Consider the following 55,436-nt stretch of genomic DNA (forward strand, 5'->3'; position numbering starts at 1 on the left):
GAAGCCGAACAGCTGGGCGGCGCGCGTATCGCGGTCGAAATCGGGGCCGGCGCGATCTTCCTCGCGATCGAGCTGCGCATCGAGCTCGGTCATGCGCGACAGGCCGAAGCCGACCAGGCAGGTAAAACGGGGGTGCTTGTCCAGGCAGAGGACGCGCCCGTCGCTCGATTCCTTTACGGCGCTGCGGAACAGCGGGGGCAGCACGAACCGGCCCTTGTCGCCGGCGGGCGAAAAGGCCTGTCCGGAAAAGCCGCCGAATAGCGCCGCTGCCACGTGTCCCCCTCCCCATTCTCGGCCTCAGCCGGGTCCTTCAAGGACCGCCCCGCGGACACAGCTTTCCCGCCTCCGGCAGCGCTTGCGCGCCGTCGGCTCGCATCACCCGATGCGCGGCCTGGAACGGTATGTCCGATGGGCACTGGTATTAACTTTCTTCCCCTTGCGATGGAAGGGAAAAAAGCGGGAAATCACGGGATTGTGCGGTTAACCATTGTATTTCTGTGGATAGGACGCATGCGAATGGCTTCCAACCATCGAATCCGCTCAAAAGAAAGCCTCACATTTTCAGTATTTTACAAAGGGGAACAGGCCAAAGAGACGGCCGGCCCGCGTTTTCCCGCGATCTAACGGACAAAGGCCTCGAGCATGAGCGCCTCTAGCGCGGCCTTGCCCGGGCCGACCTGCCGATCGGCTTCGAGCAGGGCGGCATCAGCAACTACAACCGCGCTCCCTTTGCCGATCCCGCATTGGGCAACCAGGCCGCCGGACTCGATCGCGCACTGCGCGCTGTCACCCTCGCTTCCGACGGTACGAAGACGGCCCGACATACGCTCGGGAAGGGAGGCCGAGTGGTATGCCACCAGTCTCTCGCCGTCGGCCTGATCCTCATCGAAGGTCAGCTCCAGGCCCCAGCGCCGCAGGATCGGCGAAAGAAGGATCACATCCTGCGGCCGCCGGCGGTCCCCGATCGCAAACCAGGAATGTTCGGTCAGCAACGGATCCGCGAACAGCAGCACCCGGCCGCCGCCCCGCACCCAATCATCGAGTGCGACATTCTCCTGCGGTGCAAGCGGGCGAGGCTGCGCCATGACGAGGGAATCGAGCTTTGCCAGTTCCCCGCTGTCGAGCGTATCGAGCAAGACCAGCCGGTGCTCGCTTTCGAGGGCTTCACGCACCCAGTGCCGCGTTCCTCCATCACCTAGCGCTTCGCCCACCGATGCGCTCTCTTTCCAGTAGATCGGGAGGGAGGTGAACAGGCCAAGCGCGGGCTTCGCATGCCCTTCGCGCGGCCACGCCCATGTCGCCAGCGCCAAGGCGATCAGCACTGCCAGGCCAAGAGTGGCGGCGATGCCGCTCTTACTGGCTCGCATCGGGTTCGGCGGGCGGGTTCTGCCGGCGCGCAGTCGGAGTGGCCGGAGCGGCAGGGAGATCCGGCACCACCCCCGCGTCAGCCAGGGGATCGATGGCCGGCGCTTCGGGTTCCGGGGCGACGGTGGCGGCGGCCTCCGGAACCGTGGCGTCCGCCGATTGCTTCGCACGGTCCTCGATCACGTTGGCGAGCCCGACAATCAGCAAGATGCCAAGCAGCAGTGAGCCGCCGACCTGGAGCCGTTGCAATGACTGTGCTCGGATACCGCCGAGGGACGAAACGTCAACGATATCCGCAGAGGAGGTATGGCGACCCATGAAGCCAAGCTAGTCCCTGCATTTCCTCAGTCAATGCACGGGACTATTCCGGCCTGAGCCACTCGAACACCGGCAGGCTCTTCGAGCGGAGCCACTCGCCGCTATAGAGCGTTGAAAGATAACGGAAGCCCGTATCGCACAAGATCGTCACCACGCGGGCTTCGCTGCCCCGTTCGCGGGCGAGCTGCTTGCCGAGCATGATGGCCCCCGCCACGTTGATTCCCGAAGACAGTCCAAGGCACAGCCCCTCCTCGCGCAGCAGGCGGGCCACCCACTCGAGGCCCTCCTCATCCGACACCCGGAACTGGGTATCGACCGGGGCGCCTTCGAGGTTGCCGGTGATCCGCCCCTGGCCGATCCCTTCGGCCACCGAGCTGCCTTCGGCCTTGAGCTCGCCCGTGGCGTAGTGGCTGTAGAGCGCCGCCCCGTGTGGGTCCGTCAAAGCGACCACGATTTGCGGATCGTGCTCCTTCAACCCCATGCCGACGCCGGCCAGCGTTCCGCCCGTGCCCACGGCGCAGGTGAAGCCGTCGATCCGGCCATCGAGCTGCGCCCAGATCTCCTCGGCAGTGGTCTCGATGTGGCCTTTGCGGTTGGCGGTGTTGTCGAACTGGTTGGCCCAGATCGCGCCGGGCGTTTCCTCCGCCAGCCGGCGGCTGGTGTGGACGAAGTGATTACCGTCCGAATACTTGGTCGGCGGGACCAGGACGAGCTCGGCGCCGAGCGCGCGGAGGGTATCCATCTTCTCCGCGCTCTGATTGTCCGGCATGACGATGATCGTGCGATAGCCGAGCGCATTGCCCACCAGGGCCAGGCCAATCCCCGTATTGCCTGCCGTTCCTTCGACGATCGTGCCGCCAGGCTGGAGATCGCCCCGCTCCTCGGCATCGCGGACGATGGCCAGCGCCGCGCGGTCCTTCACGCTGCCGCCGGGGTTGAGGAACTCGCACTTGCCCCATATTTCGCATCCCGCTTCGGCGCTGGGGCCCTCGAGACGAACGAGGGGAGTATTGCCGATGAGGTCGAGCGTGTTCTTGCGCGCGGAAGATGAAGTCATGCTACCGAGCTAGGCAGCGCCCGCACCCGCGGCAACGCAGTTCCGTTTGGGGGCCGGCTATCCAGTCTTGCCCCGCGCCGCTACGGCAAGGTCAGTCTTCCTGCGCGATGGTGACCTTGAGCCCGTCGAGATCGGCCGTGAAAGGCACCTGGCAGCCAAGGCGCGAGTTTTCGTTCCGGTGATCGCTCGATTCGAGCAGGTCGTCCTCGTCCTCGCTCATCGGCGGAAGGCGATCCTTGAACGCGGGATCGACGTGGACATGACAGGTTGCGCACGAGCAGCAGCCGCCGCACAGCGCCAGCAGCTCGTCGAACCCGTTGTCCCGGATGGCTTCCATCACGGTCAGGCCATCGGCCACGTCCACGGTGGACTCTTCTCCGGCGCGGTTGACGACGATCAGCTTGGGCATGTGCTGGGATCCCGGAATAGACGTTGGGCTGCCCCCTGTCGGAGGTCCGGCGGGGCTGCTAAGGGCTGGCCGCGATTTTGGCAAGGTGAGAGCAGCACGCGCAATGGGCTTGAGCGCCGAACAGATCCGCGACGGCCTCGATGCGCTGGCCAACCGGGAGCCCGGCATGGCTCGGGCGCTGGAAGCCGCCGGTTATCCCGAACCCAGGATTCGCGAGCGCGGGTATGCGACCCTCCTGCGCGCGATTGTCGGGCAGCAGGTCTCCGTCGCCGCCGCCGCCAGCGTGTGGAACAAGCTGGAGGCCGAGGTGGGCGCGGGAATTCCCGCATCCGAACTGCTGGCGCGGGATTTCGATACCCTGCGCGCCTGCGGGCTGTCGCGCCAGAAGCAGGGCTATGTGCGATCGCTGTGCGAGCTGGTCGAGGCGGGCGCGCTCGACTTCACCGCCCTCCCCGCGGACGACGAAGAGGCGATCGCACTCCTGACCCGGATCAAGGGGATCGGCAGGTGGACCGCGGAAATCTACCTGCTGTTCGCGGAGGGGCGCCCCGACATCTGGCCGGCCGGCGACCTCGCCGTCCAGGCGGGACTGGCACGCATCCTGGCGCTGGATGCCCGCCCGGGCGAAAAGGAGACCCGCGCCCTCGCCGAGCCGTGGCGGCCCCATCGCGGCGCTGCGGCGATCTTCACCTGGCACTGCTACAACAACCCGGCCCTGTAGTCGCTTGCGCTCAGCCGCCTGGTGTATTAGTTATACAGGACAGTCATTCGGAGGGGGAATTCACATGTTCGTTCGCCATGCAATCCTGACCAGCGCCTCATTGCTCGCGGTCGCCGCACTGGCGGGCTGCGCCACCACCCAGGGAGCCACAATGCCGGCCACCACGCCCCAGTCCGTCGCCACCTCTTCCTTCGCCGCCACGCCGCTGATCCCGCGCGAGGCGATCTTCGGCAATCCGACGAAGAGCGCCGGCCGGCTGAGCCCCGACGGCAAGTGGCTGGGCTGGCTCGCGCCGTCCAACGGCGTGATGAACATCTGGCTGGCTCCCGCATCCGACCCTGGAGCGGCGAAGGCCATGACGTCCTCCACCGACCGGCCCATCCGACAGTACTTCTGGTCGCCCGACAGCCGCCGCCTGCTCTATATCCAGGACAAGGGCGGAGACGAGAATTTCCTCCTCTATGGCGTCGACATCGCCACGGGCGCGGAAACGACGCTGACCCCGTTCGAAAAGTCCCGCGTAATGCTGGTCGGCAGCTCGACCAAGCAGCGGGACAAGCTGCTGATCGGCCTGAACAACCGTGATCCGCGCTTCTACGATGTCCACCTGCTCGATCTCTCGACCGGGAAACTGACCGAAGTGATGCGCAACGACGGATACGCCAGCTTCTTGGCCGACGACACGCTCGCGCTGCGCATGGCGATTCGTCCCAACGCCGCAGGCGGCATGGACTATTTCGAGATCAGGAATGGCAAGGTCGCCGATAAGCCCATCGCCAGCACGGCGCTCGAGGATTCGCTGACGACCAGCCCGGCCGGATACACCGCCGACGGGAAGACGCTTTACTGGATCGACAGCCGGGGCCGGAATACAGCCGCGCTCATCGCGATCGACACCGAGACGGGCAAGTCGACCGTGCTGGCCGAGAACCCCCGGGCCGACATCGGCGGCGCGCTGTCCAATCCGCTCACCGGCAAGGTCGAGGCCTATTCGGTCGAATACCTCAAGACCGACTGGACCGCGCTCGATCCAAACGTGAAAGCTTCACTCGACTGGCTCGACAGCAAGCTCGAGGGCGAATTCTCCGTCACCAGCCGGACCGATGACGATGCCCGCTGGATCGTCGCCAACGATCCGCTGACTTCTCCTGCGAAGACATGGCTTTTCGACCGTACGGCCAATACTCTGACCGAACTCTACACTGCCCGCCCCGAGCTTGTCGGCGCGCCGCTGCAACCCATGCATCCGCTCGAGATCCCTTCTCGCGACGGCAAGACGCTGGTCAGTTACCTCACCCTGCCGCCCGGAAGCGACGCGAATGCCGACGGCATCCCGGACGCGCCGGTGCCGATGGTGCTGATGGTGCACGGCGGTCCGTGGGGGCGGGACAGCTACGGCTTCAATGCCTATCACCAGTGGCTGGCCAACCGCGGCTATGCCGTGATGAGCGTCAACTTCCGCGGCTCCACCGGGCTCGGCAAGGACTTCATCTCCGCCGGCGATCTTCAATGGGGCCGGGCGATGCAGACCGATCTCGACGATGCGATGGACTGGGCCGTCTCGCGGGGCATCGCGGTCAAGGACAAGGTCGCCATCATGGGCGGCAGCTATGGCGGCTACGCGACGCTGGCGGGCCTGACTTTCACGCCCGAACGATACGCGTGCGGTGTTGACATCGTCGGCCCGTCGAATCTGGAAACGCTCCTCAAAACAATCCCGCCGTACTGGGCGCCGATCATCGCGCAGTTCCACCAACGGATGGGCGATCCTGGGACCGAGGAGGGCCGTGCGATGCTCAAGGAACGCAGCCCCCTCTACAGCGCGGGAAAAATCGTGCGGCCCCTGCTGATCGGCCAGGGCGCCAACGATCCGCGCGTCAATCAGGCCGAAAGCGACCAGATCGTCGCGGCTATGAAAGAAAAGGGCATCCCGGTGACTTACGTCCTGTTCCCCGATGAAGGGCACGGTTTCGCCAAGCCGGCGAACAACATCGCGTTCAACGCAGTGGCCGAGAACTTTCTCGCCACCTGCCTCGGCGGGCGCGCGGAGCCGGTGGGAGACACGCTCGCCAAGTCCACCGCCAAGATCGTCGAGGGCGCCGAGTTCGTGAAGGGCCTGGGCGCGGGCCAGTAGCAATCGGCAACCGGCCGCGCTAATCCCCTGTGCAAGGAACAAGGGAGGGAGCGGGCAGTGAGCGAACGGAAGGCGATCTTCATCACCGGCGGCGGCTCCGGCATCGGCCGGGCGATCGCAGAATATTTTTCCGGGCGCGGGTGGTTCGTTGGCCTGGGGGATATCGACGCCGCCGGAATGAAGGAAACCCAGGCGCGCACCGGCACGGGCATGTCCTATGCCCACAAGTTCGATGTGCGCGACCGGACGGCCTGGGACGAGGCGCTCGATGCCTTTTCCAAGGCTTCGGGCGGGCGCATTGATGTGGTCGCCAACAACGCCGGCATTCCGCTTGGCGGATCGCTGAGCGAGAACAGCGTCGAGGAAATCGAACGCTGCCTCGACATCAACCTCAAGGGCGTCCTGTTCGGCGCCCAGGCGTCATTGCCCCATCTCAAGAAGACCGCTCCGGGATCCTGCCTGCTCAACACCGCGAGCGCGGCGGGGATCTACGGGACTGGCGGCGCGTCGGTCTATTCGGCGACAAAGTTCGGTGTGCGCGGGATTACCGAGGCGCTCGACGCGGAATGGGCCGAATTCGGCATCAAGGTGCGCGACCTGATGCCCGGCTTCATCGACACGCCGCTCCTCGAACACGCGCCCAACCAGGGCAGCAACGAGGCGATCCGCACACGCGTCCAGGCTGCCGGTCTGGAGATCACTCCGCCTCTAGCCGTGGCCCAGGCGGCGTGGGACGCGGTGCATGGCGACAAGTTGCACACCCTTGTCGGCAAGACCGCGCGCCGTCTCGCTTTCGGCGCTCGCTGGATGCCCGGCAAGGTCCGCCAGCAGGCGCGCAGCCAGTCGCGGCCGTTGGGGCAATAGCCCTACAGCAACGCGTCGATCGCTCGCGCCATCGAAGCGTCGCGCTGGCTGAGGCCGCCCGCGTCGTGCGTGGTGAGCGCGATCTCGACCCGGTTGTAGACGTTCGACCACTCGGGATGATGGTCCTGGCTCTCGGCGAGCAGCGCCACGCGGGTCATGAAGGCGAACGCTTCGCTGAAATCGGCAAAGGCGAACGTGCGCTCGATCGCCTTGCCTTCGCGCGCCAAGGTCCATTCCCCGAGATCGGCAAGCGCAGCGTCGCGCTCCGCAGGGGTCAATTCGGCAATGGCCATCGGCTTGGTCCTCCTTGGATATCTGGGCGCCGGATAGCGATGCCGCGCGAGGCAGGCCAGCGCCCGCTCGCTTGGCACGTGGCGGCGCAGTCCCTATTGCCCCACCGATGACGCCGCGCCTCACCGTGCAAGACCTGGCCTGCCGGCGCGGCGACCGGCTGCTGTTCCGGGGTCTGTCGTTTTCGCTGGAACCGGGCGCGGCACTGCACGTGAGAGGCGCCAACGGCACCGGCAAGTCGAGCCTGCTGCGCATCCTGGCCGGTCTGCTGCGCCCTTTCGCGGGAACTGTCGAGGCAAAGGGCCGCATCGCCTTGCTCGGTGGCGAACTCCCACTCGATGAGCACCTGCCGCTGGAAAAGGCGCTCGCGTTCTGGAACGCGATCGACGGCGGCGGCTTCGGCCCTGAGCGGCTGGCGACGCTGGGACTAGAGGGCCTGCGCGACGTGCCGGTCCGCTTTCTCTCGACCGGCCAGCGCAAGCGCGCGGCATACGCGGTGTCGATCCCTGCCGGAACTCCGATCTGGCTGCTCGACGAACCGCTCAACGGCCTCGACGGCCATGCAGCCGGGGTCCTGACGGACGAAATCGAGCGGCACCGCGACGCGGGCGGTATCGTCGTGGCGGCATCGCACCAGCCGCTGCCACTCGGCAAGCTGCATGCGGTCGAACTGGCGGACTACGCCGCATGAGCGTGGCCTACGCCCTGCTCCGACGCGACCTTGCGCTGGCGTTCGGGGGCGGACGCGGGGGGCCGTGGCTGCCGGTGCTGTTCTTCGTCGCAGTCGCGATACTGTTTCCGTTCGCCGTCGGTCCCGATGCCCCGCTACTGGCACGCACGGGCGGAGGAGTGCTGTGGATCGCCGCGCTCCTCGCAGCGATCCTGCCGATCGACCGGCTTGTCGCGCCCGACATTGGCAGCGGCATGTTAGACCAGCTCACCCTGCGAGGGATCGCGGAAGAACTGGTGCTGGCCGTGCGCCTGCTGGCCCACTGGCTCAGCTTCGGCCCGCTGCTGCTCGTCGCCACCTTGCTCGCCGCAGCACTGTTCGACCTGCCTGCGGACACGCTACGCACCCTCCTGCTCGGGCTGCTGGCAGGCACCCCGGGGCTGGCGGCCATCGGCCTCATCATTGCTTCCCTGACGGCGACGGTGCGCGGAGGCGCAGCGCTCGGGGGATTGCTGCTGATCCCGCTCGCAGTGCCGATCCTGATCTTCGGCGCCGGCGCGCTTGCCCGGCCCGATAGCGCCGGTCTCGCGCTCTGCGCCGCGATTAGTCTGGCGCTGTGCGCAGTCGCACCATTTGCCGGGGGAGCGGCGGTGCGGGCCGCGCGGGAGAATTAGATATGCTTCGGTTTCCCAGACCAAACGAAGCCAAATCAATCGACAGGGGTGACGGCAAGCTTATCGTGATCGTCGAGCGGCCTGACGGCTTGTTCTCGGCCTCTATCGACCGCGTTGGTTTCGACGAAGAGCAGGAAGCACACTACTGGGCGGTCAGCATGGAACCCGAGCGCGGTCTCTTCGGATCAATCGAGGAAGCCGAGCGGGAGTTCGGTTGAGCTATTCGTAAGGAGGCTTGTCGCGGCCAGTCGGACTGAGGGTGAAAATCTCGCACCCCTCTTCCGTCACGCCGATCGAGTGCTCGAATTGCGCCGACAGGCTCTTGTCGCGGGTAACCGCGGTCCATCCGTCACTGAGCATCTTAACCCACGGTCGGCCGAGGTTGATCATCGGCTCGATGGTGAGGAACATGCCCGGCCGAAGTTCCGGCCCGGTGCCGGCCTTGGCGGCATGGACTACCTCCGGCGCGTCGTGGAAGAGCCGGCCCAGGCCGTGGCCGCAGAACTCGCGCACCACGCCGTACCGATGCGCCTCGGCATGGGCCTGGATCGCCGCGCCGATATCTCCGAGCCTGGCGCCCGGCTTCACCTGCTCAATGCCGAGCATGAGGCATTCGTAGGTCACGTCGACCAGCCGCCGCGCTTTCAAGGGCACGTCGCCGACGAGGTACATCCGGCTGCTGTCACCGTGCCAGCCGTCGAGCAGAGGGGTCACGTCGATGTTGACGATATCCCCTTCTTTCAATGCCTTGTCGCCGGGAATCCCGTGACAGACGACGTGGTTGATCGAGATGCAGCAGCTGTGCGTATAGCCGCGGTAGCCGAACGTGGCCGGCACCGCGCCGCCATCGAGCGTCATCTGCCGCACCACGTCGTCGAGTTCCCCGGTGGTCACCCCAGGCTGGACCATCGGCGCCAGTGCGTCGAGGATTTCGGCGGCGAGGCGACCGGCCTTGCGCATGCCTTCGAAGCCGGCGGGGCCGTGGAGCTTGATGGTTCCGTCGCGCAGCAGCGTCTCGTCGCCGGTGACTGTCTGATACTGGTTCATGGCGCACGAGATAGCGAATGAAGCGCTCGATTGCGACCCGCGGCGTTATGATTTCGCGCCGAACGCCTCGCGATAGGCAGGCTTCACCGCGCCGAGCATCGCCGCGGTCATGGGAAAGTCCAGTTCATAGGCTCCTTCCGCATAAGGCCCGGCGACATAGGGTCCGAACCAGACAGTGATGCGGTCGAAGGTCTTTCCGTTCGACGAGCCGACCAGGATCGTCGCGCTGTCGAGGCCGGGGCAGTCGCTGAAATATTCGCCCTTGGGATCGACCGGCTCGCCGCGACGGTTTTCGCGCTCCCTGTTCAACGCCGCGCACACCGTCCCGCCCATCGCCGCGCCGAGCGCCTGGGGCGAAGTGAACAACTCCGCCCCGTCCATCGCCCGCTCAGCTTCCTTGTCCCACACCAGGCTTTCCAGGCCGTACATTCCGTGCGCGCCGCCGGTGTAGGTGGAAAATTCGTTCGACAGGCTGAGGTAGCCGGGCAAGTCGGCCACCACTTTCCATTCCGCACCATAGCTGTGCGGGTGGAACGGGAAGCCTTCCTTTTTCGCGCTCTCCCGCTCCTCCCGCGCCTGTGCGATCATCTCGGCCCGCGCCTTCGCCGCCTGCTGTTCGAGCCGGGCGGCCAGCGCGGGGTAACGGCCGACCGGGGCCGGATAGCTGAACGCGTAGCTGTAGAGATCGGTGTCCTCGGCCACCTTCTTCGCGCTGCCGTTTGCCGAGGCCGCTGCGCTGGCACTGGCGCCGGCCCGCGATGCGGATTGGCTCGCGGTCGCGGTAACGCCGGTCTTCTCGCGCACTTCGTCCGGCGAGGAGCACCCGGCCAGCAAGACCGCGACAAGGGGCAGGAACGGGCGAAGTTGCATTGGATTTCTTCCGGCAGGCGTTAGGAACCCCAACCTATGAGCAAACCAGTCGAGCTTATCCAGCCCGATCGCGGCCAGGCGGCGATCGACATCCACCTCGTCAACAAGGACGGCTTCGCCGACTGGGCGAAGAAACTGACCGCAGGCCAGCGCGCCGCGCTCGAGGCGCAGAAATTCGACGGCAGCGGCTACCAGGTCGGTATCGTCCCCGATGGCGAGGCGTGGTTCGCCGTCGGCGGAGTCGCCAACCCGGCCGAGCTCTCGAGCTGGTGCATGGCCAAGCTGGCCGAAACGCTTCCCGCGGGCACCTACCGGCGTGTCGAGGGTGATCCGGGCCCGGCGCTGTTCGGCTGGCAGACCGCGCAGTACCGCTTCACCCGCTACCGTGAGGAAAAGGATGCGCCGGGGCCGCGCGTGCTGCTTACCAGGGACCCGAAGGCGATCGATCCGGTAATCGCGGAAGCGGCGGCCGCGGCAAAGGTGATGGATCTCGTCAACACGCCCGCCGAGGACATGGGCCCTGCCGCCCTCGAAGCCGAAGCCGAAGCGCTTGCGAAATCGCACAGGGCGCAGCTCAGCGTGACGAAAGGCGAAACGCTGGAGCGCGAATATCCGATGGTGCACGCCGTCGGCCGCGCCGCGTCGCGCGAACATGCCCCCCGGCTCATCCACCTCACATGGGGTGACGAGAAGCACCCGGTGCTCGCCATCGTCGGCAAGGGCGTTTGCTTCGATTCGGGCGGTCTCGACGTGAAACCGGCCAGCGGGATGCTCCTGATGAAGAAGGACATGGGCGGAGCGGCCCACGCACTCGCGCTGGCGGGACTCGTGATGGGCGCCGGCCTCAAGGTGCGGCTGCACCTGCTGGTCCCCGCGGTCGAGAACGCGATCGCCGGCAACTCCTTTCGCCCGGGCGATGTCCTGCGCAGCCGCAAGGGGCTTTCCGTCGAGATCGGCAATACCGACGCCGAGGGCCGGCTGATCCTTGGCGACGCGCTTGCGCGGGCCAGCGAGGAGAACCCGGACCTGGTGATCGATTTCGCCACGCTGACCGGCGCGGCGCGGGTCGCGCTCGGTCCGGACCTGCCCGCCCTGATGGCGAGGCGCGACGATACCGCGCAGGCATTGCTCGATGCGGGCAAGGCGCATGACGACGAGTGCTGGCGCCTGCCCCTCCCCGAAAGCTACCGCGAGTGGCTGAAATCGGACATCGCGGACATGGGCAATGCGCCGAGCAACGGCTTTGCCGGGGCGAGCGTAGCGGGACTGTTCCTCGACCGGTTCGTCGGGGAAGCAAAGGACGGGACGCCGATCGACTGGGCGCACTTCGATACCTTCGCCTGGCGACCCGCCGCAAAGCCGGGGCGGCCGAAGGGCGGCGCAGCGCTTGGCCTCAGGGCGGCGTGGCACATGCTGCAGGCGCGATTCGGCTGACCTTGCCCCCCTTGGTGCGAGGGGCTAAGCGCGCCCATCGCATGCAACCCACGGACTTACGCAACACGTGACCGAGACCGGCAAATACCATCTTCCCGAAGGGCAGCTTTCGCTGTCCGGGCCGGTCGTGCGGCCTGCCATCGGCACCCTGCCGATCCGGGGCGACCTGGCGCACATCGCGCTGGCCGATAAATACTTCGTCGCCAATTACGTCATGCCCCAGCTCCGCGAGATCGGTCCGGCCGGCGCCGCGCTGCTATGCCTGCCCAGGGATGGGGCCGACGAAGTGACGCGGCTTGACGCCGGGGCCATGTTCGAAGCGCTCGATTACTCGGGCGACTGGTGCTGGGGCTGCCTGGGACCGCAGGGGCCGAGCGGTTACCTGCGCATCGCCGAGCTCGCTCCGCGGACCGGGGGGTGACACGCTCCGTCTTCATAGACGGGGCAGTCGGCACCACAGGGCTCGAGATTGCCGAGCGGCTCGCCGGCAGGAACGAGTTTTCCCTGGTCCGGCTCGACGACAGCCGACGCAAGGATCGCGAAGCGCGGCGTGACGCGCTGAACGCGGCCGATTTCGCGATCCTGTGCCTGCCCGACGATGCCGCGCGCGGAGCGGTCGACCTGATCGATCCGGCTTCCGATGTGCGGGTCATCGATGCTTCGAGCGCGCACCGCGTCGCGCAGGGCTGGACTTACGGCTTTCCCGAAGTTGTCGGCAGCGATGCGGTCGCGCGCGCGGCGCGGGTTTCCAACCCCGGCTGCTACGCGACGGGCTTCGTCGCCCTCCTCGCCCCGCTGGTCGGGCGCGGACTTCTGCCGGCGGACTGGGCCTACACCTGCAACGCGGTGTCCGGCTATTCGGGCGGCGGCAAGAGCCTGATCGAGCGGTTCGAGTCCGACACCGGCATTGCCTGGCGCGGCTATGCGCTGGCGCTCGGCCACAAGCATGTGCCCGAAATGCAGGCGCACGCCGGCCTCGTCCTCCCGCCGCTGTTCTCGCCCGCGGTGATCCCCGCCTACCGCGGAATGGCGGTGGAGATTCCTCTCCCGCTGATGGCGATGCCCGGCGCGTCCGCTCCGGCGGCACTGCGCGAATGCCTGGCCGACTTCTACGCCGGCAGCCGCGTGGTTCAGGTGAGCGGAGAGATGCCGGACGAACTGCTGCTGCGCCGCGGCCAGGCGCCTTCGGACGCACTCGATCTCCACGTCTTCGGCTCGGCGGACGGCAGCCAGGCGCGGCTCGTCGCGATGCTCGACAACCTCGGCAAGGGGGCCAGCGGCGCGGCGGTGCAATCGCTCAACCTGATGGCCGGCCTCGATCCTGCCAGCGGGCTGCATCTGCCCAAGGATTAGGCAGGGCTTGCCCGCCCCGTGGGCACCCTGGGGCCTTTAACCGAAGCGGTGGATGGCCTACCCTTGCGCGCAGGTGTTTGGCACGATTCTTGAACATCGTGCCTGAAGCTCAAGGAGCCGGGGTCACGTGAAGAAGATCGAAGCCATCATCAAGCCGTTCAAGCTGGACGAGGTGAAGGAGGCGCTCCACGAAGTGGGCGTGTCCGGCATCACCGTTCTCGAGGCGAAGGGCTTCGGCCGCCAGAAGGGCCACACCGAGCTTTACCGCGGCGCGGAATATGTCGTCGATTTCCTGCCCAAGGTGAAGCTCGAGGTCGTCGTGCCCGACGACCAGGCCGACCGCGTGGTCGAGGCGATTGCCGCCGCCGCGCAGACGGGGCGGATCGGCGACGGCAAGATCTTCGTCTCCGCCATCGAGAGCGCGCTGCGCATTCGCACCGGCGAAAAGGACGACGCCGCGATTTGACTTGTCCGCCCTTCCCGGGGCGCCCGACCGAAACCAATTCAGCCTACCCCAGCCCCTCCCGCAGGCGGAGGGGGACCAGAAGGACCGCAAAGATGCCTACAGCCAAGGAAGTGCTCGACCAGATCGCCGAACAGGAGATCGAATGGGTGGATCTCCGCTTCACCGATCCCAAGGGCAAGTGGCAGCACCTGACCATGGTCTCGAAGGTCCTCGGCGAGGACGAGCTCGAGGACGGACTGATGTTCGATGGTTCCTCGATCGCCGGGTGGAAGGCGATCAACGAGAGCGACATGATCCTGAAGCCCGACCTGGAACGGGTTTACGTCGATCCGTTCAGCGCGACGCCGATGATGATCGTCTTCTGCGACATCGTCGAACCCTCGACGGGAGAATGGTACGCGCGCGATCCGCGCTCGACCGCCAAGCGCGCGGAAAACTACCTCAAGTCGACCGGTATCGGCGACACTATCTACGTCGGCCCGGAAGCCGAGTTCTTCATGTTCGACGACGTGCGGTTCGAGGACGGCTATGCCGCTTCGGGCTACCGCCTCGACGACATCGAGCTGCCCACCAACACGGGCCGCGAGTACGAAGCGGGCAACCTCGCCCACCGCCCGCGCGCCAAGGGCGGCTACTTCCCCGTCGCCCCGGTCGACAGCGCAGTCGATATCCGCGGCGAGATGGTCACCACCATGCTCGAGATGGGCCTGCCGTGCGACAAGCACCACCACGAGGTGGCCGCCGCGCAGCACGAACTGGGGCTCACCTTCGGCACGCTGGTCGAGACCGCCGACCGGATGCAGATCTACAAGTACGTCGTGCACCAGGTCGCTCACGCCTATGGCAAGACGGCCACTTTCATGCCCAAGCCGATCAAGGACGATAACGGCAGCGGCATGCATACCCACATGTCGATCTGGAACGAAGGCAAGCCGCTGTTTGCCGGCAACGGCTATGCCGGCCTGTCGGACATGTGCCTCTACTTCATCGGCGGCGTCATCAAGCATGCCAAGGCGCTGAACGCGTTCACCAACCCCACCACCAACAGCTACAAGCGGCTGGTGCCGGGGTTCGAGGCGCCGGTGTTGCTGGCTTATTCGGCGCGCAACCGTTCGGCTTCCTGCCGCATTCCCTACGGCACCGGCGAAAAGGCGAAGCGGGTGGAGTTCCGCTTCCCCGACGCGATGGCCAATCCCTACCTGTGCTACGCGGCGATGCTCATGGCCGGTCTCGACGGTATCCAGAACCGCATCCATCCGGGCGAGGCGATGGACAAGAACCTCTACGACCTGCCGCCCGCCGAACTGGCCGAAGTGCCGACCGTCTGCGGCTCTCTGCGCGAAGCGCTCGAAAGCCTTGAGGCCGATCACCAGTTCCTGCTCAAGGGCGACGTCTTCACCAAGGACCAGGTCGATGCCTACGTGGAGCTGCTGTGGGACGACGTGACCCGCTGGGAAACCACCCCCAGCCCGGTCGAATACGACATGTACTTCAGCTCCTGACGCACGGGGCGTTCGCAAGGCAAGGGGCGCTCGGGCGACCGGGCGCCCTTTTTCTCACGGCAACGCAGCGAATGGCCGCTTACGACCCCACTGCGGACATCCCGCATTCAACGCGTCGGCCGCACAGCAGTCCACAATTCGGATCGGAACCAGTCGCACACCAAGGTGGGCTTGGAGGCTTTCAGCCTGTCGAATTCCGCTTTCGGTGCGACGCAGGCGATGCGGAGATACGCAAGATTGGAACAGTGAGCCAACGGCGCGAGGCTCTTGTCGGCGAGTGTCGTCGAGACGCCGAGAAATGCTGTCAGCGAACGAAGGCCCGCAAGCGGCTCAAGGCTGGCAATTCTGTAAGGACTTCACATCCCGCCTTCGATCCCGATGACCTCAAGATGATGGGCTTCACGAAGCCAATCCAGGTCCGCCATCCTCTTTGGATTGGTGATGATCAGGGTGCGAAGCGCCGGAAGTTCAAGCAGGGCTCGAAAATCGGCAATATTTCGGGGACTGTCGATGCTCAGGAAGGTAAGCTGCTCCAGTCCAAGCAGAGGCGTGAGGTCCTTCGCGACCACCGGCCACTCAAGCTCAAGCCGCTCCAAATTTGTGAGTTTGGCGATCTCGACCAGGAACGGTTGATCGATGTTCCCGCTGATCAGATGCCGCAGGTTGTTCCGCTCGCCCAATCCCCGATAATTGAGCTTTTGCCTCCCTATCCAGGCTTTCGTGGCATGAACAGGAATGTCGTGAGCCTCTTTGTAAGCGTGCTTCTCACGCCATTCCGAAAGGTCGCGATCCACGTGTCCGCGAAAACGCGCATTCAATGCGCTTTCCAGAGGACTAGTATCCACTTCCTGCACCTCGCCCTCTCTCCCTCTGTGAAGCACATTGCAGGCCAGTCTTAATGTCCGATTTCCACCCATTGCTAGCCGTTGGAGCGACCAACCACGGAGCCTGTCAGCGGACCAGCGGCAAACGACCCCATTGTGGTCGTTCGCCTTCGATGAGACGCTGCACCCATGGCTAAAGGTTTCGTATGCCCCGTTTGCGGATACAACGACCCAGCTTGCCCGCCATATGCAGATAAGCAGGACGAGTGGTATCAAGAGATATGTCCCTCCTGCGGCACTCAGTTCGGCTATGGCGATGCGAGTCTGAGCCACGAAGAACTGCGGCGTCGGTGGCTTGCCTCAGGAGCGAACTGGTGGTCGCCCAACCCGCCCCCGAGCACTTTCGATGGCATGAAGGAGCTTCGACAGGCAGGATTGCTCGATTAGCCAAGCGTCCGCTTCCCACCCCATCGCCAGACACTGGATCCGGGCTCGCTCTCCAGCCCATCCTTCAGAAAACGATTTTCCTACAGCGGCCCCTAGGGCCTAGATCCCCCGCCTCTTTCACTTCGGCGAGGCGGCACAGATGCAGCGCAAGATCATTTTCGACGCAGTCCGGCGGATGCTCGGACGCGGGTTCAGGAGGGACGAAGTGGCCGCGCTGGACCGCGCGATCGAGCGCGCCTCTGCCGAGACTGGATTTCCTTCCCAGGACAGTGGTCCAGGCGGTCCATCGATCCAACACGGGCTACGCGAAGTGAGCCCGCAGGGGCTTGCGCTGATCCGCGAATTCGAAGGCTGCGCGAAGCGGCGCGCGGACGGGTTGTTCGAAGCCTATCCCGATCCCGGCACAGGCGGGGCGCCGTGGACGGTCGGGTGGGGCGCTACCGGGCCGGACATCGGGCCGGACACCGTCTGGACCCGCGAAGAGTGCGACCGTCGCCTTCTCGCCGACGTGGCCCGCCATGCCGCTCAGGTCGCGGCCGCCATCGGCCAGGCCCCCACCAGCCAGAACCAGTTCGATGCCCTCGTCAGCTTCCACTACAACACGGGGGCGATCTCACGCGCTACGCTCACCAGGCTCCATCGGGCGGGCGACTTTGCCGGCGCGGAGCGCGAGTTCAGCCGCTGGAACCGCGGCGGTAGCAGGGTCCTGCCGGGGCTTGTCCGGCGCAGGGCAGCCGAGGCCAGGCTGTACCGCACGTGAGCCGTTCGCGGGCGGGCATCACGCTCCTGCGGAATCGTTGTTTCCGGTTAATGGAACCGACTCGCGGAGGCCGCCGTTTCACCGCCCAAAGGAGTTAACTTATGCGTATTTTCCTCATGGGCGCGGCGGCAATCGCCCTCGCCGCGAGTGGCGCCTCGGCTGACCCCGGCAAGGGGAATGGCGGCGGACATGGCAATGGCGGTGGCAAGATGGCTGCTGCTGGCGGCCCATCTCACGGCGGAGGCCACGGCCAGGCGCAAGCGAACAAGGGCAAGGGACCCCAGGCCGATGCCGGTCGTGCGATGAAGGCCGACCATGGCCCGGTCCGCGTTGCCCAGGGCAAGCCCGAGAAGGCCGCCAAGGGCCCGGCCGTGCGTTCCCAGGGGAACTCAAAGGCCAATGGCAAGGCCCACGCCAAGGCCGCCAAGGCCAATGCAAAGGAAATCAGGCGCGATGTTCGCGACTACCGGGACGTGCGCGACGTGCGCGAAGTGCGCTACGATCGTGACAGGCGCGACCGGGACGACAACGTGCGGGTTGTCCGCTCATTCGTCGGCTTCGACCGGGATGTGAACCGCGGCCTCGTCAACGGGTGCCCCCCGGGCCTCGCCAAGAAGAACAACGGCTGTCTCCCCCCGGGGCTGGCCAAGGATCGCAACGATTACCGCGATTACCGCAGCGACTACTACCGCCCCTCGTGGTTCGGTTACGACGCGCCGCGGGACGGCCGTTACTACTACGATGCCGGATATCTCTATCGCGTGAACGATCGCGGTTCGGTGCTCGGCTACCTGCCGCTGCTGGGCGGCGCGCTGTCGGTCGGCAATCCGTGGCCTAGCTATTACGAACCGGTGCCGGTGCCCGATTACTACTCCCAGTACTACAACCTGGGCCCGGTGAATTCATACCGTTATGCCGACGACGTGCTCTACCGGGTCGATCCGCAAAGCAACATGATCACTTCGATCGCGGCGTTGCTGACGGGTGACCAGTTCGCGGTCGGCCAGCCGATGCCTGCCGGGTACGATATCTACAATGTGCCCTACGGCTACCGTGACCAGTATTACGATACGCCCCAGGCGAACTATCGCTACGCCGACGGCTACGTCTACCAGGTCGATCCGAAGACCCAGTTGATCGCCGCCGTGATCCAGCTGCTGACGTAAGGGGGCGCACGATGAACAACCACCGTTTGATCGGAGCCCTTGCGGCTGTCGCCCTGCTTGCACCGCTCGGTGCCTGCTCCAAGGCGGACGAGAAGAGCGCGCCGACCGCGCAGGCGAGCAACGGCACGCTGGCCGCCGAACTGGGCGGCGCGCCGGGCCTGACGACATTCTCGACCGCGCTTGCCGATGCCGGGCTTGGCGACGTGTTCGACGGGCCGGGCAGCTATACCGTGCTCGCCCCGGACGACGACGCCTTTGCCAAGCTGGACCAGGGCGGCAAGACGCTGACAGATCCGGCTCACCGGGCCGAGCTGGTGGCGGTCATGCGGGGGCATATCCTGCCGGGGCACCTGACCCCGGAGGCGATCCGCAAGGCCGTGGCCGACAAGAAGGGCCCCGTCTCGATGCGATCGCTGGACGAAAGCATGGTGACCTTCACCACCGATGGCGACACGATTGTCGTCACCGGGGCGGACGGCGGCAAGGCCAGGGTGGACGGCGCCGCGCTTGTCGCCAGCAACGGCGTGGTCCTCCCGCTCGACGGACTGGTCAAATCGCCTCCGCCAGTGAGCGCCGAACCAAGCTGATCATCTCCGTCGATCGGCAAAGCCCGGAGGGTGCCGCGTGCACCTCCCGGGCTTTTGGTGCCGGTCAGTAGTCCCTGCTGGCTTTCGCTACGATCGACTCGCGACCGATGGTCGAAATGCTTCCCAGGATGGACAGCCAGGAGGTGATGCGGAATTCTGCCTGGGTTGCGCTATAGCCCCGTCCGTCGGTGATGATCTCCACGTAGAACCGCCGGCCGATGTTCTTGCCCAGCGCGATGGCCGTGCCGCGTCCGAGGGCCTGGTCCGCACTGACTATGCGCAGCCGGTCGAGTCCGATGGCGGTGCGCAGCTTGTTGATCGGGTCGAGCCCGCCGCCGCCCCTCAAGGAGGCAAGCGCCGATCCGAGCTGGAGCACGTCGGTGGCCGACAGCTCGGTGATCGAACCGCCGAACAGCAGGCGCGAGAGGATTTCTTCCTCGGGAAGCCCGGGAAGGGACTGGAAGGTAATCTCGGGCTCCAGCGCGCTGCCCTGCACCTTGACCGTCACGTCGAGCCCGTCCTTCTCCGTCTCGGCAACGATGTCGAGGCGGGGATCGATCGGTACGCTCTCGTCGAAATTGATGACCCCGCGCGTGAGCTGGAAGCGCGTGCCGGCGAAGGAGTAATCTCCGCGGACGACCCGCGCCGTTCCCCCGAGCCGTGGGTTGTCCGTAGTCCCGCGAACGCGCACGTTGGCGCTCCATTCGCTGTCGAGCCCCATCCCGTCGACATCGACCCGCGCCGGCGCGCGTGCATCGATCAGGTAGCGCCACGGCCGGGAGGCCACCGGACGCGGACCGGTGTCGAACGGCAGGTTGATCTCGCGCGTCTTGATCTGCGGCAAACGCTCGTCGGCGGCCGCGGTCCCGAGCCTCCAGGCTGCCCGGTCAACCAGCAACCGGCCCGCGATCGTCCCGCCGATTCCGTCGGAAACGATGCGCATCGGCCCGGTGACGGTTGCCGCGAGGCCGTTCGCATTGAGCAATGCCGCGTTGCGCGCGGCGATGCGGATGTCGAGCTGCGGACCCTTGCGCCCGAGATCCTCGAGGACGACCGTCCCGCTGCCGACGACGCTGCCGTTGTTCGCCGTGGTGCCGCGGAAGCTGGTGAGCGTCAGCCGCGATCCCGCAAACGTGCCACGCGCCGTGACATTGCGGATGTCGGTGCCGGACAGGCTCGATTGCAGGCGGAGATTGTTGCTCGCCAGCGATCCGCGCACCTGCGGAGTGGCAAGCGACCCGGTGACGTCGGCGGCGACCGATAGCGGACCGGTCAGATCGAAAGCGTCGACCGCGGCCAGTCGCCACAGTGCATCGGCCGGGCCATTGTATCGCAGCTGGGCAAACAGGTCGCCCGCGCGAAGTCGGTCATACAGCGCACCCGAGCTCGGCAAATCGACGATGCGCCCCTGCAGCCGCCCGCGGCGCTGGCCGCCCTCGTCGATCACCGCGCGCGTTTCGAGGCGTTGCGGCGTCAGCCGCAGCACCAGCGCGAGGTCGATGGGTTTGGAGGTCAAAACGAGGCCTGAGCGGGTGAGCCCGGCCACCTTCACCCGTGCTTCTCCGGTCGGCACGCCGCGACGGTCGGTGGTGAAATCGACCAGCCCCGAAATCTTTCCGCCGAGCCCGAGGTCGGCGTAGATGTCGGCGACGGACAGCGGCATGTCCGCGAGCTGGAGGTGCGCCTCGGTCCGTCCACCGCCGAACTCGCCCGAAGCGATGATCGCCCCTCCGGCGAAGTTCACCTGGGTTGGCTGCAACTGCCAGCCTCCGTCGCGCTGGCGAACAAGCACGGCGCGGCGGGGCATCGCGATCGGCCGCCCCGCAAACTCACCACGCGCGGCCACGGCCACCTGGTCGGGGGCGACGTTGGCGTTGAGCTGGAGCGCGAACCGGCTGCCGCGGCGCCCCGCGATCGAGGCGGTCACCGTGCCGCGGCCGTTCTCGAGATCGGCCCGCGCCGCCAACCGCCCGATAAACAGGCTGCCGTAGCTGATGCCCTGGGCATAGACACTGCCGCCAATCGTGCTGCGCCCCTTCACCAGGAGACCGCTGGCCTCGATCCGAGCCTGTGCGATGGACAGCGGAGTCTCGCCCCCGAACCGCGCCTGGTTGGCGGTTACGTCGATGTCGAAGGCCTGCCCGCCGCTCCGTGGGCTCAGGGCGATCGTGCCGTCGAGCCCGCCCCCGGCCAGCGCCAGGGTACCGGATGCCGCGCCGTTGCCCAGGGTCAGGGTTCCGGACACCGAGGTCTTCCACACGTCCAGCTTGCGGATCGCCAGGCGCGTCGGCCCCCGCGCTGGCGCGAACAGGTCGATGGTTCCCTGGAATGGTCCGAGCATCGACTGGCCGCGTGTCTCTATCGCGAACCCGTCGTTGATCGGTGCAATCGCGACGCGGACGTTCTCCAGCCCCGCCGACGGCAGGGGGCTGGCGAACACCAGGACCGCCTCCGGCCCGCGCGCGGTGTAGGCGCCCTCGACCGTGAATGCGCCATAATCGACGTGACGTCCGCGCCCTGCGACGCTGGTGCGGCCCGGGCGGATCATCCCGTCGAGCGTCAGGTTGAGCTTGGCCGCGCTCAGGCGGACGCCGCGAAAGTCGAACGGCTGCTCCGCGCCCGTTGTGATCCCACCGCTGAACGAGATTGCCGGGCCGGCGAGGTTGGCGAGCGTGGCGTTGGTCACGCGCGGGATGCGCCCGCGGAAGTCGGCCGACAGGGTCCACGGCGCGCTGCCGAAGGTTGCGACGATGTTCGCGCCGCCGTTGACCGCTCCGATGTCCGGAAGTTGGAGCCCGTTCGCGGTGACCGGGCCGGCCACGCGGTAGCTACCTTTCGACGTGTCGCCCGCAAACGCGAGACGGGCGCTGGCGCCCGGAAAATTGATGGCAAGGCCCTCGCCGGTCAGCTTGCTCCCCTGGTAGCGGACGATGCCCCTGAGGGTGCCGCCGACGAGCCGCGGATCGACTTGCGCGGTGCCGGTCACGATCCGCGCCACGCGCGCGTCGAGCGGAACTGTCCAGCGCGTGCCGTCGTAGGTTGCGGTGCCCTGCTGGACGATCCCGGCGACCTGGGTGGTGCCGGTGACGTAGCGGCCGACCTCGATTCGGTGCTCGATCGCCAGATCACGGAACGGCCCGTCTACCCTCGCGGCGATCCGCGCCCCTTCGATCCGTGTACCCTGCCCGAGCAAGGCGGGATCCTTGATCCGGGCAGTGACCGCGAGGTCGTTGGCGGCGTTCCTGCCGAGGTCGAGCGCACCTTCCGCTTTACCCGCCACCGCCGAGGTAATGAGCTGGACTGTGCCGTCGAGCACGCTGTCCTTCAGGGTACCCACAGCCTTGTACGAAACGGTTTCGCCAAGAAGATCGCGCGGCAGGCCGGCTCCCATCGCCGCCTGCGGATGAGCCTGCCCCACGATCGTATAGCGGCCGCTCCGGTTGAGCATGCGAAAGGCGGCGAACTTCGCGGCGTCGCGGCTGACGTAGCCCCAGCCGTCCCATTTGCTCCACGAGCCCTTCCCCGCGACTTGCCCGCGATAGCCCGCCTTGGTGCCGATCAGCCCGGCGAGAACGCCGCCCTTGGGCGCATTGTAATCGAGCTTGAGATCGAACTTGTCCCGGTCGGGCTCTGCATCCACCAGCGCGTGGAGACGGTCCTGGCTTCCGAGCCTCCCGTCGGCCTTGACCAGCACGCGACCGTCGCGGATGTCAGCCTTCGCGACCAGGTTCGCCTTGTGCGCATTTGGTCCGGCAAGCCCCTTGGCGATCGTCAGGTCCTGGATCGCCAGCCGATCGATGCGGATATCGAAGTTGGGCAGGATCGGCGCTTCGGGATCGCCCGGATTGAGCTTGGGCAAGCGGTAGAGCGTGCCCCGATGGGTCACCAGCTCGCGAACGTCCAGCCCGCGGGTGAACCAGTTCATCGGGCGCCAGTCGAGATCGACCAGCGGCACGGTGAGGAATGGCCCTTTCGGATCCGACAGGGTCACATCGTGCAACCGCGCCTTGCCGTAAAGATTGCCGTCGATCCGGCCGATCGAGACTTTCAGGCCGGAGGCCGGGGCCACTTTCGCGATCTGGTCGACCACCCAGCGTTGGCCGATCGGGCTGTTGAGCACGGCCAGAGCCGCGACGATCAGGAGCAGCAGGGCCGCGACCAGCCCGATCGCCCACGCTGCGACGCGCCGCCCACGGCCGTGCGGGCGATCCGCCACGTGCGCGGCCTCCGCCTGCTCCGCTTCGTCGGCCATCAGAATGCCTGGCCCAGCGAGACGTAGACGGCGATGCGGCTGTCCCCCGGTCCCGGATTGATCGGCGTGGCGATGTCGAAGCGCAGCGGGCCGAATCCGGTATCGTAGCGCACGCCGACCCCCGCCCCGATACGGACCACGTCGAAGTCGGGCAGGACGCTCGTGCTGACCGAGCCGGCATCGACGAACGGTACGACGGAAAGCGCGCCATCGAAGAAGCCGGTCTTCACCCGCGCCTCGATCGCGCCTTCCAGCAGGCTGCGGCCGCCGGTCGGATTGCCGTTGGCGTCGCGCGGCCCGATCCGCTGGTAGCCGTATCCGCGCACCGTTCCGCCGCCGCCCGAATAGAGCCGGCGCGAAGGGGCGATGTTTTCCAGCGCGGTGCCCGGAATCGCAGCGAAGCGCATTCTTGCTGCGACGACGACCTTATCGGTCACCCGCTGGTAGGTCGAACCATCGAACTGACCGCGCAGGTAGAAGCTTTCCATGCCCTGCGTGCGGGACACTTCCGGCGACAGGCGCACACCGGCCCGAAACCCTTTGGTCGGGTCGAGCAGGTCGTCCGATGTGTCGAGCATCGCGTAGAGCGGAATGGCGCCGATGAAATAGGTGCGGCGGGGCTGGACCACCCCGCCAAGCGGCTGTGGCCGCTCGCTAGTCGCCACCGCTTCGAGCCCGACGCTCCAACTGAGCGGCTTCTGGAACAGAAGCGTGGACAGATGCTCGTACGTGCCAATCAGCGACACGGTGCGCGCATCGTAGGCGTCGCTGTCCACCGTGGAGGCGAAAGCATCGACCGTCAGCACCTTGTCGCGCCCGCCGAAGTTGTTCTTGCGCAAGGTGACGCCGAGCAACTGCTCCTGCGTGCCGGCGATCCCGCGCACCCGCAGCATGCCTTCGGGCGGGAACAGGTTGCGATGCTCCCAGCTTGCCTCGGCGCGGAGCCCCTCGCCGGTTCCGTAGCCGATCGCCCCGGCGATGGTGCGCAGCTTGGCCTTGGTCAGCTCGACGTCGAGAGCGACGGTCCCGGGCCCATCGGCGGTTGGCGGCGCCACTTCGCGCGGCTTGATGGTGACCGAGGAAACCAGGCCCGTCGCGACGATGGCGCGCCTGAGGTCGAATTCGAGGCTGCGCTGGTAAGTGTCGCCGGGATCGAAGCGGGCAATGGAGGCCAGGTGCTTGCCTGACAGGAAGCGCGGCCGGCTCGAAACCACTTCGCCGAACACATACTTGCCGTTGGGGCGGACCGGCATGGTCAGGTCGCCCTCCGTCCTTGCGTGATCGACCAGCAGCTCGGGCGCATCGATGGCGGCGAACGGATAGCCGAACTCGCCAAGTGCCGTGTCGAGATTGAACTGTTCGGCAACGATGGCGTCGCTCGACATTGGATCGCCCGGACGGATTTCGAACGCGCGGCGGAGCGCTTCGGCATCGGGCGCGGCGGCCAGCTCGCCCAGGTCGATCGCTCCGAAGCGGAAGCGGGGCCCGGGGATGATATCGAAGCGCACCTCGGGCCGAGTGGCGGCACTCTCCTGCCCAGCCTGGATGCCGCCCACGGAGCGGATCACCTGGGCATCGTAATACCCGTAGACCCTGAGCAGCGTGTCCAGGAGCGCCTGGTCCGATTTCGCCCGCGCGGCCAACTGGGCCACGCTGTCTTCGTCGGTGTCGAGTTCGGCGATGGTGGACAGGCCGCTGAAGCGTTCGGTGAATTCGTTGCGCTCGGGGAAGAGCGTTTCATCCGCTGGAAACGCGAGGACGAGTTCGTCGGTGACGCGGACGATCGCGGCATCGACCAGCGCGGGTGCGGCATCCGCGGCGTCCTCGAGATCGGCGAATTGCACGCTGTCGTCAGGCTCGAGCGGGGCCAGTTGCGGCAGCACGAGGTCGTCGGGCCACGGCAGGTCAATCGGCGGCACTTCTGCGAGCGGCGAGTCGGGGTCCACCTCGGCGATCGGCTCGTCCGGCAGGTCGGCCGGCTGGCCCTGCTGCGCCCAACCTTCCGGATCCGCCACCGCGGAATCGGGGATCAGGTCTTCGAGAGATTGCGAGGAAGTCTTGTCCTGCGCAGCCAGCGGCGCCGTCAACAGCGCCGCGCAGGCCGCCGCGACGAGCGCGTATCTACTCGGAGAAATCGAACTGCGGGAGAGATGCGTCCTTGGCAGGGCTGGCGGCATCGCGGACCGTGCGGGGCGCGCCTGCGGCACGGGCGATGAGCGCATCATGCCGCTCGGGAGAAAGCCGTTGCCATCCGTCGCGCCCGAGCAGCTCGATCGGACGATAGCGGATCTTGTACTGCATCCGGTCGGACCCATCGACCCAATAGCCGAGATACACGTGCCCGAGCCCGTCTTCACGGGCTCGCCGGATGTGATCGAGGATGATATAATTCCCAAGCCCGGACCGCGCCTCATGTTCCGGGTCGTAGAACGAATAGATCATCGACAACCCGTCGCCCTGCCGGTCGGTGAGGCACGCGCCGACGAGGCGACCGGGCATCAATCCGTCCGAGGGCTCCCTGTATTCAATGACGTAGCTGGTTACGGGCGTGTGTTCCACCATATCCGCGTAATCAATCTCGTCCATCGCCGCCATGCCGCCGCCGGGATGCCGCAGGCCGAGGTACTTGCGCAGCAGATCGAACTGCTCGCCCGTTGCCCACGGGCGGCATTCGGCCGAGATCAGATCGGAATTGCGCTTCAAGTTGCGCTTCTGCGTGCTCGAGGGCGCGAAATCCTCGACCGGCACGCGGACGGAGACACACGCCTGGCAGTCCACGCAGCTCGGGCGATAAGCAACCGTCTGGCTCCGGCGGAACCCGATCCGGCCCAGCGCCTCGACCAGCTGGTCGGCGTGCGGGCCCTTCAGTTCGGTGAACACTTTCCGCTCGTTACGGCCGGGCAGGTAGGGGCACGGCGCGGGGCTCGTCACGAAGAATCGGGGAAAGCGAACCGGTGCCGTCACGACGCTGCCAGAAACCTCTCGCGGGGTTGAAACCAAAGCGCCGCGGCGCACTCCAGCGTTATGCACCGCCCGCCGCGTCGGTAAAAGACCCTTAACCATGTATCTCGGTTAACGGAAACTTAGTTTGCACAGTTGCGGAGTCGTTTCCGCCCCCGTTTAACGCGCGATCCGCCGCGCGGTGCCGGACGGATTACCCCAGTTCGACCAAGCTCACCGCGTACCCGCCGGCACGCAAGGCAGCCACGAGAGCGTCGATCTGCTCCTTGTCGCGCGCCTCGCACTCAATGTCGGTGATGAGGCCCTTGGCCGGAAGCGAGGTGAAGATGCGCTGGTGGTAGATTTCGATGATGTTGACGTTGTGGGCGTGAAATTCCTTCATCACCTTGTAGAGCGCGCCCGGACGATCCTGCAGCGTCACGCGCAGCCGCGCGAGCCGTCCCGACCGGGCCAGGTCGCGCAGCAGCACGTTCGCGAGCAGGCGCGGGTCGATGTTGCCGCCGCACAGGACGAGTCCGATCTTGCGGCCCGCGAAGCGCTCCGGATGCGCGAGCAGTGCGGCGAGCCCGGCCGCCCCCGCGCCCTCGACCACCGTCTTTTCTATCTGCAGCAACAGGCTGACGGCGCGCTCCAGCGCCGCCTCCTCCACCAGCACGATGTCATCGACCTTTTCGGCGATGACCCGGGCGGTGAACTCGCCCGGTTCCTTCACGGCGATGCCTTCTGCGAGCGTGTCCCCGCCGCAGGGCATTTCGACATGGTGGATGCGCGAATACATCGACGGGAACAGCGCAGCTTCCACTCCGATCACCTCGATCGGGCGATCCTGTGCCTTGGCCACGGTCGCCATGCCGCTGATCAGACCGCCGCCGCCGATCGGCACCACCAGGCAATCGATCTCGGGCGCATCCTCGAGCATTTCGAGCGCGACTGTGCCGGCACCCGCCGCCACGTTGGGATCGTCGAACGGATGGACGAACGTCAGCCCCAGTTCCTTTTCGAGCGTGCGGGCGTGGGCATAGGCCTCGTCGAACGTCTCGCCTTCGAGCACCACTTTGCCGCCGACGCTTTCGGTCTGCATGATCTTCACGCTCGGCGTGGTGCGCGGCATGACGATGGTGACGGGCACTCCGAGGCGGGTGCCGTGGTAGCTCAATCCTTGAGAATGGTTGCCGGCAGACGCCGCGATGACGCCGCGCGCCCGTTGCTCGTCGGTCAGCAGGAGGAGCGCATTCAGCGCGCCGCGTTCCTTGTACGCAGCGGTGAACTGGAGGTTTTCGAACTTGAGCCAGATTTCCGTTCCGACGATGTTGGACAGGGTCCGCGAGTGCATTGTCGGCGTATGCACCACCGCGCCGGCGATCCGCCGGGCGGCGGCGCGAACATCATCGATCGTCAGCGGCAGGTCTGCGGCTGACTGGCGGGCGGTGGCGGAGAGGCTCATTGCCGCGCGCTCTAGGGCAATTCCGGCCTCAGGGAAACCTGCCGATCAGGCCTTGGCCTGCGCCTTTTCGATCAGCGCCATGTCGATTGCCTTGCCGGCCCTGTACGCCTCGCGCTGGCGCAGGCGCTCGACGTAAGCCGTGAAGCCGGGGCGCGCGGGCAGCGTCCCGAACTGCAGGCCCCAATCAGCCGCGCTGCCGACATAGACGTCTGCCATCGTGAAGCGCCCGCCGCACACGAATTCGCGATCGGCCAGCCAGCCGTCGAGCGCGTCCACCGTCCGCTCGAACGTGCCGAACCCGGCCATTCCTTCGCGCTCGGGCGGCACTTCCCACCCCATCGCGCGGGCGACAACCGCCTGCTCGAGCGGTCCCGAAGCGAAGAACAGCCAGCGAAAATAGTCCGCCTTTTCGTGTTCGCGGGGCAGCAGTCCGGGCGCGCTCATCTCCGCAAGGTAATGGCAGATCGCGGCCGCTTCGGTGACCACGTGGTCGTGGCCGCCGTGGTGGTGGATGATCGCGGGCACCTTGCCCATCGGGTTGACGGCCAGGAGGTCACCTTTCGCCTGCCAGTCGACCAGCACCTGCTCGTAGTCGGCCCCCGCCTCGTGCAGCGCCCATCGGGCGATCTGCCCCCGACTCATCGGGTTTGTGAAGAAGGTATACTCGGCCATCTGCACTCTCCTGGAACCCGATGCCTCAGTCGCGATCGGGCGCGCCGGGCGGGAAGAAGTGACGGTAGGGCCGCGCCTCGTCGACGCAGCGGGCGACAGCGGGGAGCGCGAGCAGCTCCGTACGCAGCGCCGCAAGCCGTGGGGCCTCTGCCGGGATGGGCTCTACCCAGTCGGCGTAGAACAACGACGGAGCCGCCCCGCAGGTGACCAGACTGACGTGCGGGGGCAGCGAATGGGCGGTGAGCCATTCTTCCAGCCAGCGGTAGACGCGGCGCAGTCCGGCCTTTCCGCCTTCCACCTCTGCCGCATCGGGGTTCGCGCTGTTGGCCAGGTAAGCCGACACGATCCGGAAAGCGGACCCCATGACGTAATTGTCGAACACCCGGTCGAGCATACGCGCGGTCGCGGCCGCTGTCGGGTCTGCCGGGATCAGCGGCGCTTCGCCGCGATGATTGAGCGCCAGATGTTCGACGATCGAAGTCGCTTCGATCACCGTCGTCTCACCATCGACGAGGACCGGAAACTTGCCCGCCGGATGAGCTGCCGCGACGAATGCGCCGTTGTCCGGATGCTCGGGTCCGACCGCGCGAAATTCGAACGGGGTGGCGTTCGCATACAGCGGGATCAGCGCTTTCCAGGTGTAGCTGGAGAATGGGTGTCCGTAGAGGCGCAAGGTCACCATGTGCCTTCCTCCATCCGCTGCTGGCGCCGCGCCTCACGCTCGCTGGTGGCCGGGATCGGCGCTTCAGCCGGATAGGGTGGCAGCGACCCGCCGGGCCGATAGGTCGCGATCACGGTGCCCTTGGAAGTCACCCGGCTATCGGTCATCTCGAGCTTGCGGACCGGCGCCCCCTCGCCCAGCAGCCGCTTACCCGCACCCAGGGTGACCGGATAAGTCATCGTGATGAGCTCGTCGAGCAGCCCGGCCGCCAACAGCGCCGGATAGAGGGTGCTCGATCCCTGGATGACGATGCGCGCGCCCTCCCCCTGCTTGAGCGCTGCGACATCCTCGATCCCGCGAAGCCGGTGGCTGTTCTGCCATTCGAGCGGCTGGTCGCCGCGGGTCAGCACATACTTGTTCGCCCGGTCGAACGCCTCGCCCATCGGTGCGTTCTCGCCTTCCACATAGGGCCAGTAGGCGGCGAAGATGTCATACGTCCGGCGGCCGAGCAGGAGATCATAGTCGCCCGAGAACAGCGAGCCGAGCGTCTCTTCGACGCCTTCGTCCCACAGCTTGAACACCCAGCCTCCCTCGTCGAATCCGCCGGTTGGGTCCTCGGTCGGGCCTCCCGGCGCCTGCATCACGCCGTCGAGCGACAGGAAGGCGGCGCCGGTGATCTTGCGGGTCATCGGCTCAGTCCCCCCGCCGCGCGGCTTCGATCGCCGCGATGTCGATCTTGCGCATCGTCATCATCGCATCGAACACCCGCTTGCGAACAGCAGGATCGGGGTCCGCCATGCCATCGGTGAGCGCCCGCGGGGTGATCTGCCAGTTCAGCCCCCACTTGTCCTTGCACCAGCCGCACGCGCTTTCCGCGCCGCCGCTGCCGACGATCGCGTTCCAGTAGCGGTCCGTCTCCTCCTGGCTGTCGGTCGCCACCTGGAAGCTGAAAGCCTCGCTGTGCCGGAACGCCGGCCCGCCATTGAGGCCGAGGCAGGGAATGCCGAGCACGGTGAACTCGACCGTCAGCTCATCGCCCTGGTGTCCATCGGGATAGTCGCCCGGAGCAGTCATAATGGTCCCCACCGAGCTGTCCGGAAACGTCGCCGCGTAGAATTCCGCCGCTTCGCGCGCGGTCCCGTCGTACCACAGGCAGATCGTGTTTTTCGGCTTGGCCAGGCTTCGGGTTTCCGCGGTCATCGCCCCGCCTCCAGCACGAGCATGGGTTCGAACCCGCCGTAGATCATGCGCCGGGCATCGAACGGCAGGTCTTCGGGCATATCCATGGCGGGGTCCTCGATCATCTTCTGGCCCGCCGCGTCGCAAACCTCCCGGCTCGGCCAGGCGATGTAACTGAAGACGACGCTCTCGCCTTCTTCGGCCTTCACCGCGCGGTAGAAGTCTGTCTGCTTGCCGTGCGGCACATCCTCGCCCCACGCCTCGAGAGTGCCGCGAGCGCCGTATGCCTCGAGCATGTTCCAGGTCCGGTCAGCCAGCGTGCGATACTCCTCGCGACGGCCAGGCACGACCGGGACCACGAAGCCCTGGACATAGTTCCCTTCCGAAAAAGTCCCATGGGTCACGATCGGTTCGAAGCCTCCGAAGATCATCCGCGCGCCATCGAAAGGTACCGGGTTGTCCTCTGGGCTCATGCGCGGGTCGGTACCCATCAGGCCGTTGATCGCCGCCATGCCTGCCTCGCGGGACGGCTTGTCCGGCCACTCGATCCAGGCAAAAGCGACAGTCTCGGCTTCTCTGGCGGCGACCGCGCGCTGGAAATCCGTCGTTTCGCCCGGTTTCAGGTCAGCGCCCCAGCACTCGACCACCCGCAGTGCCCCGTGCTCCAGAAAGACCGGATCGACCGTCGCGGCGTGACGGAGGAATTCATCCCTGGCCGTATGCGGCACCGGAATGAGGAAACCGTCGAGGTAGCTCATGGCAGCGCTCTCCCTGCTGCGAATCGAACCTTGAGGTTTCTGCGCCTATATGTTACAAAAAGCAACCATGGAGTTACCAAAACAACCTATTGTTGAAAATCAGTTGCATGGCCGCTGGTATGGGGACGCTTGCGGCACCGCTTTCGCAATGGAACTGGTTGGCGAGAGGTGGACGCTTCTGGTGGTGCGGGAGCTGATGCTGGGGGCGCGCCGCTTCTCCGATATTCGCGCCAGCCTGCCGGGCATCAGCGCCAAGACGCTGACCGAACGGCTTGCCTCGCTAGAAAAAGCCGGCGTGGTCGTCCGCCGGAAACTTCCGGCGCCCGGCAAGGCGCAAGTCTACGAATTGACCGAATGGGGTTACGCGGCCGAGCCGCTCCTGCAGGAGGCCGGACGCTGGGCCGCCCAATCGAGTGCGCACAATCCCTTGCTCCCCCTTTCCTCGGTTTCCCTGATGCTTTCGATGCGCACGATGGTGGACAAGCGGAACGTCGGCTCGATCAAGGGCCGCATCGGTTTTGTGATTGGCGAGGACTCGTTCGTGGCGGAACCCGATCACGGCCGCCTTCCGATCCGGCGCGCCGACGTTGCGGGTGCGGACGCGGTGTTCCGCGCGCACGAAGCTTCGCCCCTTGCCGCCGGCATCTATGCCGGCGTGCCGTGGGAGCATCTTGAACGCGAAGCCGGCGTCGCGATCGAAGGCAACCGCTCACTCGCGCTGCGCTATGCCGCGCTGTTCAGCCTGCCGCCGAAGCTGGTCTAGGTTCGCCTAGCGCTGGCGAAAGGCCCAGCGCAGCGTTTCGGACATGGCGCGCGTGGCCATGCGCGCCGGAAGGGCCGATGCGGCGGGCCGGCGCAGCCCCAGCATCGTGCGAGCGTATGGCGGGAGCAGGTCGACCGCCGCTGCGCCCAGTGCTCGCTGAACCGCCACGGGCGCCCCTTTCGGGCGCTGCGTCAGCACCAGTTGGGCGACTTCGCGCGCGGCCTCGCTTGAGGAGAGGTCGCTGCGCATCTTCGCCATCAAATCCTGGGCCTCGGCGCTCGTTCGAGGGACCGGGTCGGCGCCCAGCGCATCAGCGATGACGGCGAACTGGCGGAAATATTCGTCCCGCTCGTCCGCGGGCATGTCAGGGCGAACATAAGCCAGGTAGGCATCGAGAAAGCTTGTCGCCTCGGCCACGTGCACCCAGGCGAGGGTGCGCGGGTCAGTCGCCGAGTATCGCCCTCCTCCCGGCAGCTCGCCGCGCACGGCAACATGGATGCGGTTCACCCGTGCGATCGCTTCCATCGCATCGTCCCGGTGGCCGAACGTCGTAACCGCGATGAAGCGCGCCGTCCGGCGGAGGCGTCCGTGCATGTCGGTCCGAAAATCCGAGTGGTCGAGCACGCCCTGCAAGGCATGCGGGTGCAACATCTGCAACAGCAGCGAGCGGATGCCGCCGACCATCATCGGCACCACCCCCGCGTGGACCATGCGGATTGGCGAGTCTCGTTCGAACAGCGCTTCGTCCGACAGCGGCACCGGCCCCTGGCCGCTCTCGACATCGTTGAACACTCCGCGCACCCGTCCGACCAGCTTTCTGCGCAAGAGATCGGTGGGTGAAGGCAGCGGCATCGCGGCTGTTATCGGGGCAAGATAAGTTGCTCGCAAGGACGCTTGCGGCCATTGCTGGGCGCGTATAGGCAGCCGGACGCGATGAACGACATGACCGATAGTTCGAGAGACCTGGGCGACACCGGCCAGCGCACCCTGCTCGCCGCCCCGGATACCGTGGTGGACGCGCGCGAGGTATTCGGCGTCGATATCGACTGGAAAATCCCCGCCTTCTCCAAGGCAGATCCGCGCGTGCCGGACATCGACGAAGGCTATGTGTTCGATCCGGACACCACGCTGGCGATCCTCGCCGGCTTCGCATTCGATCGCCGGGTGATGATCCAGGGCTATCACGGCACCGGCAAGTCGACCCACATCGAACAGGTCGCCGCCCGGCTCAACTGGCCGTGTATCCGCATCAACCTCGATGCGCACATCAGCCGCATCGACCTTGTCGGGCGCGACGCCATCGTCCTGCGCGATGGATTGCAGGTAACGGAATTCCGGGAAGGGCTGCTTCCCTGGGCGCTGCAGCATCCGGTGGCGCTGGTGTTCGACGAATACGATGCCGGCCGGCCCGACGTGATGTTCGTGATCCAGCGCGTGCTCGAACAGCAGGGCAAGCTGACCCTTCTCGATCAGAACCGCGTGATCCGCCCCGATCCGCACTTCCGCCTGTTCGCCACCGCCAACACGGTCGGCCTGGGCGATACGAGCGGCCTCTATCACGGCACCCAGGCGATCAACCAGGGCCAGATGGACCGCTGGAATATCGTCGTCGCGCTGAACTACCTCCCCGCCCAGACCGAGCAGGAAATCGTGGCGGCCAAGAGCCCGAACACCAGCCGCAAGGTAATCGCGGATATGGTCAAGGTGGCGGACATGACCCGCCAGGGCTTCATCGGCGGCGACATCTCGACCGTGATGAGCCCCCGGACAGTCATTACCTGGGCGCAGAACGCGGAAATCTTCGGCGATGTCGGCTTTGCCTTCCGCCTTACTTTCCTCAACAAGTGCGACGAGGCCGAGCGGGTGCTGGTGGCCGAATACTACCAGCGCGTGTTCGGGGTGGACCTGCCCGAAAGCGTCGTCGGCCGGAACTGAGCGACACGCTGTTGCGCGGGGTTCAGCCTCGCGGGGCTATCCATCGCTGTGTTGACTTGGTAACACACTATTGAATGTCGCTGCTGGCTCCCTGGTCCCGCCGGAAACCTGAACCCGAGCCCGCGCCGCACGCGGGCTACTTCGCTTTGCACGAAGCGTTCGGCGACGACGATGCGGTGGCCGACCAGTTCGACGATTGGAGCCCGCAGCCGGACGGGGCGCATCCGGCCAGGCGACTCTGGCTCGGCCGTCGGCGCCGGTGGTGGATCGTACGTGGCCTGGCCGCGCTCCTCGCCCTGTTTATCGTGATCGTCGCCTGGCTTGCGGTGACCGCGCCGATGTCGAAGTCGCTGCAGCCAATCGCCGCGCCGCAACTGACGCTGCTCGCCAGCGACGGCACCCCGATCGCGCGCAATGGTGCAGTGATCGACAAGCCGGTGGAGGTGGCCAAGCTGCCCCCCCACGTGGTCCACGCCTTTCTCGCAATCGAGGACCGGCGGTTCTACGATCATTGGGGCATCGATCCCCGCGGACTGGCCCGAGCCGCATGGACCGGATACGGCGGCGGCAGCACGATCACCCAGCAGCTCGCCAAGTTCACCTTCCTCACCCCCGAACAGACCCTGACGCGCAAGGCACGCGAGATGCTGATCGCGTTCTGGCTCGAAGCGTGGCTGACCAAGGATGAAATCCTCCAGCGCTACCTGTCGAACGCCTATTTCGGGGACAACGTCTACGGATTGCGCGCCGCGTCGCTTCACTACTTCTACCGCCAGCCCGAGCGCCTGAAGCCGGACCAGGCGGCGATGCTCGCCGGATTGGTCCAGGCGCCCTCCCGCTACGCCCCTACCAGGCATTACGACCGCGCCGCGAAGCGCATGCGGCTGGTCGTCGGCTCGATGGTCGACGCGGGCTATCTGACCCCGGCGGAGGGTCGCGCCATGCGCCCGCCCCGGCTCGACGTGAGGCCCGACAAATCGCTGCCTACCGGAACCTATTTCGCCGATTGGGCGCTGCCCCAGGGCCGCCAGCTGGCCGAGGCAGGCTACGGCGGGCAGACCCTGACCACCACGCTCGATTCCCGGCTCCAATCGATCGCGCGCCAGGTGACGCGGCGGGTGCCGGGCAACGCCCAGGTGGCACTGGTGGCCATGCGACCCAACGGCGAAGTTGTCGCAATGATCGGCGGCAGGGATTACGCCCGCTCGCCGTTCAACCGCGCCACCCAGGCGCGGCGGCAACCGGGTTCCACATTCAAGTTGTTCGTCTGGCTCGCCGCGCTGCGCAACGGGATGGGTCCCGACGACCGGATCGACAACCGCGAGATCCTGACCGGCAGCTACCGGCCCAAGAACGCCGGCGGAAATTATTCCGATTCGATCACGCTCGAAGAAGCCTTCGCCCGCTCCAGCAACGTGGCCGCAGTGCGCTTGCTCAAGACCGTCGGCAGCGAAAAGGTCATCGCCACTGCGCGCGACCTTGGCGTCACTTCGCCCTTGGCGGCTGGCGATCCCAGTCTCGCGCTGGGCACTTCGACGATGACCCTGCTCGAATTGACCAGTGCATACGCCGGAGTCGCAGCCAATGACTTTCCGGTAACCGCACGCGCTTTCGCGATGCCCGAACGCGGCTGGTTGGCGAAGGCGTGGGAGTGGAGCAATCACGAGCGTCTTTCGGGCCGAACCCACGGCGACATCGAGCAGCTCCTGCGCGCGGCGGTGAGCCACGGAACCGGCCGCGCGGCTGCTCTGTCCGTGCCTGCCTATGGAAAGACGGGAACGAGCCAGGATTACCGCGATGCGCTGTTCGTGGGCTACGCAGGCGATCTCGTCGTCGGTGTCTGGCTCGGCAACGACGACAACAAGCCGCTCAACGGAGTCACCGGCGGCAGCGTTCCAGCGCGCATCTGGCGCGACTTCATGACCCGCGCCCTTGGCAAGCCCGCCCAGAAGACCGCGCCGCGACCCGACGAGCGCGAGGATCCCGGCACTCCGGTGGAGCCGATGGACGTCCCCGGTCCCGCTGCGATCCCCACCGCCGAGTTCCCGATCGACGAGCGTGGTTCGCGTGTGCGGATCGGCGGCGAAGGGGTGACCGTAACGACCGACGTGGAGGGCGTGCCCGTGGATGTCCGGCTGGGTCGCGACGGGCTGCGGATCGAGCCCGGAGCAACGCCGCCCGCGCCTCCCTCGCCCACGCCTACAGGACCTTAGAAGCTTCTTCCTCGACCATCAGGATGTTCATCACCGCGCTGGCGATGGGCTTCGCGGGATCGTCCTGCCAGGCCTCCACCTCGAGGTTCGCATTACGCCTTCCCAGGCGCACGATCCGTCCACGGGCAAAACTTTCCCGCGGGCGGCCGGTGGAGAGGTACTGCACCGTGATATTGATCGGCTTGAGCAGCGGATCGCGCCCCTGGCGAACAAGCTCGGACCTCAGCGCGGCATAGCCCGCGGTCTCCAGCAGCCCGGCGATCGCACCTCCGTGCCAGGCTCCGGGCCGACCCTCCAGTTCATGGCCGAAATCCAGCGCCAGCAAAGTCGCGCCGTCCTCACCGCCTTCCACTATCCGCATCCCGAGCGCCTCGGCGTAGGGGGTCAATCCCGCACTCATCGCATGCGCGCCGGATCGAGGGTCATGAAGACGCCGGAAACGGTCGCCACCGGATCCTTCGGGTCGCCGTCATGCGCTTCGCCGCGAACGAAAGCGGCAGATCGCGTGCGACGGTAGCAAGTCGCCCGACCGGCGACTGACGCCCGCTCGCGTGCGGGGCGGATATAATCGACCCTCAGATCGAGCGTGGCGACGGGGCGGAAAATACCATTGGCGACCCAGATCGACATTCCCGCCGCCATGTCCATCAGGCTGATGATGGGACCGGACGCAAGCACCGGACGCCGTTCGTCACCGATCAGGTCCGCGCGCCAGGGCAGTTCGAGCTCGACCCAGTCGGAGCCGTGATCGCGGTAGCGCAAGCCGAGCCAACCGGGGTGGGCGCGCTTGAGCACCCACCTGGAAAGTACATCGGCGTCAAAGGTCCCCTGGAACATCTCCATTGACTGTTCGTGGAGACGATCACGGCGTTTGGCAACCGGCAGGTGGACGCTGGAAAGCAACCTCCCCGCGCTCGACGGGCAAAAAAAACGGGGCCCGAAGGCCCCGTTTCAAAATCACTTCCAATCAGCTTACGGGCTGACGGGCTCGTTGTGATTCTTGGTCGCGATGACGATCGCGGTGATGAACGCGGCCAGGGCAAAGAAGCCCAGGACCCAGGCGCTGCCCATTTCGCTGCCCTGCTCCACCGGAGCGGCTGCGCGCTGGGGAGCGGCCTGAGCGGCAACCGGAGCAACCACAAGGGTCATGGCAGCGGCAGCGGCCGCCAGGTTACGGATCTTCATACAATTTCTCCTCGAAGCGCTTGTATTTATGACTGTCGGGGGTGCCCTAAGCGAAGGCGAAAAGGCAGGCAACCCCGATTTGACCGAATTTCATCAAAAAATCAAACACACACGGTTTGCGGACAAACTGCGGCTATCTTGCAACGTATGGAAATTCTTCGCTTTCGTTATCGTTCCCCGAGACGACCGGTTTCAGCCAAATCCGACCCATCTGCACACTGGGGAGAGACGGCGAGTGGAATGCGGTGGATGTGATTGAAATCAGGTTAACGGCTGTCGCGCCTGACGGCGACCTGCCCGGCGACGTAGATCCGCTCTCCGCCCACCCATGTCTGCAGCACGCGCGTGGCGCGCAGTTCCTGCGGCGCTGCGAGCAGGGGATCGCGATCGATGACGATGAAATCAGCCCGCAGGCCGGGCTTGATCTCGCCGAATCGCGATTCGGCGAAGCCGGCGTAGGCCCCTTGCGAGGTGTATCCCGCCAGCGCTGCCTCCCGGCCGACCGCTTCGCCGGGCATCCAGCCTCCGAATGGCTGGCCGTCGCTTCCGGTGCGGCTGATTGCCGCCGCCATTCCTGCGAATGGATCGGACGCCTCCACCGGGGCATCGGAGCCGAAAGCCAGCGGGGCGCCCGTCGCGGCGATGGAGCGCCAGGCATAGGCGCCTGCCAGGCGGGCCTGGCCCAGCCGCGCCTCGGCCATCAGCCGGTCCGATGTCTGGTGGATAGGCTGCATCGAGGCGATCACGCCGTTCTTGCCGAAGCGCGCGATGTCCGCCGGATCGACGATCTGGGCGTGCTCGACCCGCCATCTGCGGTCGCCCTTGTAGGTGTCGGACAGTTCCTCCACCGCGCCGAGCACTTCGGCGTTGGCGGCATCGCCGATCGCGTGGACGGCGACCTGAAACTTGTCGAGGGCGGCGCGGCTCATCAGGTTGCGCAACTGTGTCCCGTCCATCAGCGGCAAGCCCGTGTTCTTCGGATCGTCGGCGTAAGGGGCCTTGAGCCATGCCCCGCGTGAACCGAGCGCACCGTCCAGGTAGAGCTTGACCCCGCCCATGCGCAGCCGGTCGCCATAAAGCCAGGGAGTAGGACCCGGGCCGCCGATCAGTTCCATCGCCGGCACGCCCGCAGCATAGGCCATGATCCGCACCCGCAGCCAGCCGAGATCGCCGGCCCGGCGCATGCTCTGCCACGCCTCGATGGTGGTACCCATGTCGGCTGCCGCAGTGACACCCTTGGCGAGGAGGATCTCCTGCGCCTTGCTCAGCGCCAGGTCGTACTCGTCCGGCCGCGGCGCCGGAACCACCCGCTCCGCCAATTCCTTGGCGTTATCGACCAGGACTCCTGCCGGAGCCCGCGTGCCCGCAGCCCGCTCGATCCGTCCGCCTGCCGGGTCGGCCGTTTGCGCCGTGATCCCGGCAGCGCGCAAGGCGGCGCTGTTGGCCCACTGCGCATGCCCGTCGACCCGCGCGAGCAGCACCGGACGGTCGGGAACGACCGCGTCGATCTCGGCTGCGGTCGGGAACCGCCCCAGCCCCCAGATTTCCTGGTTCCAGCCGCGCCCGATGATCCATTTCCGATCCGGATACTTCGCCGCGTAGTCGCGGATCTTCGCCTGCGCCTCGGCCAGCGAGCGGGTATCGGTAAGGTCCAGCGTCAGGGCGGCGAAGCCGAGCTCCATGATGTGAAGATGCGAATCGATCAGCCCCGGAACGACCACCGCGCCCTTCCCGTCGACCCCGAACTTGGCGTGCGGACGCTTGTCCTTGCGGTCGAGCAACTGCTTCACCCGGCCCTCGTCGTCGATCCAGATGCCGGTGAACCGGGTAACCCGCCCCTCCCGGTCGACAGAGACGCCCTGCACGTTGTCGATCAGCGTATCGGCGAAAGCGGGCGCGGCGACGAGCGCGAGGGCGCAGACGAGAAGGCGGAGCGTTTTCATGGGGGTGCGGGTGCGGCAAGTTCGGCCGCGACGCAACCGGCTTTTCCGCCTCGCTAGGCGAGCGCCGCGCTCTTCCGGAGCATCTGGTACGCCTCGACAACCCGGCCCAGCCTGGCCTCGTGCGAGCGGTCCCCGCCATTTCGGTCGGGGTGATATCGCCGGACCAGTTCCGTATAACGCCGGCGCAGCGCGCCGCGGTCGATGTCCACGGCAAGGCCCAGGGTATCGAGGGCCGTCCGCTCCTCGCGAGTGAAGCGGGCGGCGCTGGCCCGGGACTGGGCCTGCCCCTGCGCCCGCCGCCGGATGTCGGCGGCGCGGGCGCCGATCGCCTCCAGCGGGTCGGCGAAATCGGCCCAGCGCGGAGCGTTTCCTGCTCCGCCGTCGGCGCGGAAGGCGCGGGTGGTGCTCGAACCGGCGGCCCATCCGGCGGCGGGGTGCTGGGCGGAGATGATCTCCTCCGCGCTCATTCCATCGAACCAGTTGTAGCTCGAGTTGAACTCGCGCACGTGATCGAGGCAGAACCAGCGGCTTTCGCCGGGCCCGTCGAACCCGGCCGAGCGCTCACCCGGCGCGCGGAATTCGCCCGCCTCGACGCATCCGGGCGCCTGGCAGGCTTGCCCGCTGCTCTCGATCCGGCCATGGAATTTATGCGGCTTCACAAGAGATACTTGGAGGCCGCACACCGGGTTTGCAACTCGGGCGGCGAACCGCAGAACGCTAACCAGATGCGTTCCGGCGCGAAGCGATGGGAAGGTGACATGAACGGTACCGTGGCCGAGGAAATGACATCGCTTCTGACGGTCGCGCTTGCGCCGACGCGGCTCGAAGTCATAAATGACAGCGCGAAGCATCACGGGCACGCCGGTGACGACGGCAGCGGCGAATCCCATTTCACGGTGATCATCGAAAGCGCTGCGTTCGCAGGAAAGTCGCGGCTGGAACGCCAGCGGATGGTGAACGCCGCTCTGGGCGACATTCCCGGCAACCGGGTCCACGCCCTCGCCATCCGCGCCTTTGCGCCGGGCGACGCTGCGTGAGCGTGATCGAGACGATCCAGCCGGTCACGCACGACCTCGGCCAGTTCCAGGTCCGTCGCGTGCTTCCCAGCCGCGGACGGACGATGGTCGGCCCGTTCATCTTCGTCGACGAGTTCGGCCCGGCCACGCTGGATGCGGGCGACGGAATGCAGGTGCGACCGCACCCCCACATCAATCTCGCGACGGTCACCTGGCTATTCGAGGGCGCGATCGATCACCGCGACAGCCTCGGCACGTTCGCAACAATTCGTCCCGGCCAGGTCAACCTGATGACCGCCGGGCGCGGGATCGTCCATTCGGAGCGCTCGCCCGCCAGCGAACGCGACGGGACCGGCAAGCTTTACGGCATGCAGACCTGGCTCGCCCTGCCCGACGGGCGCGAGGAGATAGATCCCGCGTTCGAGGCGCAGACCGCTCTGCCGATAGTCGAGGCGGGCGGCGCCAAGGCGATCGTCGTGATGGGCGAGCTCTGGGGTGCCGCAGCGCCAACGACTCGCCATTCACACACCATCTATGCCGAGATCGTGCTCGACGCAGGCGGCACCGTGCCGATCGACGCAAACGCCGACGAACGCGCGGTGATGCTGGTCGGCGGCGAGGCACGGATCGATGGCGAGCCGCTTGAACCCTATGTTCTCGCGATCCTCGCGCCCGGCGCGGCGATGACCCTGGCGTCCGACAAGGGTGGCCGGGTCATGCTGATGGGCGGCGAGGCTTTCGCGACCGAGCGCCACGTGTGGTGGAACTTCGTCAGCTCGAGCCGCGAACGGATCAACCAGGCGAAAGACGACTGGCGCGCCGGTCGCTTCGCGCCGATCCCCGGCGACAGCGAGGAATTCATTCCCATCCCTCAAGTCCCAAACACAGCGAGCTACCCATGACATTCGAAGGCAAGACGGCCTGGATTACCGGCGCATCGAGCGGCATCGGCGCGGCGCTGGCGCGAGAATGGGCGCGGCGGGGCGGCAAGGTGATCCTTTCCGGGCGTGACGATTCGCGGCTCGCGGCGGTCGCACAGAACCTCGCCGCCGAGAGCCTGGTCCTGCCGTTCGATGTGCGCGATGACGCCGCGCTGGCCCGGGCGACCGAACGGGCGCTGACGTGGAAAGGCGGCGTCGATCTCGCGGTCGCCAACGCGGGCATCTCGCAGCGTTCCGTCGCGCTGGAAACCGACATGCGCGTCTATCGCGAAATCATCGAGGTGGACCTCGTCGCCCAGATCGCCTTCGCCCAAGGTCTGATCGGCGCGATGAGCAAGCGCGGCAGCGGCGCGCTGGCGTTCATCTCGTCGATCGCGGGCAAGGTCGGCGTGCCGATGCGCACCGCCTACAGTGCGGCGAAGTTCGGCCTTGCAGGATATGCCGACGCCCTGAGGGCCGAGCTGTCGCAGACCGGCGTCACCGTTCACGCGATCTACCCCGGCTCGATCCGCACCGATGTCAGCCGCAACGCTCTCACCGCCGACGGATCGGCGCGCGGCAGGAGCGACAAGGTCATCGACGAAGGGATCGACCCCGACGTCGCCGCCGCCGAAATGCTGGATGCCATCGCCGCCGGCACGCGCGAGATCATCGTCGCGCAAGGGGCGGAAAAGGCGATGGGCGAAGCGCGCCGCACGCCCGACGCCCTGTTCGACCAGGTCGCCGACATGGTCGCGCGCGGGTACATCGAACGGATGAAGGGAGAAGGAGCATGAACCGTGTCACACTCGAAAGCGGCATCGCCCTCGATGTTGTCGATGAAGGACCGGCAGACGCGCCCGCTCTCATCTTCCTGCACGGCTTCCCCGAAAGCCACCGCACCTGGCGCCACCAGGTCGCGCATTTCTCCGACCGTTATCGCTGCGTCGCGCCCGACCAGCGCGGCTATCGCGGGTCGTCGAAGCCCCCGCAAGTCAGCGACTACGCCCCCGACAAGCTGATCGGCGACGTATTCCAGCTCGCCGATGCGCTCGACATCGACAAGTTCACGATCCTCGGACACGACTGGGGCGGCGCGATCGCCTGGGGCACCGCGATCGCGGGGCAGACGAATGGCCGGGTCACCCGCGCGGTGGTCGCCAACGCCCCGCACCCGGCGATCTTCCAGAAGCTGCTCTACACCAACCCCCACCAGCGCGAATCGAGCCAGTACATGCGCGGCTTCCGCGATCCGAAGAACGATGCGCTGGTCCGCGAGCATGGGCTCGCCGGCATCCTGCTGCAGGAAATCAAGTGGGACAGCGGCGACGTCATGGAGCCCGCCGAACGCGCAGAGCTGCTCAAGGACTGGCAGGACCGCGACGCCGCCTTCGCGATGCTCAACTGGTACCGCGCCAGTCCGATCGACATCCCCCCGATGGACGCGCCCTACGAAGTGCCCGCCGGCTGGACCCCGCCCGCCCTGCCCAACCTGACCATCCCGACGCTGGTAGTCTGGGGTATGGACGACCTCGCGCTGCCGCCCGAGAACCTCGAAGGGCTGGACGAGATCATTGACGACCTTACCCTGGTCGAAGTGCCCGGCAGCGGGCACTTCGTGCCATGGGAAGCGCCGGAGAGCGTCAACGCCGCAATCGACGATTTCCTGCAGCGGACGGCGGGATAGGACACCTTTGGATGGGTCCCGGTCGACCGCGCCCGCAGCGTTTTTTCGCCCAAGGGTCGCGACGTCAACTCAGTTCAATCGGGCAGCAGGATCGTCAGCAGAAGGGATGACGGCTCGATCGCTCGCACTCCGTGCGTCACGCCCGAGTCAAAGAAGACCCATTGGTGCGCATCAAGCGACAGGGACTTGTCCGGCAAATCGAGCACGATCCTGCCTTCGAGGCAGAACAGGGTGAACTGCCCCGAGACAGTGTGGGCTGGTAAGGTTTCTCCCGCCCTCAGGACGAGGCGGATAGCCTCGAAGCTGTCGGTTTTGACCAACGCGGCCGTATGAGCTTGCTGCAAGCGGTCTCGCAGCGGCGCAAGGTCCACGACCTCGCCCGATGCAGCATGGTGCAGTGCCATCGCGTTCATCCTCTCTCGTTGTTCCGCGCCTTGCGTGCGTCAGATCCACCCCGGCGGATCAGACGCTGGAAATGACTCATCGGAAGCGCGATCGACGATGTCGAACGGCTCGGACCACGCCGCTCGCCGCGACTGCACGAGTTCGACACGTTCGCGCACTTCGCGTGCGATTGACAAATGTAGCCCCGATCGCGCGCCCTCGATCTGATCCTCGATGTCCAGTGCGCACGAGCAGATGTTCTCGTGGAGGGCCTGCTCGACATGCTGACCGAGCGTGCGCTGATCGTCGCTCTGTTGGAGTACGAGAACCCGGCTGACCGCGGCTGCGATTGCCTCAGGGGCGAACGGATCGCCATATTCGTGCATGGTTCAAACTCCACGTCAGTTTCGCGCGACTTGCCGCTAGAACGCCCGCCAGGAGGCCAGCGGGAGGCATCGCGCTTTTGAACCGGGTATCCAGCGGTCCCGGACCCGGGATCTGGCAGCATTCAGGACAGTACATCCGAGCTTCCTTTGCGAATGCTTATCATTATCACGATTTGCTGGAGCATGCAAGGCCAGCCTAGCAACCGTGACCCTTGATGATCGCGGCCGGGACTGAATTGGCGCTTCATAGTCCGCAATTGGATGGAACCCGGGAATCGGACTTCGAAGCGATCGTCGCGAGAGAGGACGACCCTTAGGCCATCCACCTGATCCAGGCTCCGTGCGGGTGCGCCTCGGCGAGTAACCTGCGCTCCTCGCCCCCCGGCCAGTAGCGTACGACCATCTCGTGCCGGTGCGTCTCGCGGTTGGCCTCCAGTGCGACCCAGGCGAGCGGGCACTCCACAGTCGCCTGCGCTCCGGCCGCCTCCATCGCTGCGGTCACGCGCGCCTGCTGGTCCTTGGGCACATACTGCCAGACGATCGAATGCATGAGCACGCGGGTGACGCCCTCTTGCTGCGGTCGCGCGAGTTCCCTCTCGACAAAATCCGCCGCGTTCATCTCGACGAGGTCGGGCGCGCGCTCACTCGCTGCCCTGATCGCCGCATCCATCCGTTCGAAGCGCACCGCGTGCTCTGGCCAAATATAAGCCTTCAAGCGAAGCGCCTGTTGCGGGTCGGTCAGGTCCACCGGGGCGACATCGCAGCCCCTCAGGCTGGCGACCTCGATCTCGTGGCTCGGCGGCGGATCGCCTTGCCATTCGGGCGCGAACGCCATCGCCGGTTTGTCCGGCCCGACGCGCACCCCGCCCAGATCGTAGGCGTAGCGGTCCATGATCAGGTTGATGCCCGCGCTCGATCCGATCTCGAGGCACTCGAAGCGCGGCGGCAGGCCCTTCTCCGCCAGCCACAGCATCGCCGCGGCGAAGTTCGACGAGCGCCCGGCTTCGTTCGTCTGTGGCGGACCGGCGAGCCAGGCCATCAGCGGCGCCTCGTGCGCGGCGATCGCCTCGCGCACCAGCGCCACGTCGTCGACCGCCTCGCCGCGATAGATGCCGCCAAGCTCGGGCTGGGCATCGGACAGGTAGAGCGCGTGCAGCCCGCCCGCGATGCGCAGCGGCAGCGCGTCGGCCAGCGGGGCGCCCTGCCATTTGCGGATGCGGTCGAGCAGCGCGCCCGGCTCGTCGCTTTTCAGCAAGGAAGCGACCGCCGCGACCACGCGGGCGGTGATCGGCGCGCCTGCCGCCTCGCAATAGGCGACCTGGTTGGCGAAGGCGGTCGCGACCGCGCCGTCGCCGGCGACGTCGATGTCGACGAACTGATAGTCTGTCTTGCCCTCGCCCTCAGCCATCGTAGCGTTGCCCTTTCAGCCCTTGCGCCCTAAGCGCGCGGCGATGCCTGCACCGCTGACATTCGCCGTCCCCAAGGGGCGCATCCTCGACGAGGCGCTGCCGCTTATGGCGCGCGCCGGAGTGGTGCCCGAAGCGGGCTTTCACGACAAGTCCGACCGGCGGCTGGCCTTCGGCTGCACCAGCGAGGATTACCGCGTCATCCGCGTGCGCGCGTTCGACGTCGCGACTTTCGTCGCGCACGGGGCGGCGCAGGTCGGCATCGTCGGCTCCGACGTGATCGAGGAGTTCGATTATTCGGACCTTTACGCCCCCGTCGACCTGGGCATCGGCCGTTGCCGCCTGTCGGTGGCCGAACCGGCGGCGGGCGCGGCCTCGATCGACGGGGCGAGCCACGTGCGGGTCGCCACCAAGTACCCCGGCCTCACCCGCCAGTATTTCGAGGCGCGCGGCGTGCAGGCGGAATGCGTGAAGCTCAACGGGGCGATGGAGATCGCCCCCGCGCTGGGCCTCGCGGGACGAATTGTTGATCTTGTCGAAAGCGGGCGGACCCTGGTGGAGAACGGGCTGGTGGAGACCGCCACCGTGATGGAAGTGAGCGCGCGCCTGATCGCCAACCGCGCCGCGCTCAAGACCGATCCGCGCGTGTCCGCGCTGGTCGAGCGTTTCCGGGAGCTTGCCGCATGAAGCTGCTGCGCACCACCGATGTCGATTTCGAAAAGGGGTTCCGCCGGATCGTCGACGACCGGCGCGAAGGCGCGGGCGACGTCGCCGCCGATGTCGCCGCGATCATTTCGCGGGTGAAGGCCAAGGGCGACGTGGCGCTCAGCGAATACACCCAGCGGTTCGACGATCACCAACTCACCGAGGACGGCGACTGGCGCATCGACCTGGCCGATTGCGCGGCGGCGTTCGAAGGGCTCGAGCCGACCTTGCGGGACGCGCTGGTCCTCGCCGCCGAACGCATCCGCACCTACCACGAAAGCCAGCGCCCGACCGACCGTGACGAGATCGACTCCGCCGGCGTGCGGCTGGGCGCGCGGTGGCGGCCCGTGGATGCCGCGGGGCTCTACGTTCCGGGGGGCCGCGCGGCCTATCCTTCCTCGCTGCTGATGAACGCCATTCCGGCCAAGGTCGCCGGCGTGGAGCGGCTGGTGGTTGTCACCCCGACGCCGAAGGGTCAGACAAACCCGCTGGTCCTGGCCGCCGCGCACTTGGCCGGAGTGGACGAGATCTGGCGCGTCGGCGGCGCGCAGGCGGTTGCCGCCCTGGCGTACGGGACCGATCGGATTCGCCGCGTGGACGTCGTCACCGGCCCCGGCAACGCCTGGGTGGCGGAGGCGAAGCGCCAGCTTTATGGCGTCGTCGGGATCGACATGGTCGCCGGGCCGAGCGAAATCCTTGTCATTGCGGACAACAAGAACGATCCCGACTGGATCGCCGCCGACCTACTCAGCCAGGCCGAGCACGACCCTGACGCGCAATCAATCCTTATCACCGACGACGAGGAGTTCGCGGATCAGGTGGCGGACCGGATCGACGTACAGTGCGCCATGCTGTCCACCCGCCGCACCGCGCGCGCCAGTTGGGACGATCACGGGGTCATCGTGGTCGTGGAGCGGCTCGACCAGGCGATCGGCCTCGCCAATCGGCTCGCCGCCGAGCACGTCGAACTGGCGGTGAACGATACCGCGCCTTTCCTCGACGGCATCCGCCACGCCGGCAGCATGTTCATCGGCCGCATGGCGCCCGAGGCGGTCGGTGATTACGTCGCCGGGCCCAACCACGTTCTCCCCACAGGTCGCCGCGCACGGTTCTCCAGCGGGCTGTCGGTGATCGATTTCATGAAGCGTACGAGCTTTATCGAGATGAATCACAACTCGCTGGCCGTTATCGGCCCCGCCGCCGCGGCGCTTGCCCATGCCGAGGGCCTGCCCGCGCACGCCAATTCGATCGAGGTTCGCCTGAAATGAACACTTCCCCGCGCAGTCAGGCGCGTTCGGCGGCCCGTTTGGCGGCTGTTCAAGCGCTTTATCAGCATCAGTTGGAAGGCACGCCGACCGCGCGCCTGCTCGACGAGTTCCACCAGCACCGCCTTGGCCATACGATCGACGATGATGAATTCGCCGACGCCGAGGTCGATTTCTTCGACGATCTGGTTCGCGGCGCAATCGCCCGGGGGGCGGAAATCGACGACCTCCTGACGGCCCGCCTCGCGGAAGGCTGGACCTTGAAAAGGCTCGACAAGACAATGCTGCAGATCCTGCGCGCCGGGGCCTACGAACTGCTCGCCCGCGCGGACGTTCCCGTCGCCGCCGCGATCAGCGAGTGGGTCGATGTCGCCAAGGCCTTTTTCGACGACCGGGAAGCCAAGTTCGTCAACGGCGTGCTCGACGCGGTCGCGAAGGGCGTGCGCTGACGGGCGAGTTCGCCTTCATCGACGCGCTGCGCCGGCTGGCGACCAGTCCCGCCGCGCGCGGTTTCGATGACGATGCCGCAGTGCTGGAAATCGGCGGCGAAGCGCTGGTTCTTACCCACGACATGATGGTCGAAGGCGTCCACTGGCTGCCGGGACAGGACATGGCCGATGTCGCCTGGAAGCTGGTCGCGGTGAACCTCTCGGACCTTGCCGCCAAGGGAGCGGAGCCAGTGGGGGTGCTGCTCGGCTTCATGCTGGATGAAGACGACGAGCGTTTCCTCGCCGGTCTGGAGGAGGTGCTGGCGGCATATGGCGTGCCGCTTCTCGGCGGGGACACGGTTTCTGGTGGCGCGCCGCGCGCCCTGGGATTGACCGCGATCGGACGCGCCACTCATCGGCCAGTGCCTTCGCGCGCAGGCGCGCGAGAGGGAGATGCGCTGTGGATTACCGGTCCGGTTGGCGCGGCGATGATCGGCCTGGAGGCGCTGCGGAATGGCCAGCAGGGTGACAGTATCGCCTACCGCCGCCCGCGTCCGCTGCTGGGCGAAGGTCGCGCGCTTGCTCCATTTGTGACAGCGATGATGGACGTGTCCGACGGAGTCTTGCTCGATGCCGCGCGTCTCGCCCGCGCGAGCGGCGTCACCATCGATCTCGCAACCGGACAGGTGCCGATTGCCGTTCCCGAAGGCAGGCGCGGCGATGCGCTGCGCTGGGGCGACGACTACCAACTGCTGTTTACCCTTCCCGAAGGCACCTCCCCACCCGTCCCGGCCCATCGGATCGGGCGGGTATTGCGCCCGGATGAGACGCCCTTGCTGCTCGACGGTGTTCCTCCCCGCCAGGACGACCGGTTGGGGTATTCGCACGGAGCCTGAGCCTTAAATTACCCGGCGCGGTTTCAGGCTTGCGAACCCGAGTCGCGGCCCTATACCTCTCCGCCTCTGCCGCTCGGGAGAAGCGGTGATTTCCACCAAGCAGGAGGGGACTTCGTGGACCTTGTTACCATAGCGATAATTCTCGGGTTGCTGGCAGTCGTCTACGGCTTCGTCACCAGCCGCCAGGTGCTCGGAGCGAGCGCCGGAAGCGAACGGATGCAGGAGATCGCCGCGGCGATCCAGGAAGGCGCACAGGCCTATCTGCGGCGCCAGTACACCACCATCGCCATCGTCGGCGTGATCGTCGCCATCGTGGTCGCGATCTTTCTCGGCGGCATTTCGGCGGCCGGGTTCGTGATCGGCGCGGTCCTGTCGGGCGTCGCGGGCTTCATCGGGATGAACATCTCGGTCCGGTCGAACGTTCGCACCGCCGCTGCGGCGCAAGTCGGTCTGCAGAACGGCCTCACCCTCGCTTTCCGCGCCGGCGCGATCACCGGGATGCTGGTGGCCGGCCTCGCGCTGCTCGCGATCGCGGTGTTCTACTGGTACCTTATCGGGCCCGGTGGCTACACCGTCGGTGGAGAGGACCGCACCGTGGTCCAGGCGCTCACCGCGCTGGCCTTCGGCGCATCGCTGATCTCGATCTTCGCGCGTCTGGGTGGCGGCATCTTCACCAAGGCGGCCGACGTCGGCGCGGACCTCGTCGGCAAGGTCGAAGCGGGCATCCCGGAGGACGATCCGCGCAACCCCGCGGTGATCGCCGACAACGTGGGCGACAACGTCGGTGACTGCGCCGGCATGGCCGCCGACCTGTTCGAGACGTACGTCGTCACCGTCGGCGCCACGATGGTGCTGACTGCGCTGCTGCTCAAGGGCGCCGACAACCTGATGGCGATGATGGCGCTTCCGCTGCTGATTGGCGGCGTGTGCATCGTCACCTCGATCATCGGGACGTATTTCGTACGCCTCGGCGGCGGCAAGAACATCATGGGCGCGATGTACAAGGGCTTCCTCGTCACCGCCGTGCTCTCGGTTCCCGCCATCTGGTGGGCGATCAACTACGCGCTCGGCGACATGAACGCGGCGATCGGCGGGCAGAGCTACAGCGGCATGACGCTGTTCTGGTGCGCGCTTCTCGGCCTCATCATCACCGGCCTCATTATCTGGATCACCGAGTACTACACCGGCACCAACTATCGCCCGGTCCGCTCGATCGCCAAGGCTTCGGAAACGGGCCACGGCACCAACGTGATCCAGGGCCTTGCAATCAGCATGGAAGCGACCGCGCTGCCGACGCTGGTGATCTGCGCCGGCATCATCATCGCCTTCAAGCTCGCCGGCCTCATGGGCATCGCCTATGCGGCCACCGCGATGCTGGCGCTGGCCGGCATGGTCGTGGCGCTCGACGCCTATGGCCCGGTGACCGACAACGCCGGCGGCATCGCCGAGATGGCAGGAATGGACGATTCGGTCCGCGAAAAGACCGACGCGCTCGACGCGGTTGGCAACACCACCAAGGCGGTGACCAAGGGTTATGCGATCGGATCGGCCGGCCTCGCCGCGCTGGTGCTGTTCGCCGCCTTCACCGCCGACTTGCGCGAGTTCTTCCCCGCGCTCGAGGTCGATTTCAGCCTCGAGAACCCATACGTCATCGTCGGGCTCCTGCTCGGCGCGCTGCTCCCCTACCTGTTCGGGTCGATGGGCATGACGGCGGTGGGCCGCGCTGCGGGCGACGTGGTCAAGGACGTGCGCGAACAGTTCGCCAGCAACAAGGGCATCATGGAAGGCACCTCGAAGCCGGACTATGCCCGCACGGTGGACCTCGTGACCAAGGCGGCGATCAAGGAGATGATCGTTCCCTCGCTGCTGCCGGTGCTCGCGCCGATCGTGGTGTACTACGTGATCACGGCGGTCGCCGGCCAATCGAACGGCTTCGCGGCCTTGGGCGCGCTGCTCCTCGGCGTGATCGTCGGCGGACTTTTCGTCGCGGTCTCGATGACTTCGGGCGGCGGCGCCTGGGACAACGCCAAGAAGTACATCGAGGACGGCCATCACGGCGGCAAGGGCTCGGAAGGGCACAAGGCCGCGGTGACCGGCGACACGGTCGGCGATCCCTACAAGGACACCGCCGGGCCGGCCGTGAACCCGATGATCAAGATCACCAACATCGTCGCGCTGCTCCTGCTCGCGGCGCTCTACGCAGCCGCATAAGCGGATCTGCCCTTAACGGGTGAGCATGACCCCGCCCCGTTTCGATACGGGGCGGGGTTTTTGCTGAGCGCGTTAAAGCTTCCTCCAGCCGGATGCGATAACCGCTCAGGCGTGGAACAAACGCTCGGACTCGGCCGGACAATGGGCGATGGCGCCGCCGACTTCGCCGCGGTTTCCTGGCGCGCATTCGCGGACCGTGAAGGCTGGGATATGCTCGCAGCACTGGCGGCCGAACCCAATCCGTTCGCGGAGCGATGGTGCCTGGAGGCCGGGCTCGCGGCGCTCGATCCCGATGGCGGGGTGCAGCTTGCGACCCTGAGGGAAGAGGGCCGCCTCGTCGGCCTGCTGCCCCTCGCCCGCTGCCGCCGCTACGAACAGTATCCGTTCCCGCACCTGACGGGCTGGCTGCACGCGAATGCGTTCTGCGGCGCGCCTCTGGTAGCCGCCGGCCACGAACACGCGTTCTGGCGCGACCTGCTTGCGTGGGCGGACACCCACTCTGGCGTGGCGCTGTTCCTTCACCTGGATGGGCTTCCTGCCGACGGACCGCTCTACGCCGCGCTGCGCGACGTCTGTGCCGTGGAGCGCCGTCCCGGGGCAGTGGTCCACCGGATAGACCGTGCGCTGCTCGCCTCGGATCTTTCGCCGCAAGATTACTTCGATGCGTCGATGAGTGGCAAGAAGCGCAAGGAACTGCGCCGCCAGCATGCCCGCCTTGCGGAACTGGGGGACCTGGCATTCGAACGCCGCACGGACGACGAAGGCCTTGCCCAGTGGACCGATGCGTTCCTGGCTCTCGAGCGCGCCGGGTGGAAAGGCAAACTGGGCTCCGCCCTCGCCTGCGATCCGGCCAAGGCGACGTTCTTCCGCAATGCATTGGGCGGGGCAGCGGAGCATGGACGGCTCGAGCGGCTGTCGCTCACGCTCGACGGCGCCCCGGTGGCGATGCTGGCGAACTTCATCACCCCCCCAGGCGCCTACAGCTTCAAGACCGCTTACGACGAGCGGCTGGCGAAGTTCTCGCCCGGGGTTCTGCTCCAGCGCGAGAACCTGGACATGCTGGCGCGCGAAGACATCGCCTGGTGCGACAGTTGCGCCGCGGCGGACCATCCGATGATCGAGCGCATCTGGCGCGAAAAGCGGCGCATCGTGCGTGTCAGCGTGGCCATCGGCGGCCCGCTGCGCCGCGCGATAGCGTCCATCATCTTCCGCGCCGAGACCGGCGCCCCGCTTGAAGGACTGTAGCAATGGACGCCCGAACCGGCTTCACCGCGCTTGACCGCACCGTGTTCGACGAAGGCGCGCGCGCCGCTTTCGCGGCCGCCTATCCGGAAAGTCCGGCTATCATACGCCACGGGCTCACCGACCACCCGTTGCTGGCACTCGACTCGCTGGCCGCCCTCGCGGGCAAGCTTCCGGATCGATCGATCGAATACAACCGCGGGGACCTGCCGATCGGCATCGACGGCAAGCCCGCGCCAACCGGCCTGGGCATCGAGGACACCATCCGGCACATCGCCACCAGCAACAGCTGGGCAGTGCTCAAAAACATAGAGCAGGATCCCGCTTACGAGGCGCTATTGCTGGGCCTGCTGAGTGAACTGAGGGCCGGAATCGAGGCGAAGACGGGCGCCATGCTGCGCCCGCAAGGCTTCGTGTTCATTTCCAGCCCGAACGCGGTCACGCCCTACCACTTCGATCCGGAGCACAACATTCTCCTCCAGCTCGTCGGTTCGAAGGTGATGACCCAGTTCCCCGCTGGCGATCCCTGCTTCGCGCCCGATGCCACGCACGAAAGCTATCACTCGGGGGGACCGCGCGAGCTGGTCTGGCGCGACGAGCTCGCGGCAGGCGGGCGGGAGTTCCCGATCGGTCCGGGCGAGGCGCTGATGGTGCCGGTAATGGCGCCGCACTTCGTTCGTAACGGGCCGGCCAGCTCCATCTCACTTTCGATAACGTGGCGCAGCGACTGGAGCTTCGCCGAGGCGGACGCCCGCTGCTGGAATGGCCTGTTGCGCAAGGCTGGCCTCAACCCCCGCCCGCCCGGCCGCTGGCCACGCCGCAACCGTGCCAAGGCGCTCGCCTTTCGCGCCTGGCGCAGGGTCGCCGGAGCAAGTTGACGCAAGCGTAAAGCTGCCGCAAGGCGGCGCCATGACCGACAAGCCAACCGACGAACAACTCGTTGCCGATCTCCTTGCCCTGCTCGATCCCGCGCCTTTGGGCGATGACCGGTACGAAGGGCCGCGCAAGAAAGGCGGCGTGGGCCGCGTGTTCGGCGGGCAGGTGATCGCACAGGCCTTGATCGCAGCCGAACGCACGGTCGACGACGACCGCTCCGCCCATTCCCTCCACGCCTATTTCCTGCGTGGCGGCAGCGAGGATCATCCGATCCAGCTGGCGGTCGATCGCCAGCTCGACGGCGGCAGCTTCTCCAATCGGCGGGTGGTGGCGAGCCAACCCGGCCCCGATGGCGATCTGCAGCCGATCCTGAACCTCGCAGCCAGTTTCCAGAAGCACCAGCCCGGGCTGGAGCACGAGCGGGTCGAAGTGCCGTCGGTTCCCGGCCCCGACGAACTGGAAAGCGACGAGGTCCTGCGCGAACGCGTGGCCGCCGACATGCCGGAGCGCGCGCGACACTTCTTCACCGAACCGCGCCCGATCGAGATCAAGGCCGCAACGGGACGCCACTGGCTGACAGAGGGGCCGCAAGAGCCGGTGCAGAACTCCTGGTTCCGCGCCCGCAGCCGCCTGCCCGACGATCCCGTCATTCACCGCGCCGTCCTCGCCTACCTGTCGGACATGCAGTTGCTCGGCACCAGCATCATGCCGCACGGGCTTTCCTGGATGCGCGGCGAGGTGAAAAGCGCCAGCCTCGACCACGCGATCTGGTTCCACGCGCCGTTCCGCGCCGACGAGTGGCTGCTCTATCATTGCGACAGTCCGTGGTCGGGCGGGAGCCGCGGGTTCAACCGTGGTGAGATATTCCAGAACGGTCGCCTGGTCGCCAGCGTCGCGCAGGAAGGAATGATCCGGCGAGTGGAGCCGCGGGTGCGACCGGCAGCAGGCAAAAACTAACCCGGTCTTAACTCCGTTCCGCGATTCTGGCGCTCGATAAAAGCGCCGACAAGGAGTCGCAGGTGACGTTCGAAGCCCGTTTCGAGGAAGATTCCGCCAATCGGCGCGGTGCAGCGCGTCGCACGCTGCGCCTTGGTGTGGCGGGTCGGTTCTCACGCGGCGGAGAGATTCCCGTCACGGTGCACAATATTTCCGCCACGGGTCTCCTGATCGAAACCCGCGCCCCCCTTGTGCAGGGCGAGGTTTTCGCAGTCGAGCTGCCCGAAGCGGGCGAGCGGAGTGCAGAGGTGATCTGGACCAGTGCGCCGATGTTCGGCTGCCAGCTTACCGAGCCACTGGACAGCGCCGCCCTGAGCGCAGCCCAACTTCGCGGCGATGCGCTCGAGCCCGGAGAGGATCGGCGCGATGCGGAAAATTTCGGCTCGCGCCTTCACCGCCTTCGCACCGAGCGGGGCCTGTCGCTCGGCGACATCGCCAGCCGGTTGGGGGTAAGCAAGCCAACGGTCTGGGCGTGGGAGCACGGCAAGTCCCGCCCGGTCGAACGACGGCTCACGGCGTTGGCCGCCGCGCTGGGCGTCACTCCCGCCGGGCTGGAGCCAGCCCCTTCGGGGCCTTCCGAAGAGCTCGAGCAGAACCGCCGTCGCATCGCCGCCGCGTACGGAGTTGAACCGGTGCGCGTACGCATCATGATCGAGCTGTAGGCACCACTACTGTGCAAAAAGTCTTGCACAATCTTGCGAAATCACAAAAGACGGACGTGGTTAACGAATCGTCTTTTTCTCAATTAAGTCAGACAGTTAGTCTTACTTAACGCGAAATCTAACGACGCTTCGCTTACGGTCGGCGGTAGCTTTTACTGCCGGGTGTCGCAGCGCGTTGGGGGCTCCTTACGCGCAACGGACTTATTTCTTCGGTCCTACTTGGGGTGGACCGAAGAAGATCATGCGGGGGCGTCGCATATGTGGGGCAATATTTCGCCGGGCGAGTGCTCGGTCCTATATCGGTTAGTGGCCACGAGCCCGACCGACCTGGTGATCAAGACCGATCGGCGCGGCCATATCGTTCACGCCACGCCCGCCAGCGCGAGCCTGGGCATGGCGTTCGCCGGGGATCCCGTGGGTCGCCATCTGCTCGAACTGGTGCACCACTCCTATACCGATATAGTGCTGGCAGAGCATTGCCTGGCGCTTGCAGGCAGCACCGGCAGCGGATGGATAGAGATCCTGTCGGTTGGCCAGGATGGTGCCGAGCAATGGATGGAGATGAAGCTCGGTGGAGTGCCCGAGGGTGACGGAGTGCTGGGCATTCTGCGATCGACCGAAGACCGGCGCGCGCTGGAGAACCGGTTGTTCGTTGCGGCGATGACGGATCCGCTGACCAACCTCACTAACCGCAACGCCTTCGTGCGGATGCTGGGGCACCTTGTCGAGACATCCTCGCCCGGCCACCTCGCCCTGTTCGACCTTGACCATTTCCGCACGATCAACCTGCGGCACGGGCACAGCGGCGGCGACCGCGTGCTGATAGCCTTTGCGCGCCTGCTGCGCAGCTTGCTCCGCGCGGACGATATCCTTTCGCGCATCGACGGCGGGACCTTCGGCGTGCTTTTACCCGATTCGAGCGAGAACCAGGCGCGGGACGCCTGCGAACGCGTCGTGGCCGCGATGGGTGAGATGGACGTCGCCGCACACCGGGGACACCGGCTTACCGCAAGCGCCGGGCTTGCCCCGTTCGCTGACAGCGCCGATGCCACCCTGAGGGCTGCCGAACTGGCGCTGCTGTCGGCCAAGGCGCACGGACGGGCGCGGGTGGAACGGGCTCGCTACGCCTGAGGACGAAGACTCGCGACACTTTTCGGGAACCCTGCGCGTCCGCACTCGCTTGTCCTCTGAACAGAGGACTACATTTTCAGATGGCTACCAGAGCAACCGACCTGCGGGCGCGAAGCGTTTCGCAGTTTCGAACCGACGTATTCCAGCGCGGGCTGGCCCAGTGGAACCGCCAGCGGTTGGCGCCGGGGTTTCCCGAAACGGACTGGCGCGAGAGCCTGGACCGGGACCAGCGCATGTTACGGCTCGAAGGGGCCTTCATGGAGGAGCTGCGCGCGGAAGTGCGCGACGAAGCCGCCATGG

Annotated in this window: 59 protein-coding genes (2 of these 59 running past the window's edge); 32 read left to right on the plus strand and 27 right to left on the minus strand. The window is 66.6% G+C overall.

Annotated features, from left to right (window positions below; all coding sequences use genetic code 11):
• The 5 genes from IEW58_RS08980 to IEW58_RS09000 all read right to left on the minus strand — a co-directional run.
• A protein-coding gene (locus IEW58_RS08980) for a division/cell wall cluster transcriptional repressor MraZ (protein ID WP_229658522.1) crosses the window boundary here: on the minus strand, window positions 1-273 show its 5' portion. 207 nt of this gene lie to the left of the window's left edge; only the first 273 of its 480 coding nucleotides appear in the window; the start codon lies at window positions 271-273; its stop codon lies beyond the left edge, outside the window.
• 347 nt (window positions 274-620) lie between these two features.
• The gene (locus IEW58_RS08985) at window positions 621-1,367 is read right to left on the minus strand and encodes a motility-associated ABC transporter substrate-binding family protein (RefSeq protein ID WP_188644804.1); all 747 of its coding nucleotides are present in this window, start codon (window positions 1,365-1,367) and stop codon (window positions 621-623) included.
• Window positions 1,354-1,614 (minus strand): hypothetical protein, encoded by a 261-nt coding sequence (locus tag IEW58_RS08990; RefSeq protein ID WP_188644805.1) that lies wholly within the window; start codon window positions 1,612-1,614, stop codon window positions 1,354-1,356. Before IEW58_RS08990 ends, IEW58_RS08985 begins: the two co-directional genes overlap by 14 nt.
• Before the next feature lie 112 nt (window positions 1,615-1,726).
• Window positions 1,727-2,740: a cysteine synthase A gene (locus IEW58_RS08995; RefSeq protein ID WP_188644806.1), complete on the minus strand. Its 1,014-nt coding sequence runs from the start codon at window positions 2,738-2,740 to the stop codon at window positions 1,727-1,729.
• A gap of 91 nt (window positions 2,741-2,831) precedes the next feature.
• Window positions 2,832-3,149 carry a 2Fe-2S iron-sulfur cluster-binding protein gene (locus tag IEW58_RS09000; protein WP_188644807.1) on the minus strand — a complete coding sequence of 106 codons (318 nt, stop codon included), beginning with the start codon at window positions 3,147-3,149 and terminating at the stop codon, window positions 2,832-2,834.
• Between the two features lie 103 nt (window positions 3,150-3,252).
• Here IEW58_RS09000 and IEW58_RS09005 point away from each other — a divergent pair, with 103 nt between their 5' ends.
• The 3 genes from IEW58_RS09005 (at window position 3,253) to IEW58_RS09015 (ending at window position 6,868) form a co-directional block, all read left to right on the plus strand.
• Window positions 3,253-3,870, plus strand: coding sequence for a DNA-3-methyladenine glycosylase family protein (locus tag IEW58_RS09005; RefSeq protein ID WP_188644808.1), 618 nt, complete (start codon window positions 3,253-3,255; stop codon window positions 3,868-3,870).
• 64 nt (window positions 3,871-3,934) lie between these two features.
• Complete coding sequence (locus IEW58_RS09010) at window positions 3,935-6,004, plus strand: S9 family peptidase (RefSeq protein ID WP_188644809.1); 2,070 nt, start codon at window positions 3,935-3,937, stop codon at window positions 6,002-6,004.
• A gap of 57 nt (window positions 6,005-6,061) precedes the next feature.
• The gene (locus IEW58_RS09015) at window positions 6,062-6,868 is read left to right on the plus strand and encodes an SDR family oxidoreductase (RefSeq protein WP_188644810.1); all 807 of its coding nucleotides are present in this window, start codon (window positions 6,062-6,064) and stop codon (window positions 6,866-6,868) included.
• A 2-nt stretch (window positions 6,869-6,870) separates the two neighbouring features.
• On the opposite strand, the gene IEW58_RS09020 is transcribed toward IEW58_RS09015, so the two are convergent.
• The gene (locus IEW58_RS09020; protein WP_188644811.1) at window positions 6,871-7,161 is read right to left on the minus strand and encodes a 4a-hydroxytetrahydrobiopterin dehydratase; all 291 of its coding nucleotides are present in this window, start codon (window positions 7,159-7,161) and stop codon (window positions 6,871-6,873) included.
• A gap of 107 nt (window positions 7,162-7,268) precedes the next feature.
• Between IEW58_RS09020 and ccmA the strand changes: the two genes are divergently transcribed.
• Genes ccmA through IEW58_RS09035 form a run of 3 tightly spaced genes read left to right on the plus strand, consistent with a single transcriptional unit; the run spans window position 7,269 to window position 8,721 of the window.
• Complete coding sequence (ccmA, locus tag IEW58_RS09025; protein ID WP_188644812.1) at window positions 7,269-7,850, plus strand: heme ABC exporter ATP-binding protein CcmA; 582 nt, start codon at window positions 7,269-7,271, stop codon at window positions 7,848-7,850.
• Entirely contained in the window at window positions 7,847-8,503 is a 657-nt protein-coding gene (locus tag IEW58_RS09030) for a heme exporter protein CcmB (protein ID WP_188644813.1), read from the plus strand. Before ccmA ends, IEW58_RS09030 begins: the two co-directional genes overlap by 4 nt.
• 2 nt (window positions 8,504-8,505) lie before the next feature.
• Window positions 8,506-8,721, plus strand: a complete 216-nt coding sequence (locus tag IEW58_RS09035; RefSeq protein WP_188644814.1) for a hypothetical protein — start codon at window positions 8,506-8,508, stop codon at window positions 8,719-8,721.
• A 1-nt stretch (window position 8,722) separates the two neighbouring features.
• Here IEW58_RS09035 and map read toward each other — a convergent pair whose 3' ends face one another.
• Window positions 8,723-9,550, minus strand: a complete 828-nt coding sequence (gene map, locus IEW58_RS09040) for a type I methionyl aminopeptidase (protein WP_188644815.1) — start codon at window positions 9,548-9,550, stop codon at window positions 8,723-8,725.
• Window positions 9,551-9,595: 45 nt separating this feature from the next.
• The gene (locus tag IEW58_RS09045; RefSeq protein ID WP_188644816.1) at window positions 9,596-10,420 is read right to left on the minus strand and encodes a DUF4163 domain-containing protein; all 825 of its coding nucleotides are present in this window, start codon (window positions 10,418-10,420) and stop codon (window positions 9,596-9,598) included.
• A 36-nt stretch (window positions 10,421-10,456) separates the two neighbouring features.
• Here IEW58_RS09045 and IEW58_RS09050 point away from each other — a divergent pair, with 36 nt between their 5' ends.
• From IEW58_RS09050 to glnA, 5 genes are all read left to right on the plus strand, one after another.
• Entirely contained in the window at window positions 10,457-11,854 is a 1,398-nt protein-coding gene (locus IEW58_RS09050; protein ID WP_188644817.1) for a leucyl aminopeptidase family protein, read from the plus strand.
• A 67-nt stretch (window positions 11,855-11,921) separates the two neighbouring features.
• Window positions 11,922-12,275 carry a hypothetical protein gene (locus IEW58_RS09055; RefSeq protein WP_188644818.1) on the plus strand — a complete coding sequence of 118 codons (354 nt, stop codon included), beginning with the start codon at window positions 11,922-11,924 and terminating at the stop codon, window positions 12,273-12,275.
• On the plus strand, window positions 12,272-13,207 hold the full coding sequence (gene argC, locus IEW58_RS09060; protein WP_188644819.1) for an N-acetyl-gamma-glutamyl-phosphate reductase: 936 nt from the start codon (window positions 12,272-12,274) through the stop codon (window positions 13,205-13,207). The genes IEW58_RS09055 and argC overlap by 4 nt, the downstream gene beginning before the upstream one ends.
• A 127-nt stretch (window positions 13,208-13,334) precedes the next feature.
• Window positions 13,335-13,673, plus strand: coding sequence for a P-II family nitrogen regulator (locus tag IEW58_RS09065; protein ID WP_188644820.1), 339 nt, complete (start codon window positions 13,335-13,337; stop codon window positions 13,671-13,673).
• Between the two features lie 92 nt (window positions 13,674-13,765).
• Entirely contained in the window at window positions 13,766-15,175 is a 1,410-nt protein-coding gene (gene glnA, locus IEW58_RS09070; protein WP_188644821.1) for a type I glutamate--ammonia ligase, read from the plus strand.
• 356 nt (window positions 15,176-15,531) lie between these two features.
• Here glnA and IEW58_RS09075 read toward each other — a convergent pair whose 3' ends face one another.
• On the minus strand, window positions 15,532-16,029 hold the full coding sequence (locus IEW58_RS09075; RefSeq protein ID WP_188644822.1) for a hypothetical protein: 498 nt from the start codon (window positions 16,027-16,029) through the stop codon (window positions 15,532-15,534).
• Window positions 16,030-16,585: 556 nt separating this feature from the next.
• On the opposite strand from IEW58_RS09075, the gene IEW58_RS09080 reads away from it, so the two are divergent.
• The 3 genes from IEW58_RS09080 (at window position 16,586) to IEW58_RS09090 (ending at window position 18,959) form a co-directional block, all read left to right on the plus strand.
• A complete protein-coding gene (locus tag IEW58_RS09080) occupies window positions 16,586-17,206 on the plus strand; it encodes a lysozyme (protein ID WP_188644823.1) in 621 nt (206 codons plus the stop codon).
• A gap of 101 nt (window positions 17,207-17,307) precedes the next feature.
• Complete coding sequence (locus tag IEW58_RS09085) at window positions 17,308-18,372, plus strand: hypothetical protein (protein WP_188644824.1); 1,065 nt, start codon at window positions 17,308-17,310, stop codon at window positions 18,370-18,372.
• Between the two features lie 11 nt (window positions 18,373-18,383).
• Window positions 18,384-18,959, plus strand: coding sequence for a fasciclin domain-containing protein (locus IEW58_RS09090; protein WP_188644825.1), 576 nt, complete (start codon window positions 18,384-18,386; stop codon window positions 18,957-18,959).
• Between the two features lie 64 nt (window positions 18,960-19,023).
• On the opposite strand, the gene IEW58_RS09095 is transcribed toward IEW58_RS09090, so the two are convergent.
• The 9 genes from IEW58_RS09095 to IEW58_RS14195 form a co-directional block, all read right to left on the minus strand.
• Window positions 19,024-23,211 carry a translocation/assembly module TamB domain-containing protein gene (locus IEW58_RS09095; protein ID WP_188644826.1) on the minus strand — a complete coding sequence of 1,396 codons (4,188 nt, stop codon included), beginning with the start codon at window positions 23,209-23,211 and terminating at the stop codon, window positions 19,024-19,026.
• On the minus strand, window positions 23,211-25,298 hold the full coding sequence (locus IEW58_RS09100; RefSeq protein ID WP_229658523.1) for an autotransporter assembly complex protein TamA: 2,088 nt from the start codon (window positions 25,296-25,298) through the stop codon (window positions 23,211-23,213). The genes IEW58_RS09095 and IEW58_RS09100 overlap by 1 nt, the downstream gene beginning before the upstream one ends.
• A 34-nt stretch (window positions 25,299-25,332) precedes the next feature.
• Entirely contained in the window at window positions 25,333-26,175 is an 843-nt protein-coding gene (locus IEW58_RS09105) for an arginyltransferase (protein ID WP_188644828.1), read from the minus strand.
• A gap of 190 nt (window positions 26,176-26,365) precedes the next feature.
• On the minus strand, window positions 26,366-27,616 hold the full coding sequence (locus tag IEW58_RS09110; protein ID WP_188644829.1) for a threonine ammonia-lyase: 1,251 nt from the start codon (window positions 27,614-27,616) through the stop codon (window positions 26,366-26,368).
• Window positions 27,617-27,661: 45 nt separating this feature from the next.
• Window positions 27,662-28,288 carry a glutathione S-transferase family protein gene (locus IEW58_RS09115; RefSeq protein ID WP_188644830.1) on the minus strand — a complete coding sequence of 209 codons (627 nt, stop codon included), beginning with the start codon at window positions 28,286-28,288 and terminating at the stop codon, window positions 27,662-27,664.
• 25 nt (window positions 28,289-28,313) lie between these two features.
• Window positions 28,314-28,970, minus strand: coding sequence for a glutathione S-transferase family protein (locus IEW58_RS09120; RefSeq protein ID WP_308419271.1), 657 nt, complete (start codon window positions 28,968-28,970; stop codon window positions 28,314-28,316).
• The gene (locus tag IEW58_RS09125; protein WP_188644831.1) at window positions 28,964-29,638 is read right to left on the minus strand and encodes a dihydrofolate reductase family protein; all 675 of its coding nucleotides are present in this window, start codon (window positions 29,636-29,638) and stop codon (window positions 28,964-28,966) included. Before IEW58_RS09125 ends, IEW58_RS09120 begins: the two co-directional genes overlap by 7 nt.
• Window positions 29,639-29,642: 4 nt before the next feature.
• Window positions 29,643-30,149, minus strand: a complete 507-nt coding sequence (locus IEW58_RS09130) for a VOC family protein (protein ID WP_188644832.1) — start codon at window positions 30,147-30,149, stop codon at window positions 29,643-29,645.
• Window positions 30,146-30,886, minus strand: coding sequence for a DUF1428 domain-containing protein (locus IEW58_RS14195; RefSeq protein WP_188644833.1), 741 nt, complete (start codon window positions 30,884-30,886; stop codon window positions 30,146-30,148). Before IEW58_RS14195 ends, IEW58_RS09130 begins: the two co-directional genes overlap by 4 nt.
• A gap of 148 nt (window positions 30,887-31,034) precedes the next feature.
• On the opposite strand from IEW58_RS14195, the gene IEW58_RS09140 reads away from it, so the two are divergent.
• Entirely contained in the window at window positions 31,035-31,649 is a 615-nt protein-coding gene (locus IEW58_RS09140) for a winged helix-turn-helix transcriptional regulator (protein ID WP_188644834.1), read from the plus strand.
• 6 nt (window positions 31,650-31,655) lie between these two features.
• Here IEW58_RS09140 and IEW58_RS09145 read toward each other — a convergent pair whose 3' ends face one another.
• The gene (locus IEW58_RS09145; RefSeq protein WP_188644835.1) at window positions 31,656-32,501 is read right to left on the minus strand and encodes an oxygenase MpaB family protein; all 846 of its coding nucleotides are present in this window, start codon (window positions 32,499-32,501) and stop codon (window positions 31,656-31,658) included.
• 81 nt (window positions 32,502-32,582) lie between these two features.
• On the opposite strand from IEW58_RS09145, the gene cobS reads away from it, so the two are divergent.
• Window positions 32,583-33,584 carry a cobaltochelatase subunit CobS gene (gene cobS, locus IEW58_RS09150; protein ID WP_188644836.1) on the plus strand — a complete coding sequence of 334 codons (1,002 nt, stop codon included), beginning with the start codon at window positions 32,583-32,585 and terminating at the stop codon, window positions 33,582-33,584.
• A gap of 74 nt (window positions 33,585-33,658) precedes the next feature.
• Window positions 33,659-35,797, plus strand: a complete 2,139-nt coding sequence (locus tag IEW58_RS09155; RefSeq protein WP_188644837.1) for a transglycosylase domain-containing protein — start codon at window positions 33,659-33,661, stop codon at window positions 35,795-35,797.
• On the opposite strand, the gene IEW58_RS09160 is transcribed toward IEW58_RS09155, so the two are convergent.
• The 5 genes from IEW58_RS09160 to IEW58_RS09180 all read right to left on the minus strand — a co-directional run bounded on the left by IEW58_RS09160 (window position 35,784) and on the right by IEW58_RS09180 (window position 39,584).
• On the minus strand, window positions 35,784-36,197 hold the full coding sequence (locus IEW58_RS09160; protein ID WP_188644838.1) for a PaaI family thioesterase: 414 nt from the start codon (window positions 36,195-36,197) through the stop codon (window positions 35,784-35,786). The two genes, IEW58_RS09155 and IEW58_RS09160, sit on opposite strands and share 14 nt — an antisense overlap.
• Window positions 36,194-36,634, minus strand: coding sequence for a PaaI family thioesterase (locus tag IEW58_RS09165; RefSeq protein WP_188645746.1), 441 nt, complete (start codon window positions 36,632-36,634; stop codon window positions 36,194-36,196). Before IEW58_RS09165 ends, IEW58_RS09160 begins: the two co-directional genes overlap by 4 nt.
• A gap of 135 nt (window positions 36,635-36,769) precedes the next feature.
• Entirely contained in the window at window positions 36,770-36,982 is a 213-nt protein-coding gene (locus IEW58_RS09170) for a hypothetical protein (protein WP_188644839.1), read from the minus strand.
• 266 nt (window positions 36,983-37,248) lie between these two features.
• Window positions 37,249-38,925 (minus strand): amidohydrolase, encoded by a 1,677-nt coding sequence (locus tag IEW58_RS09175; protein ID WP_188644840.1) that lies wholly within the window; start codon window positions 38,923-38,925, stop codon window positions 37,249-37,251.
• A gap of 53 nt (window positions 38,926-38,978) precedes the next feature.
• The gene (locus tag IEW58_RS09180) at window positions 38,979-39,584 is read right to left on the minus strand and encodes a J domain-containing protein (protein WP_188644841.1); all 606 of its coding nucleotides are present in this window, start codon (window positions 39,582-39,584) and stop codon (window positions 38,979-38,981) included.
• Between the two features lie 99 nt (window positions 39,585-39,683).
• On the opposite strand from IEW58_RS09180, the gene IEW58_RS09185 reads away from it, so the two are divergent.
• The 4 genes from IEW58_RS09185 to IEW58_RS09200 are packed head-to-tail and all read left to right on the plus strand — an operon-like array spanning window position 39,684 to window position 42,548.
• Window positions 39,684-39,962, plus strand: coding sequence for a BolA family protein (locus IEW58_RS09185; protein ID WP_188644842.1), 279 nt, complete (start codon window positions 39,684-39,686; stop codon window positions 39,960-39,962).
• Entirely contained in the window at window positions 39,959-40,843 is an 885-nt protein-coding gene (locus IEW58_RS09190; RefSeq protein WP_373284741.1) for a pirin family protein, read from the plus strand. Before IEW58_RS09185 ends, IEW58_RS09190 begins: the two co-directional genes overlap by 4 nt.
• Window positions 40,840-41,658 (plus strand): SDR family NAD(P)-dependent oxidoreductase, encoded by an 819-nt coding sequence (locus tag IEW58_RS09195; RefSeq protein ID WP_188644843.1) that lies wholly within the window; start codon window positions 40,840-40,842, stop codon window positions 41,656-41,658. The genes IEW58_RS09190 and IEW58_RS09195 overlap by 4 nt, the downstream gene beginning before the upstream one ends.
• A complete protein-coding gene (locus tag IEW58_RS09200) occupies window positions 41,655-42,548 on the plus strand; it encodes an alpha/beta fold hydrolase (RefSeq protein ID WP_188644844.1) in 894 nt (297 codons plus the stop codon). The genes IEW58_RS09195 and IEW58_RS09200 overlap by 4 nt, the downstream gene beginning before the upstream one ends.
• Window positions 42,549-42,622: 74 nt before the next feature.
• On the opposite strand, the gene IEW58_RS09205 is transcribed toward IEW58_RS09200, so the two are convergent.
• The 3 genes from IEW58_RS09205 to IEW58_RS09215 all read right to left on the minus strand — a co-directional run bounded on the left by IEW58_RS09205 (window position 42,623) and on the right by IEW58_RS09215 (window position 44,726).
• Window positions 42,623-42,952, minus strand: coding sequence for a cupin domain-containing protein (locus IEW58_RS09205; RefSeq protein ID WP_188644845.1), 330 nt, complete (start codon window positions 42,950-42,952; stop codon window positions 42,623-42,625).
• 39 nt (window positions 42,953-42,991) lie between these two features.
• The gene (locus IEW58_RS09210; RefSeq protein ID WP_188644846.1) at window positions 42,992-43,318 is read right to left on the minus strand and encodes a hypothetical protein; all 327 of its coding nucleotides are present in this window, start codon (window positions 43,316-43,318) and stop codon (window positions 42,992-42,994) included.
• 313 nt (window positions 43,319-43,631) lie between these two features.
• On the minus strand, window positions 43,632-44,726 hold the full coding sequence (locus tag IEW58_RS09215; RefSeq protein ID WP_188644847.1) for a DUF2332 domain-containing protein: 1,095 nt from the start codon (window positions 44,724-44,726) through the stop codon (window positions 43,632-43,634).
• Between the two features lie 43 nt (window positions 44,727-44,769).
• Here IEW58_RS09215 and hisG point away from each other — a divergent pair, with 43 nt between their 5' ends.
• The 11 genes from hisG to IEW58_RS09270 all read left to right on the plus strand — a co-directional run.
• Window positions 44,770-45,411 carry an ATP phosphoribosyltransferase gene (hisG, locus tag IEW58_RS09220; RefSeq protein WP_188644848.1) on the plus strand — a complete coding sequence of 214 codons (642 nt, stop codon included), beginning with the start codon at window positions 44,770-44,772 and terminating at the stop codon, window positions 45,409-45,411.
• A complete protein-coding gene (hisD, locus tag IEW58_RS09225) occupies window positions 45,408-46,697 on the plus strand; it encodes a histidinol dehydrogenase (protein ID WP_188644849.1) in 1,290 nt (429 codons plus the stop codon). The genes hisG and hisD overlap by 4 nt, the downstream gene beginning before the upstream one ends.
• A complete protein-coding gene (nusB, locus tag IEW58_RS09230) occupies window positions 46,694-47,143 on the plus strand; it encodes a transcription antitermination factor NusB (RefSeq protein ID WP_188644850.1) in 450 nt (149 codons plus the stop codon). Before hisD ends, nusB begins: the two co-directional genes overlap by 4 nt.
• Window positions 47,140-48,018 carry a thiamine-phosphate kinase gene (gene thiL / locus IEW58_RS09235; protein WP_188645748.1) on the plus strand — a complete coding sequence of 293 codons (879 nt, stop codon included), beginning with the start codon at window positions 47,140-47,142 and terminating at the stop codon, window positions 48,016-48,018. The genes nusB and thiL overlap by 4 nt, the downstream gene beginning before the upstream one ends.
• Before the next feature lie 114 nt (window positions 48,019-48,132).
• Window positions 48,133-50,229: a sodium-translocating pyrophosphatase gene (locus IEW58_RS09240; protein ID WP_188644851.1), complete on the plus strand. Its 2,097-nt coding sequence runs from the start codon at window positions 48,133-48,135 to the stop codon at window positions 50,227-50,229.
• 111 nt (window positions 50,230-50,340) lie between these two features.
• Window positions 50,341-51,474, plus strand: a complete 1,134-nt coding sequence (locus tag IEW58_RS09245; RefSeq protein ID WP_229658524.1) for a GNAT family N-acetyltransferase — start codon at window positions 50,341-50,343, stop codon at window positions 51,472-51,474.
• A 2-nt stretch (window positions 51,475-51,476) separates the two neighbouring features.
• Window positions 51,477-52,349: a cupin domain-containing protein gene (locus IEW58_RS09250; protein ID WP_188644852.1), complete on the plus strand. Its 873-nt coding sequence runs from the start codon at window positions 51,477-51,479 to the stop codon at window positions 52,347-52,349.
• Between the two features lie 31 nt (window positions 52,350-52,380).
• Window positions 52,381-53,304 (plus strand): acyl-CoA thioesterase, encoded by a 924-nt coding sequence (locus IEW58_RS09255; protein ID WP_188644853.1) that lies wholly within the window; start codon window positions 52,381-52,383, stop codon window positions 53,302-53,304.
• Window positions 53,305-53,366: 62 nt separating this feature from the next.
• Window positions 53,367-54,005, plus strand: a complete 639-nt coding sequence (locus IEW58_RS09260) for a helix-turn-helix domain-containing protein (RefSeq protein ID WP_188644854.1) — start codon at window positions 53,367-53,369, stop codon at window positions 54,003-54,005.
• Window positions 54,006-54,311: 306 nt separating this feature from the next.
• Window positions 54,312-55,136, plus strand: coding sequence for a GGDEF domain-containing protein (locus IEW58_RS09265; RefSeq protein WP_188644855.1), 825 nt, complete (start codon window positions 54,312-54,314; stop codon window positions 55,134-55,136).
• 80 nt (window positions 55,137-55,216) lie between these two features.
• On the plus strand, window positions 55,217-55,436 hold the 5' portion of the coding sequence (locus IEW58_RS09270) for an iron-containing redox enzyme family protein (protein ID WP_188644856.1). Its footprint extends 677 nt past the window's final position; the window shows 220 of its 897 coding nt (coding positions 1-220); it begins with the start codon at window positions 55,217-55,219; its stop codon lies beyond the right edge, outside the window.

This window comes from Tsuneonella deserti (genome assembly GCF_014644315.1).
GTDB classification, from domain to species: Bacteria; Pseudomonadota; Alphaproteobacteria; order Sphingomonadales; family Sphingomonadaceae; genus Tsuneonella; species Tsuneonella deserti.

Bases quoted from the DNA above. Each gene is read 5' to 3' on its own strand.
- IEW58_RS09210 (WP_188644846.1), bottom strand. From the start codon at position 43,318: ATGCACGAATATGGCGATCCGTTCGCCCCTGAGGCAATCGCAGCCGCG.
- IEW58_RS09050 (WP_188644817.1), top strand. From the start codon at position 10,457: ATGAGCAAACCAGTCGAGCTTATCCAGCCCGATCGCGGCCAGGCGGCG.
- IEW58_RS09160 (WP_188644838.1), bottom strand. From the start codon at position 36,197: ATGAGTGCGGGATTGACCCCCTACGCCGAGGCGCTCGGGATGCGGATA.
- nusB (WP_188644850.1), top strand. From the start codon at position 46,694: ATGAACACTTCCCCGCGCAGTCAGGCGCGTTCGGCGGCCCGTTTGGCG.
- IEW58_RS09200 (WP_188644844.1), top strand. From the start codon at position 41,655: ATGAACCGTGTCACACTCGAAAGCGGCATCGCCCTCGATGTTGTCGAT.
- hisG (WP_188644848.1), top strand. From the start codon at position 44,770: ATGCCTGCACCGCTGACATTCGCCGTCCCCAAGGGGCGCATCCTCGAC.
- IEW58_RS09085 (WP_188644824.1), top strand. From the start codon at position 17,308: ATGCGTATTTTCCTCATGGGCGCGGCGGCAATCGCCCTCGCCGCGAGT.
- IEW58_RS09215 (WP_188644847.1), bottom strand. From the start codon at position 44,726: ATGGCTGAGGGCGAGGGCAAGACAGACTATCAGTTCGTCGACATCGAC.
- IEW58_RS09115 (WP_188644830.1), bottom strand. From the start codon at position 28,288: ATGGCCGAGTATACCTTCTTCACAAACCCGATGAGTCGGGGGCAGATC.
- glnA (WP_188644821.1), top strand. From the start codon at position 13,766: ATGCCTACAGCCAAGGAAGTGCTCGACCAGATCGCCGAACAGGAGATC.
- IEW58_RS09205 (WP_188644845.1), bottom strand. From the start codon at position 42,952: ATGGCACTGCACCATGCTGCATCGGGCGAGGTCGTGGACCTTGCGCCG.
- IEW58_RS09130 (WP_188644832.1), bottom strand. From the start codon at position 30,149: ATGACCGCGGAAACCCGAAGCCTGGCCAAGCCGAAAAACACGATCTGC.
- IEW58_RS09020 (WP_188644811.1), bottom strand. From the start codon at position 7,161: ATGGCCATTGCCGAATTGACCCCTGCGGAGCGCGACGCTGCGCTTGCC.
- IEW58_RS09175 (WP_188644840.1), bottom strand. From the start codon at position 38,925: ATGAAAACGCTCCGCCTTCTCGTCTGCGCCCTCGCGCTCGTCGCCGCG.
- IEW58_RS09080 (WP_188644823.1), top strand. From the start codon at position 16,586: ATGCAGCGCAAGATCATTTTCGACGCAGTCCGGCGGATGCTCGGACGC.
- IEW58_RS09185 (WP_188644842.1), top strand. From the start codon at position 39,684: ATGAACGGTACCGTGGCCGAGGAAATGACATCGCTTCTGACGGTCGCG.
- IEW58_RS08995 (WP_188644806.1), bottom strand. From the start codon at position 2,740: ATGACTTCATCTTCCGCGCGCAAGAACACGCTCGACCTCATCGGCAAT.
- IEW58_RS09165 (WP_188645746.1), bottom strand. From the start codon at position 36,634: ATGTTCCAGGGGACCTTTGACGCCGATGTACTTTCCAGGTGGGTGCTC.
- ccmA (WP_188644812.1), top strand. From the start codon at position 7,269: ATGACGCCGCGCCTCACCGTGCAAGACCTGGCCTGCCGGCGCGGCGAC.
- hisD (WP_188644849.1), top strand. From the start codon at position 45,408: ATGAAGCTGCTGCGCACCACCGATGTCGATTTCGAAAAGGGGTTCCGC.
- IEW58_RS09250 (WP_188644852.1), top strand. From the start codon at position 51,477: ATGGACGCCCGAACCGGCTTCACCGCGCTTGACCGCACCGTGTTCGAC.
- IEW58_RS09155 (WP_188644837.1), top strand. From the start codon at position 33,659: ATGTCGCTGCTGGCTCCCTGGTCCCGCCGGAAACCTGAACCCGAGCCC.
- IEW58_RS09125 (WP_188644831.1), bottom strand. From the start codon at position 29,638: ATGACCCGCAAGATCACCGGCGCCGCCTTCCTGTCGCTCGACGGCGTG.
- IEW58_RS09170 (WP_188644839.1), bottom strand. From the start codon at position 36,982: ATGAAGATCCGTAACCTGGCGGCCGCTGCCGCTGCCATGACCCTTGTG.
- IEW58_RS09110 (WP_188644829.1), bottom strand. From the start codon at position 27,616: ATGAGCCTCTCCGCCACCGCCCGCCAGTCAGCCGCAGACCTGCCGCTG.
- IEW58_RS09045 (WP_188644816.1), bottom strand. From the start codon at position 10,420: ATGCAACTTCGCCCGTTCCTGCCCCTTGTCGCGGTCTTGCTGGCCGGG.
- IEW58_RS09005 (WP_188644808.1), top strand. From the start codon at position 3,253: ATGGGCTTGAGCGCCGAACAGATCCGCGACGGCCTCGATGCGCTGGCC.
- IEW58_RS09030 (WP_188644813.1), top strand. From the start codon at position 7,847: ATGAGCGTGGCCTACGCCCTGCTCCGACGCGACCTTGCGCTGGCGTTC.
- IEW58_RS09035 (WP_188644814.1), top strand. From the start codon at position 8,506: ATGCTTCGGTTTCCCAGACCAAACGAAGCCAAATCAATCGACAGGGGT.
- IEW58_RS09195 (WP_188644843.1), top strand. From the start codon at position 40,840: ATGACATTCGAAGGCAAGACGGCCTGGATTACCGGCGCATCGAGCGGC.
- IEW58_RS14195 (WP_188644833.1), bottom strand. From the start codon at position 30,886: ATGAGCTACCTCGACGGTTTCCTCATTCCGGTGCCGCATACGGCCAGG.
- map (WP_188644815.1), bottom strand. From the start codon at position 9,550: ATGAACCAGTATCAGACAGTCACCGGCGACGAGACGCTGCTGCGCGAC.
- IEW58_RS09000 (WP_188644807.1), bottom strand. From the start codon at position 3,149: ATGCCCAAGCTGATCGTCGTCAACCGCGCCGGAGAAGAGTCCACCGTG.
- IEW58_RS08985 (WP_188644804.1), bottom strand. From the start codon at position 1,367: ATGCGAGCCAGTAAGAGCGGCATCGCCGCCACTCTTGGCCTGGCAGTG.
- IEW58_RS09120 (WP_308419271.1), bottom strand. From the start codon at position 28,970: ATGGTGACCTTGCGCCTCTACGGACACCCATTCTCCAGCTACACCTGG.
- IEW58_RS09140 (WP_188644834.1), top strand. From the start codon at position 31,035: ATGGAACTGGTTGGCGAGAGGTGGACGCTTCTGGTGGTGCGGGAGCTG.
- cobS (WP_188644836.1), top strand. From the start codon at position 32,583: ATGAACGACATGACCGATAGTTCGAGAGACCTGGGCGACACCGGCCAG.
- IEW58_RS09255 (WP_188644853.1), top strand. From the start codon at position 52,381: ATGACCGACAAGCCAACCGACGAACAACTCGTTGCCGATCTCCTTGCC.
- IEW58_RS09010 (WP_188644809.1), top strand. From the start codon at position 3,935: ATGTTCGTTCGCCATGCAATCCTGACCAGCGCCTCATTGCTCGCGGTC.
- IEW58_RS09090 (WP_188644825.1), top strand. From the start codon at position 18,384: ATGAACAACCACCGTTTGATCGGAGCCCTTGCGGCTGTCGCCCTGCTT.
- IEW58_RS09145 (WP_188644835.1), bottom strand. From the start codon at position 32,501: ATGCCGCTGCCTTCACCCACCGATCTCTTGCGCAGAAAGCTGGTCGGA.
- IEW58_RS09095 (WP_188644826.1), bottom strand. From the start codon at position 23,211: ATGGCCGACGAAGCGGAGCAGGCGGAGGCCGCGCACGTGGCGGATCGC.